Annotated in this window: 47 protein-coding genes (1 of these 47 cut by a window edge); 13 read left to right on the top strand and 34 right to left on the bottom strand. The window is 68.4% G+C overall.

Annotated features, from left to right (window positions below; translation table 11 throughout):
* Nucleotides 1-626: 626 nt before the first annotated feature.
* The 3 genes from ACXC9Q_RS27955 to ACXC9Q_RS27945 form a co-directional block, all read right to left on the bottom strand.
* On the bottom strand, nt 627-2,828 hold the full coding sequence (locus ACXC9Q_RS27955) for an MDR family MFS transporter (protein ID WP_457059602.1): 2,202 nt from the start codon (nt 2,826-2,828) through the stop codon (nt 627-629).
* Between the two features lie 87 nt (nt 2,829-2,915).
* The gene (locus ACXC9Q_RS27950; RefSeq protein ID WP_457059601.1) at nt 2,916-3,797 is read right to left on the bottom strand and encodes a CorA family divalent cation transporter; all 882 of its coding nucleotides are present in this window, start codon (nt 3,795-3,797) and stop codon (nt 2,916-2,918) included.
* Between the two features lie 197 nt (nt 3,798-3,994).
* Entirely contained in the window at nt 3,995-4,432 is a 438-nt protein-coding gene (locus ACXC9Q_RS27945) for a hypothetical protein (protein WP_457059600.1), read from the bottom strand.
* Nucleotides 4,433-5,628: 1,196 nt separating this feature from the next.
* On the opposite strand from ACXC9Q_RS27945, the gene ACXC9Q_RS27940 reads away from it, so the two are divergent.
* Entirely contained in the window at nt 5,629-6,231 is a 603-nt protein-coding gene (locus ACXC9Q_RS27940) for an HdeD family acid-resistance protein (protein WP_457059599.1), read from the top strand.
* Between the two features lie 57 nt (nt 6,232-6,288).
* Here the strand turns inward: ACXC9Q_RS27940 and ACXC9Q_RS27935 are convergent, their stop codons facing one another.
* Nucleotides 6,289-6,504 carry an MmyB family transcriptional regulator gene (locus tag ACXC9Q_RS27935; RefSeq protein ID WP_457059598.1) on the bottom strand — a complete coding sequence of 72 codons (216 nt, stop codon included), beginning with the start codon at nt 6,502-6,504 and terminating at the stop codon, nt 6,289-6,291.
* Between the two features lie 56 nt (nt 6,505-6,560).
* On the opposite strand from ACXC9Q_RS27935, the gene ACXC9Q_RS27930 reads away from it, so the two are divergent.
* Nucleotides 6,561-6,722 carry a hypothetical protein gene (locus ACXC9Q_RS27930; protein WP_457059597.1) on the top strand — a complete coding sequence of 54 codons (162 nt, stop codon included), beginning with the start codon at nt 6,561-6,563 and terminating at the stop codon, nt 6,720-6,722.
* A gap of 121 nt (nt 6,723-6,843) precedes the next feature.
* Complete coding sequence (locus ACXC9Q_RS27925) at nt 6,844-7,506, top strand: Bax inhibitor-1/YccA family protein (protein WP_457059596.1); 663 nt, start codon at nt 6,844-6,846, stop codon at nt 7,504-7,506.
* Nucleotides 7,507-7,816: 310 nt separating this feature from the next.
* Here ACXC9Q_RS27925 and ACXC9Q_RS27920 read toward each other — a convergent pair whose 3' ends face one another.
* From ACXC9Q_RS27920 to ACXC9Q_RS27885, 8 genes are all read right to left on the bottom strand, one after another.
* Nucleotides 7,817-8,161: a hypothetical protein gene (locus tag ACXC9Q_RS27920; RefSeq protein ID WP_457059595.1), complete on the bottom strand. Its 345-nt coding sequence runs from the start codon at nt 8,159-8,161 to the stop codon at nt 7,817-7,819.
* Between the two features lie 42 nt (nt 8,162-8,203).
* Nucleotides 8,204-8,440 carry a sigma factor gene (locus ACXC9Q_RS27915; RefSeq protein ID WP_457059594.1) on the bottom strand — a complete coding sequence of 79 codons (237 nt, stop codon included), beginning with the start codon at nt 8,438-8,440 and terminating at the stop codon, nt 8,204-8,206.
* A gap of 249 nt (nt 8,441-8,689) precedes the next feature.
* Complete coding sequence (locus ACXC9Q_RS27910) at nt 8,690-8,896, bottom strand: hypothetical protein (RefSeq protein ID WP_457059593.1); 207 nt, start codon at nt 8,894-8,896, stop codon at nt 8,690-8,692.
* Nucleotides 8,897-8,898: 2 nt separating this feature from the next.
* Complete coding sequence (locus ACXC9Q_RS27905) at nt 8,899-9,369, bottom strand: VOC family protein (RefSeq protein ID WP_457059592.1); 471 nt, start codon at nt 9,367-9,369, stop codon at nt 8,899-8,901.
* Between the two features lie 33 nt (nt 9,370-9,402).
* The gene (locus ACXC9Q_RS27900; RefSeq protein WP_457059591.1) at nt 9,403-9,861 is read right to left on the bottom strand and encodes a hypothetical protein; all 459 of its coding nucleotides are present in this window, start codon (nt 9,859-9,861) and stop codon (nt 9,403-9,405) included.
* 114 nt (nt 9,862-9,975) lie between these two features.
* Nucleotides 9,976-10,143 carry a hypothetical protein gene (locus ACXC9Q_RS27895; RefSeq protein WP_457059590.1) on the bottom strand — a complete coding sequence of 56 codons (168 nt, stop codon included), beginning with the start codon at nt 10,141-10,143 and terminating at the stop codon, nt 9,976-9,978.
* Between the two features lie 827 nt (nt 10,144-10,970).
* On the bottom strand, nt 10,971-12,176 hold the full coding sequence (locus ACXC9Q_RS27890) for an acyl-CoA dehydrogenase family protein (RefSeq protein ID WP_457059589.1): 1,206 nt from the start codon (nt 12,174-12,176) through the stop codon (nt 10,971-10,973).
* Nucleotides 12,176-13,483, bottom strand: a complete 1,308-nt coding sequence (locus ACXC9Q_RS27885; RefSeq protein ID WP_457059588.1) for an acyl-CoA dehydrogenase family protein — start codon at nt 13,481-13,483, stop codon at nt 12,176-12,178. Before ACXC9Q_RS27885 ends, ACXC9Q_RS27890 begins: the two co-directional genes overlap by 1 nt.
* Before the next feature lie 108 nt (nt 13,484-13,591).
* Between ACXC9Q_RS27885 and ACXC9Q_RS27880 the strand changes: the two genes are divergently transcribed.
* Genes ACXC9Q_RS27880 through ACXC9Q_RS27870 form a run of 3 tightly spaced genes read left to right on the top strand, consistent with a single transcriptional unit; the run spans nt 13,592 to nt 16,697 of the window.
* A complete protein-coding gene (locus ACXC9Q_RS27880) occupies nt 13,592-14,599 on the top strand; it encodes a LacI family DNA-binding transcriptional regulator (RefSeq protein WP_457059587.1) in 1,008 nt (335 codons plus the stop codon).
* A 59-nt stretch (nt 14,600-14,658) separates the two neighbouring features.
* Entirely contained in the window at nt 14,659-15,666 is a 1,008-nt protein-coding gene (locus ACXC9Q_RS27875) for an alcohol dehydrogenase catalytic domain-containing protein (RefSeq protein WP_457059586.1), read from the top strand.
* A complete protein-coding gene (locus ACXC9Q_RS27870) occupies nt 15,663-16,697 on the top strand; it encodes a Gfo/Idh/MocA family protein (protein ID WP_457059585.1) in 1,035 nt (344 codons plus the stop codon). The genes ACXC9Q_RS27875 and ACXC9Q_RS27870 overlap by 4 nt, the downstream gene beginning before the upstream one ends.
* Here the strand turns inward: ACXC9Q_RS27870 and ACXC9Q_RS27865 are convergent.
* From ACXC9Q_RS27865 to ACXC9Q_RS27830, 8 genes are all read right to left on the bottom strand, one after another.
* Nucleotides 16,687-17,922 (bottom strand): RNA polymerase sigma factor, encoded by a 1,236-nt coding sequence (locus tag ACXC9Q_RS27865; protein WP_457059584.1) that lies wholly within the window; start codon nt 17,920-17,922, stop codon nt 16,687-16,689. The genes ACXC9Q_RS27870 and ACXC9Q_RS27865 overlap by 11 nt on opposite strands.
* 28 nt (nt 17,923-17,950) lie before the next feature.
* On the bottom strand, nt 17,951-18,358 hold the full coding sequence (locus tag ACXC9Q_RS27860; protein ID WP_457059583.1) for a TIGR03668 family PPOX class F420-dependent oxidoreductase: 408 nt from the start codon (nt 18,356-18,358) through the stop codon (nt 17,951-17,953).
* Nucleotides 18,359-18,654: 296 nt separating this feature from the next.
* Nucleotides 18,655-20,250: a phytoene desaturase family protein gene (locus tag ACXC9Q_RS27855; protein ID WP_457059582.1), complete on the bottom strand. Its 1,596-nt coding sequence runs from the start codon at nt 20,248-20,250 to the stop codon at nt 18,655-18,657.
* Nucleotides 20,251-20,252: 2 nt separating this feature from the next.
* The gene (locus tag ACXC9Q_RS27850) at nt 20,253-21,077 is read right to left on the bottom strand and encodes an HpcH/HpaI aldolase/citrate lyase family protein (protein ID WP_457059581.1); all 825 of its coding nucleotides are present in this window, start codon (nt 21,075-21,077) and stop codon (nt 20,253-20,255) included.
* Nucleotides 21,078-21,101: 24 nt separating this feature from the next.
* Nucleotides 21,102-22,289: a CaiB/BaiF CoA transferase family protein gene (locus ACXC9Q_RS27845; protein ID WP_457059580.1), complete on the bottom strand. Its 1,188-nt coding sequence runs from the start codon at nt 22,287-22,289 to the stop codon at nt 21,102-21,104.
* The gene (locus tag ACXC9Q_RS27840; protein WP_457059579.1) at nt 22,286-24,274 is read right to left on the bottom strand and encodes an SUMF1/EgtB/PvdO family nonheme iron enzyme; all 1,989 of its coding nucleotides are present in this window, start codon (nt 24,272-24,274) and stop codon (nt 22,286-22,288) included. The genes ACXC9Q_RS27845 and ACXC9Q_RS27840 overlap by 4 nt, the downstream gene beginning before the upstream one ends.
* Nucleotides 24,271-25,149 carry a ribokinase gene (locus ACXC9Q_RS27835; RefSeq protein ID WP_457059578.1) on the bottom strand — a complete coding sequence of 293 codons (879 nt, stop codon included), beginning with the start codon at nt 25,147-25,149 and terminating at the stop codon, nt 24,271-24,273. The genes ACXC9Q_RS27840 and ACXC9Q_RS27835 overlap by 4 nt, the downstream gene beginning before the upstream one ends.
* Before the next feature lie 10 nt (nt 25,150-25,159).
* Entirely contained in the window at nt 25,160-26,458 is a 1,299-nt protein-coding gene (locus tag ACXC9Q_RS27830) for an ADP-ribosylglycohydrolase family protein (protein WP_457059577.1), read from the bottom strand.
* Between the two features lie 80 nt (nt 26,459-26,538).
* Between ACXC9Q_RS27830 and ACXC9Q_RS27825 the strand changes: the two genes are divergently transcribed.
* Nucleotides 26,539-27,816 (top strand): PhoD-like phosphatase N-terminal domain-containing protein, encoded by a 1,278-nt coding sequence (locus tag ACXC9Q_RS27825; protein ID WP_457059576.1) that lies wholly within the window; start codon nt 26,539-26,541, stop codon nt 27,814-27,816.
* 2 nt (nt 27,817-27,818) lie between these two features.
* On the opposite strand, the gene ACXC9Q_RS27820 is transcribed toward ACXC9Q_RS27825, so the two are convergent.
* The 10 genes from ACXC9Q_RS27820 to ACXC9Q_RS27775 form a co-directional block, all read right to left on the bottom strand.
* Entirely contained in the window at nt 27,819-28,970 is a 1,152-nt protein-coding gene (locus tag ACXC9Q_RS27820; protein ID WP_457059575.1) for an ADP-ribosylglycohydrolase family protein, read from the bottom strand.
* Nucleotides 28,967-30,250 (bottom strand): ABC transporter substrate-binding protein, encoded by a 1,284-nt coding sequence (locus tag ACXC9Q_RS27815; protein ID WP_457059574.1) that lies wholly within the window; start codon nt 30,248-30,250, stop codon nt 28,967-28,969. The genes ACXC9Q_RS27820 and ACXC9Q_RS27815 overlap by 4 nt, the downstream gene beginning before the upstream one ends.
* A 9-nt stretch (nt 30,251-30,259) precedes the next feature.
* Nucleotides 30,260-31,093, bottom strand: coding sequence for a carbohydrate ABC transporter permease (locus ACXC9Q_RS27810; RefSeq protein ID WP_405067727.1), 834 nt, complete (start codon nt 31,091-31,093; stop codon nt 30,260-30,262).
* Nucleotides 31,090-32,013: a carbohydrate ABC transporter permease gene (locus tag ACXC9Q_RS27805; RefSeq protein WP_457059573.1), complete on the bottom strand. Its 924-nt coding sequence runs from the start codon at nt 32,011-32,013 to the stop codon at nt 31,090-31,092. Before ACXC9Q_RS27805 ends, ACXC9Q_RS27810 begins: the two co-directional genes overlap by 4 nt.
* Nucleotides 32,010-32,996, bottom strand: coding sequence for a LacI family DNA-binding transcriptional regulator (locus ACXC9Q_RS27800; RefSeq protein ID WP_457059572.1), 987 nt, complete (start codon nt 32,994-32,996; stop codon nt 32,010-32,012). The genes ACXC9Q_RS27805 and ACXC9Q_RS27800 overlap by 4 nt, the downstream gene beginning before the upstream one ends.
* A 146-nt stretch (nt 32,997-33,142) precedes the next feature.
* Nucleotides 33,143-34,048, bottom strand: coding sequence for a zinc metalloprotease (locus ACXC9Q_RS27795; RefSeq protein ID WP_457059571.1), 906 nt, complete (start codon nt 34,046-34,048; stop codon nt 33,143-33,145).
* 68 nt (nt 34,049-34,116) lie between these two features.
* Complete coding sequence (locus tag ACXC9Q_RS27790; protein WP_457059570.1) at nt 34,117-35,067, bottom strand: potassium channel family protein; 951 nt, start codon at nt 35,065-35,067, stop codon at nt 34,117-34,119.
* On the bottom strand, nt 35,039-36,154 hold the full coding sequence (locus tag ACXC9Q_RS27785) for a GNAT family N-acetyltransferase (RefSeq protein WP_457059569.1): 1,116 nt from the start codon (nt 36,152-36,154) through the stop codon (nt 35,039-35,041). The genes ACXC9Q_RS27790 and ACXC9Q_RS27785 overlap by 29 nt, the downstream gene beginning before the upstream one ends.
* Before the next feature lie 83 nt (nt 36,155-36,237).
* Complete coding sequence (locus tag ACXC9Q_RS27780) at nt 36,238-36,639, bottom strand: hypothetical protein (protein WP_457059568.1); 402 nt, start codon at nt 36,637-36,639, stop codon at nt 36,238-36,240.
* A 48-nt stretch (nt 36,640-36,687) separates the two neighbouring features.
* Complete coding sequence (locus tag ACXC9Q_RS27775) at nt 36,688-37,629, bottom strand: CPBP family intramembrane glutamic endopeptidase (protein WP_457059567.1); 942 nt, start codon at nt 37,627-37,629, stop codon at nt 36,688-36,690.
* A 218-nt stretch (nt 37,630-37,847) separates the two neighbouring features.
* On the opposite strand from ACXC9Q_RS27775, the gene ACXC9Q_RS27770 reads away from it, so the two are divergent.
* The 4 genes from ACXC9Q_RS27770 (at nt 37,848) to ACXC9Q_RS27755 (ending at nt 41,979) form a co-directional block, all read left to right on the top strand.
* Entirely contained in the window at nt 37,848-39,008 is a 1,161-nt protein-coding gene (locus ACXC9Q_RS27770) for a sensor histidine kinase (protein WP_457059566.1), read from the top strand.
* On the top strand, nt 39,005-39,685 hold the full coding sequence (locus ACXC9Q_RS27765) for a response regulator (protein WP_457059565.1): 681 nt from the start codon (nt 39,005-39,007) through the stop codon (nt 39,683-39,685). Before ACXC9Q_RS27770 ends, ACXC9Q_RS27765 begins: the two co-directional genes overlap by 4 nt.
* Nucleotides 39,686-40,261: 576 nt before the next feature.
* Nucleotides 40,262-41,074 (top strand): hypothetical protein, encoded by an 813-nt coding sequence (locus tag ACXC9Q_RS27760; protein ID WP_457059564.1) that lies wholly within the window; start codon nt 40,262-40,264, stop codon nt 41,072-41,074.
* A gap of 167 nt (nt 41,075-41,241) precedes the next feature.
* Nucleotides 41,242-41,979 (top strand): response regulator, encoded by a 738-nt coding sequence (locus ACXC9Q_RS27755; protein WP_457059563.1) that lies wholly within the window; start codon nt 41,242-41,244, stop codon nt 41,977-41,979.
* A gap of 33 nt (nt 41,980-42,012) precedes the next feature.
* Here ACXC9Q_RS27755 and ACXC9Q_RS27750 read toward each other — a convergent pair whose 3' ends face one another.
* Entirely contained in the window at nt 42,013-43,194 is a 1,182-nt protein-coding gene (locus ACXC9Q_RS27750; RefSeq protein WP_457059562.1) for a sensor histidine kinase, read from the bottom strand.
* A gap of 41 nt (nt 43,195-43,235) precedes the next feature.
* Nucleotides 43,236-43,787 (bottom strand): hypothetical protein, encoded by a 552-nt coding sequence (locus ACXC9Q_RS27745; protein ID WP_457059561.1) that lies wholly within the window; start codon nt 43,785-43,787, stop codon nt 43,236-43,238.
* A gap of 710 nt (nt 43,788-44,497) precedes the next feature.
* Between ACXC9Q_RS27745 and ACXC9Q_RS27740 the strand changes: the two genes are divergently transcribed.
* Entirely contained in the window at nt 44,498-46,069 is a 1,572-nt protein-coding gene (locus ACXC9Q_RS27740) for a zinc-binding dehydrogenase (RefSeq protein ID WP_457059560.1), read from the top strand.
* Here ACXC9Q_RS27740 and ACXC9Q_RS27735 read toward each other — a convergent pair.
* Together ACXC9Q_RS27735 and ACXC9Q_RS27730 are read right to left on the bottom strand one after the other, a co-directional pair.
* A complete protein-coding gene (locus ACXC9Q_RS27735; protein ID WP_457059559.1) occupies nt 46,050-46,685 on the bottom strand; it encodes an alpha/beta hydrolase in 636 nt (211 codons plus the stop codon). The genes ACXC9Q_RS27740 and ACXC9Q_RS27735 overlap by 20 nt on opposite strands.
* Entirely contained in the window at nt 46,685-47,647 is a 963-nt protein-coding gene (locus tag ACXC9Q_RS27730) for a ring-cleaving dioxygenase (RefSeq protein WP_457059558.1), read from the bottom strand. Before ACXC9Q_RS27730 ends, ACXC9Q_RS27735 begins: the two co-directional genes overlap by 1 nt.
* Nucleotides 47,648-47,797: 150 nt before the next feature.
* Between ACXC9Q_RS27730 and ACXC9Q_RS27725 the strand changes: the two genes are divergently transcribed.
* On the top strand, nt 47,798-47,811 hold the start of the coding sequence (locus ACXC9Q_RS27725) for a hypothetical protein (protein ID WP_457059557.1). It continues 592 nt past the right edge of the window; only the first 14 of its 606 coding nucleotides appear in the window; it begins with the start codon at nt 47,798-47,800; its stop codon lies off the right edge, out of view.

Below are 47,811 nucleotides of genomic sequence, written 5' to 3'. Positions count from 1 at the left end.
ACTGAAGCCGACGTGCGCGGCCCGGGCCTGCATCGCCGGAACGGCTCGGATCTTGCTTGCGCCCAGCACCGCAAAGGCGACAGCGATCAGCGCGGCCAAGGAAACAAGGAGTGGGGTAGTCATGGCTGGACCTCCGACTTCAGCCGCGTGGTGAGGTCCGTGTGCTGCGTCATGAGTTACCACCTTCGTTAGATTCCGGGCCCAGTGAGGGCTTCTTGTAATCTTCCTGCAGTATTGACGATATCGTCACTCATGACTGTTCGCCAGTTGGGGTGGCGAAGATGTGACGCAATCGTCAATCCGCGGGGTGGCGCAGGCCGTGCGCCAGCCCTCGCTTCCATCGGGCGGCGTGGATGGCGACCTGCGGTGTGCTGGCGTTGCGCCGGCGATCAGGCCTCAGGCAAGCGAGATGACTCGTGATCGCGGAATGAGCCGCGGCGAACCCGGCGTCGAAACTCCTGGACACTCGGTGGCCTGGGCTGGCGCCGACCGTACGGGCTGCTGACCGAGGCCGACGGCACCAGCTCGCGCAGAGGCGGCCGCGATGGTCGGCCGGCTGCGGACGGCGCCGAATCCGCAGCGGAGTTTCTGGACGTCATCCCGAGCGAGTCCCGAGTCGGTTAAGTTCAGCTCACGGATGCGAACAGACCCAATGGTCCGGGGACGTGCTGAGGGTCCTGGTTGACGAACTGGGTCGCGACCTCGCCGAGTGCGCGGCTGAGTTCTGGGTCGTCGACGCCCCAGTCGGCGAGCTCGCCGGCCAACCACGCTTTGAGCGCGGTGACCAGCTTCGCCACCTCGAGCGCGCCAGCTTCGGTGACGGCGAGCTGGCCATCGTGCCTGGTGAGGTATCCGTTGGCGGCAGCCGCTTCGAACGCCGGCGCGAGGACCTCAGGTGGCACTTGGTACAGGGTGGCGATCTCCTCGACCGTAGTGGTCCTGCCGAGCCTGGATCGCAAGTAGACCTGGCCGACGCTCCAGCCGTCAGACGCGCCGAACGATGCCCCCGAACGCTCTCTCACCTTGGGCAGCTCGGTCCGCCCCTTGTTTCGGACCAGGCGCGCGATCGCGGCCTGCAGCTGTTGGTTGGAGTCTGCTGCCTCGGGCACGCCAAAGCCTTCGCCGACGTCGGGTGCTGTGTCCCGGGCCGTGCCGCGCAGAGGTACCTGCTTGAGGAAGAGCGCGACCACGAAGGCGACGAAGGCCACCGGTATCGCAGCCAGGAACACGACGTGTATCGCATGCGCGTACGCATCGACGATCGGCGCGATCTGCGCCTCCGGGTAGGCGTGGAGGGCTTGCGGGCTGGTCACCGCGGCCGGGTCGACTCCTGGTGAAGCGGCGACCGCTGCGGGCAGCCTGTCGTTGAGGACATTCGAGTAGACCGCCCCGAACACAGCGGCGCCGAAGGAGCTGCCCAGCGTGCGGAAGAACGTGACTCCGGAGGTGGCGACGCCGAGGTCTTGGTAGGCGACCGTGCTCTGCACCACGATAGTCAGGATCTGCATGCTCATGCCGATGCCGATGCCGAGCACCAGCATGGCGACGGCCAGCTGCCAGTACGGAGTACCCGCACCGATGCGGGACAGCAGGAACATGCCGAGCGTAATGACGGCCGTGCCGACGACCGGGAAGATCTTGTACTGACCGGTCCTGCCCACCACAGTGCCGGAGATTATGGACATCATCAGCAAGCCGGCGACCAATGGCAGGGTCTGCAGGCCGGAGTCGGTGGCAGATACGCCATTGACGTACTGCAGGTAGGTCGGCAAGAACGTGATCGCGCCGAGCATGGCGAATCCGACGATGAATGCCAGGATGACGCAGACGACGAAGACGGAGGATCGGAACAGCCGCAACGGGAGGATCGGGTCGGCTGCTCGGCGCTCCACGAGCACGAAGATCGCCAAGGAGACCAGGGAGCCGATGAACATGCCGATGATGGTCGGCGAGCTCCACGCGTATTCGGTGCCACCCCAGGACAGAGCAAGGGTCAGGCCGGCTGCGCCGATGGACACGAACACGATGCCGAGGTAGTCGATCACCGGATGCTGGCCCGGACGGATACTCGGCATGGTGAACGCGGCCAGGACAATGACGACGATGCCGATCGGCACATTGACATAGAACGCCCACCGCCAGGACAGGTGATCTGTGAACAGGCCGCCGAGCAGCGGGCCGATCACCGTCGTCACGCCGAACACGGCGCCCAGCGCGCCCTGGTACTTGCCGCGTTCACGCAGTGGGATGACGTCGGCGATGACCGCCATCGAGGTGACCATCAACAACCCAGCAGCGAAGCCTTGCACGGCACGCCAGGCGATCAGCCACTGCATGCCCTGCGCGAGCCCGCAGAGTGCTGAAGCGACGACGAATGTCCCGGCAGCGACCTGGAACACCCGCTTGCGGCCGAACTGGTCGCCGAACTTGCCGGCCAGCACGGCCGCGATGGTGTCGGCGAGCAGGTAGGAGGAGACCACCCAGGACAGGTGCCCGGCCCCACCGAGGTCGCTCACGATCGACGGCAGTGCGGTCGACACGATCGTTTGGTCGAGCGCCGACAGCAGCATCCCGAGCGCCACCGTGGTGAAGACCAAGAGCATCGTCCGCCGGTCGACCGTCCCCGGTCCTGTCGCCGACTGTGGCGCGGACTGCTTCTGCTCGACCGCCATGCGCGCTCCAGAAGGGTGGTTTCGCCGTGGAGATCGCCCCACAACGCACTTTATGGCTGCCTCAAACCACCGGCAAGGGGCGCGACGACGAGCCTCCGCCGCGGACTGGTCGGCGTCGCACTGGGGTTGGCGCTGCAGGCTGGCCTCGTTCGGCAAGCTCAGGTCGCGCTGGTGGCACCAGGGTCGTACACGCCTGCTGACCGGGACGAGCGCGTCGAGGTCACCGGTGTCGCACGATCGGCGTCATGTGCGGCTGATCCGTCGTGCGGTCAGCACCGTCAGGCCGACCAGGGCGAGCGGCGCGACGATGCCGAGGACCGCGAAGGCCGCCGCAGATCCGATGTGGTCGGTCATCCAGCCGAAGTTCATCCCGAAGAACCCGGAGCTGACGGTGAGCGGCAGGAAGATCACCGTCACCAGTGTGAGCCGTTCGCTGATCACTGCGGAATATCGGTCGAGGGTGTCGCCAAGCAACGCATAGACCTGTGCCGCGGCGGCCGCGCTCGCCTCGAAGATCACTCCGGACTGCCGTAACCGGCGTCGGCCGGCGCGACTCAGGGCATCGGCCAGAGTGTCGTCCACGGTGCACATGACGTGGTGCGCGTTCCATAGCTGCTGGAGCGCGAAGAGGCGGTGCCGCAGCCCCGAGACTGTACGCCGTTGCGCGTCGGCGGCGAGACCGACCGAGCCCTGGTCGAGCCGGTTCGCCTCCGCGGAGAGGTCCTGGACGGCGGCGGCGGCCTGGTGGGCCAGCATCAAGAGCACTGCGAGCATCGCCTCCTCCGGCCCGCGGCGTACCCGGGACACCGCCTCGCGTAGTACCGGCATGAGTGGCTCGGGGCACACCGCCACCAGCCCGCGCCGGCCGACGTGCAGGTGTACCTCCTGGCTGGTGAAGTCCTCAGCCGTAGCGAAAGCGATCACCGAGATCCGTCGCCCGGCCCCCTGCGCGACCGGCCGGCGATGCGACGAGGCCAGTGCTTGTTCGGCGGTGGCGGCGTCGGCGCCTACCCAGGTGGCCGCCGTGATCACCTCCCGGGACGCGGAAGGAGGCAGGACCACGCAGACTCCACCCGCTGGTGCGATCCCGTACCGCTTGACTGTCGTGCCGTCAATAACCTCCACCGCTGTAACCTACGATCTGTCGGCTGCTCGATGGCTGCCCGCCGGCCGGCGGTGCGCGCGCCGGCTTCGGTTCCGGCCTAACGGTTCGATCTCCCACCGCGCCGTACGTCGAGGTCCGAGCTCGTCGGCGGATGGAGAGCAGGCGGGAGGGACGCTCGACCCGACCAAGCGTCCCTTTGAAGGCGTCGCAGGCGTGATTATGGAGCGTTTGCTGCGGCCCTGGCCCGCTCGTCGGCGTATGCCCGCGCGTCCATGGCATCGAGGGCTGCGAGCCGCGCGTTCTCGACCGTCCATGCGGCGTAGTCGATGGCGTCGGCTGCGTCCGCTTCGGCCAAATCCGCGTCGGACGCGGCCAGCTTGGCGTCGCGCTGCTCGTTACGCTTCTCGATCTTCGCCTTCACATCGTCCATCTTGGCCGACGCGTCAGTCTTCATCTGCGCCCACTTACTCTGCGCCCGCTCGGCGCTCTCACCCGCCTTCTGTTCGACATCCTTGCCTGCCAGATCGAGGTCGACCTGGGCCTGGTCGATTCGCGAGCGCAGTTTGTCCCGCGACTCGCCGGCCGCGCTCTTCACCGCGGACAGCCCCTCGGCAGTGCGCTTCTCGAGGGCCTCGAACTGTGTGGAGAAATCCATCTCGTTCCCTCCCTTAATCGACTCCGGAGCCTGCTTCCGACAGATACAGCCAACGCCTGGTGAAGACCCATGGCAACCCCCGAGCCCGCGATCTTCGAGGTCGACCGGAGTCGATCTTGCGCGTGACGCCAGCGCCGCATGTGCGAGCCGGTGCCGCACTGCAGAAGTCCGAGGAAATCGGCGACCGCATGGGGCGCCGAGGCAGTTGTTCGCTGGCCGGGTGGCACGTAGCGCGGACGGTTGCGCGGGGGCACGGCGGCCCAGGATCGGAAGCCAGGAGGGAAGGAACTCAGTGGGCTGCGCCGACGAAGTCGGCTCGTTCACGGCCCGCAGGACCGGCTTGCCCTCGGAGTACACGGCTTCGGCGGGCAGCGCAACCGTCCGCGCTACGTGCCACCCGGCCCCCGAAGGCCTGGCCTGGATCACGTCGGTCACCGGGCCTGCCGCCAGCTGCTGCCCACCCGGCTACCCCCAGGGTCTACCGCCGGCTGGCAGCCTGTTACGGGCTCCCCTCCGGGATCAGCTCATTTGGCAGCGGGTACGGGCGGGTATGTCACGCTCAGCAGTCCAGTGTGGGAACAGCGTGGGAACAAAGACGCGTCGATCCGAAGCAATCGGCGTCGGCGTTCGGACCGGCTGGCACCGTTTCGCGCAAGTACGTCCGATCCTTCGTAACCGGGTCGGTGCCGGGGGCAGAGCGACACCCTGAGCGAGCCGGAGGGAAGGGTTGTGGAGCCGCCTGTCGGAATCGAACCGACGACCTTCTCATTACGAGGAAGAACGACAGCGTCGCATCTGCTCTCTACCAGCGCTGTCAGCCACACGGCAGCCCCCAGCGAGCGCGGAATTCCCCAGGCGTATCCGTCATTTGGTGCCACGAGTCATGCCACGCGTCTGGGCACGACGTCTGCTGCGCTCGCTCGTCGCGCTGAGCGACATGTTGGCGAATCCGCCGTGGACATCCGAGATCAGTGACGCGATGGCGCGGATGTCGCTTGGGCGTCGCTAGTAGGGAGCGCGAGCGTCCGAGTCCAGCGAATACCGTGCCGTCTGCGGCGCTGGCCGCGTGCCGGCGCTGCGCAACCCGGCCAGCTGCGACCGGCAGGTGCCCCTTGATTCGCTGATTGTCCGGGCATAGCGTCCCATCCCAGAATGGTGTCGCCGCCGCTTGGTGAAACTGGGCAAAGGAGATCCACATGGTGACCGACGAGCGGATGATCGTGAAGGAGGGAGCCCGCTACTGGTGGGTCTTCCTGGTCTCGGGGATCGCGTGGCTGCTGATCGCCTGGATGGTGCTACGCCTGAACAGCACCTCGCTCACCACCGTCGGGGTGCTGCTGGGGGTGGTGTTCCTCCTGGCCGGGATCAACGAGGTCGGGGTGGCCACCCTGTCCACCGGCGGCTGGAAGATCTGGCACTACATCCTGGCCGTCATCTTCTTCCTGGGTGCGCTGTACGGCTTCATCCGGCCGGTCAACACCTTCTTCGCCCTCGCCTCGGTACTGGGGCTGATCCTGTTCTTGTACGGCGCGTTCGAGATCATCCAGGCCATCGCCTCGCGAGCGGTGAACCCTTATTGGTGGCTTGGCCTGATCATGGGGATCCTGCTGGTCCTGCTCGCGTTCTGGGTGTCGGGCTCGGACCGCGTGTACGCCCTGGGCCGGCGGACCTATCTGATCTTGTTCTGGGTCGGGTTCATGGCGTTGTTCAGGGGCATCTCCCAGATCTTCATGGCCTTCACCGTCCGCCATGCAGGACATGAGGCCGCGACCGCCCTCGGCGACGCCAGCCCCGGCTAACCACCGACCCATCGAGCCCGATGCCACGGCCCACTACCGTCGATACCCGCTCGCGAATCACGTCCGCCAAGGGCAGTTGACGAAGTCGTCCGCCGGACGCTGCGACTGTGCCAGAAGCACTAGCCGGTGCTGGCCTACGATCGAGCGCTGTTCGTAGCCGAGGATCAGGTCGCCGACCGCGGGGTGGCGGTAGGTCTTGGAGCCGTGGCGGGGCTTGAACACGTCCTGGTCGGTCCACCAGCGGCGGAAGTCGCCGTCGCGAGGACAGGTCACTGACCAACCGCGACAGGAGTTCGTCGTAGGGCCGGCGGCTCGCGACCAGGTGCAGCATGCCGACGATCTCGCGGCCGGTCTCGGGCCAGTCGACGCTGAGCATGCTCGCGATCTACGCGGCCACCGGGGGCGTCGAATTCTCCCTCCAGGCCTGGCTGCTCGCACGTCGTCGCCGTCGCCAGCTGAACAGGGCGGTCGCCGTTCCGAGCGCCGCCTGACCAACAAACACAGCGCGCCGACCTGGCCTCGGGTCGGCGCGCTGTGTTGCTGCGCCGGCCCGGCAGGCGACCAGGGATCCTCACTGGTGCGAAGCGTCGTACCGCGACCGATCGTGAAGACATGAGTGAACCAATGGCATACCCCCGGACCGGCGTGAGCGGCCGGGATCAGACACGCACGTTGTTCGCGCAGACCATGCAGTACGTCGCTATGACCACGGGACTTTTCGCCCTCGGGGCGTACCTCGGCCGCGACCTGCACGGTGGCGTCGGCATCATCGTCTTCATCGCCGCGTTCGGGGCCTTGATCGGCATGCAGTTCGCCGTCCGGAAGTCGACCGGCTGGACCGTTGGGCTCCTAGCCGCTTTCGGCCTGCTGATCGGACTGGCGGTCGCACCGACCCTCGCGTACTACGCCAGCGTCGACCCGAGCGCGCTGTGGGAGGCAGGTGGCGCGACCGCCCTCTTCGTCGCCGGATTCGGCGCCGCCGGATACGCCACTCGCCGCGACTTGTCGGCAATCGGGCGGATCAGCTCATGGGCTCTGATCGGCTTGATCGTGTTCGGCATCGTACTGATCTTCATCCAGATCCCAGGCGGAGCGCTGATCTACTCCGTCGTCGGGCTGGTGATCTTCGCCGGCCTGACCGCGTTCGACTTCCAGCGCCTCCGTCGCTCCACCGACCTCGCGTCGGCACCCCTGCTGGCCGCGTCGATCTTCCTCGACATCCTCAACGTCTTCCTGTTCTTCCTGCAACTCTTCACCCGCAACGGCCAGTCATGACGCCGGCCACGAGCCAATACAATCCTCAACTCGAAGATGTTCATGCTCCCACCCCCTGGTCCTGAGCCGCGCGATGACCGATGACACGGCGTGGAGGGACAGCCAATTCGCGTCGTTGCACAACTCACCCCACCGCCGCCAGCGATCCCGGCCTCACCGACAGGACGTGGGGCTGCTGACCGAAGCCGGACCCGACGGTGGGGCCTGGGCGTCCACGACAACACCAACGAGGAACTCGGCGCCCCCACCCAGATAGCAGACCTCGAGTCTCACGAGTGTTCGTAGCGGTAGCAGACATGTCGTCGCGTGCTCAGTTGAGGGCGGCCAGGCGGCGGGCGGTGGTCAGGCTCGCTGCGGCTCGCCGCAGGTGCTCGTAGGCATCACCCACGTCGGCGTCGGCCGCCTCGACGTACTGCCGCGGAGTGAGGCCGTCCGGGTTGTCCGGCTCGCCGCCAGGTCCCCACTTCGCCATGTCGCCATAGCGAGCCAGATCGAACGAACGCATCATCTGCGCAGCCGCGGACATGATGGTCCGGAGCGCGTGGATCTCCGACACCACCGCAGCCATGTCGAGGCTGTCGTGAGAGCGCCGTCGCCCGAGCTCGACGGCACGCACCAGCCCGGAGTACGCATCTTGTGCGGCTTCGTCTCGCAAGTCATCCTCGCTGCATGGACAGGTCGGAAGAAGAACGCGCGATCACCGACAAGCGGACTTGCGCAGGTTGATTGCGAGCCGGGTGGTCATCGTGGTCAGCAGAGCCTGCGGGTTCGCTACGACCGTGCGATCCGTCTGCCAGCGCAGCCAAGTCTCCTGGACGACGTCCTCGGCCTCGCTCGTACTGCCCAGCAGCCGGTGCGCGATCGCCATCAGCCGCGGCCGCAGCTCGACGAACGTCGCCAATGCCTCGTCGGGACCCGATAGTTCTTCCTTCACCCTTCCGGCCTTCCTGCACTTGGAAATGTCCTCCCTTCACGTTCCGTCGTCGGCGCCGCGATCGCGCCCCTGGCATGCCCGTAGTCGGGACAAGCAACGTGATCCGCCCCGACTACGGGAGCACTGTCGAAGTGCCCCTAGGCGGCCGCACCGAGGACCTCACCTACCCCACCTCGCATGTCCGCTTCCACCCAGGCGCTACAAAGCCCAGGTCAGGTGGCCTGGGCTTTGTGTGTCGGGCGGACGGCGTCAGTCGGTCGGTACGACGATGTGCTTGACGTCAGCCATGTAGCGGTTGGCGGCTGTGGCGGCCTGGTCCGGATTGCTGCCCTGTTCGCGGGCGACCATGTAGGCGGCGTACCAGTCCCACCAACCGTGTGGTGGTGCGACGGCTTCGAAGGCGCCGTGGTGCAGGGCGGTCTCCTGGAGGAGTTGTGACAGGGCCTCGACGTCCATGGCTAGATCCTTCCTGGGATCCGTTGGGTGACTTCCTGGAGGACCCAGCCGTTGCCGTCGGGATCGGTGAAGGACGCCTGGCTGGTGTAGGAGCGGCCCTCCGGATCGCGGCCAGGCTGGGGCGGCTGCCCGGGCGCGCCGTGCCAGATCTCGCTCACCTCGATGCCACGGCGGACGAGCTCGGCGCGCGCCGCTTCGATGTCCTCGACGACCACGATGAGTCGCTGCAGCGGTGCCGCACCGGCCGGGCCGAACTGGATCGAAGCCGGCGAGCCGGGCGGGGTGAACTGTACGGCGCGCAGCTTCTCGCTGATCGGGAGATCGATGTCGAGGCGCCATCCGAGTTGCTGGTAGAAGGCCTTCGCGCGGTCGAAATCGGTCACCGGGATCGGCGTGACCTCAAACCTCATCGGGGTCTTCGCAAGGTCCTGCCCCTCAGGCGGGGACGGGATGGTGAACTCGTTCGTGCTCATGGGTTTCTCCTTCGTGTTGTGAAATGGATTGGTTCAGGCGTGGCGAGTGGGACGAGTTCGCCGAGCCGGCGCTCGAGCTCGCTGTCCTGGCCGAGGCCGCGAGCGGCCAGGGCCGCCAGTCGAGCCTGGGTCGCCGGACCCCAGGAGCAGGACCTCGAGGGCCCGGCCGCGGATCGAGGTGATACTCACGACCGGCGCCCGGCTCAAGCGAGCCGTCAGGTCCAGCCAGGGATGCATCCCGGTCGGTCCAGGCGGCATCGAGACGGTCTTGGCGGGATCGCCCTCGGTGTCGTAGTGCGCGAGGAAGAACTCGCGGTTGCTGCTCGTGAAGACGACGACCGTGAGGTCCTCGTCGCGCTCGATCTCGCCCACGAGCTGCGACAGTTCCTCGACGGTCTGGGCGGTGATCGTGTTGATCGGGCCGTGGTCGAATGTGACGCGCCAGTACTGCGGCGTGATCCGCTCGACCGCCAGATGTGGGTTGTTCGTCATTGGTCCTCCTCCGATCTGGGTTACAACCACACTCCCGCCGTACCGGCGCCCTTGCACCAGTCAGGGACACTGGTCGGCACTGACTGGCCGGTACGGCGGAACCCGGCGGGCTGCTCAAGCGACCGAAGCCGGATGCGGGATCGACTTCTTGCGCGGCGCGAGCATCACGACCGAAGCAACGAGCACCCAGGCCCAGAACGGGGTGCTGTTGACGTAGACGACATCGAGAGCAGAGCGATCGCTGCCACGATTCGTCGGTTGTGGAGTCAACCTGGACGACATCTGCGTCGGCTTGATCTACCAGCCCTGCAGCGCGGCTCTGGAGAAGATCTTTCTCGCGTGCCCGGCGCACTCCGTAGAGTGAACGCCTCGCGGCCGTTGCGGGCCTTCCACCCACAGACCACTTGACCGCCCGCTGACCAACTCAACCTTTACTCACCTGAATCAGCGAGAACTGATGCACGGCTACACCATTCGATGCACCATCGCGACCTGCAGAAAGCGCAGTCAGAGGCAACTTCACGAGTCAGCGGCAATCGCCATCACCTCGAGCTGCACATCAGCGGTTTCGAGGTTCGAGTCTGTTCATTTTGCCGCTCACATCGTCAGATCTGAGCGGCGGGCCTCGCGATCCGGCGCCAACGCTCGCCGCCGCACCCCCGTGGACTCGCTGCTACGCGTCATCCAGGACTTGCCCCGCCGAGCGCGCGCCGGGATCTCGACCATCGCCAGGCGACGGGCTGCATCACGAGGGGAGAACTACGCGGTCCCGCGCCGTGCTCAGTCATCCACAGGAACGCAGGCCTAGTGACCCATCTCCCCGAACGTTGAGCACCCAGGGTGTCGTCAGCGGTCGAGGAGGTTTGGGTGGCGTTTGCGAAGGATCAGTGGACGAAGGCGGTCAGACGGCAAGGAGCTCCGCGCACGTCTGTATGACCTGGTGGTCTGGAAACCAGCACTCGCGACGGCTGCTGTCATCCAGCCACCCGTCAAGGACAAGCGAGGTCGCCGCCGCTGCAAGGCCGACCGCGCCGCCTACGAGGAACTGACGAGAGTCCTGGCCTGCTCTGAAGCATCGCACAGTACGCAGGAATCCCTTACAAGCAAGGCTATTTCAGCTCAGCAGAGGTCTTCCCCAGCAGCCTGCGGGCGACGATGAGTTGTTGGATTTGTTGGGTGCCCTCGAAGATGTCGAGGATTTTTGAGTCTCTGGACCACTTTTCGAGGAGTTGGTGTTCTGAGTAGCCGAGGGTGCTGGTCAGTTCGACGCAACGGAGGGTGATGTCGTTGGCGGTGCGGCCGGCCTTGGCTTTGGCCATCGAGGCTTGGAGGGAGTTCGGCTGACCGTTGTCGGCCATCCAGGCGGCCTGCAGCGTCAGCAGGTAGGCGGCTTCCCAGTCGGCCTCCATCGAGAGGTACGACGCGGCCGCGGCCGGCTGGAGGTGGACGGGGTGGTCGTAGTCGACCTCGACGCCTGCCTCCGCCAGCAACGAGCGGGTGAGTTCGAGCGAGGCACGCGCGCAGCCGACGGCCATCGCGGCGACCAGGGGGCGAGTGTTGTCGAAGGTCTGCATGACACCCGCGAACCCTTTGTCCGTGTCGATGTCAGGCGATCCCAGCAAGTTCGATCGGGGCACCCGGCAGTTCTCGAGACGGATCGTCGCAGTGTCCGACGCACGGATCCCGAGCTTGTGATCGAGCCGCTCCACCGACAGTCCCGGGGTGGCCTTCATGACCACGAAGGACTTGATCGCAGCGCGACCCAACGAGCGATCCAGAGTCGCCCACACCACGACGGCATCACACCGCCCACCAGCGGTCACGAAGATCTTCTCGCCATCCAGCACGTACGAGTCCCCGTCCAGCCGAGCCGTCGTCCGGATGTTCGCCGAGTCCGATCCACACCCCGGCTCGGTGATCGCCATCGCCGCCCACACACCGTCGAACCGACGCAACTGCTCCTCGGACGCGACGGACGCGATCGCCGAGTTGCCGAGTCCTTGCCGCGGCATCGACAGCAGCAGCCCGACATCGCCCCAGCACATCTCGATGATCGACAGCACCGACGACAGGTTCGATCCATTCACAACACCGTCCGCCGAAGCGGTACGGCGTACGCCGGAAGCACCCGCACCGGAACCGGTGCCCGAGGCACCTAATCCGTCGGCCATCGCCGCCAGCATGTCCAGCTCGACCGGATACTCGTGCTCGGCCAGGTCGTACCGGCGCGAGTTCGGCCGCAGCATCTCGGCCGCGACCTGGTGCGCCTGGTTCACGAAGGCACGGAACTTCCGGGGTGTCTCCAGGTTGATCATCAGACCAGCACCGCACCTTCCATCACGCCGATGGCTCGCAGGTCGCGGTACCACCGCTCCACCGGATGCTCCTTCACGAAGCCGTGCCCACCGAGCAGCTGTACGCCGTCCGTCCCGATCTGCATGCCCTTGTCCGTGCACAACCGCCGCGCCAGCGCGACCTCACGGGCGAACGGAAGCCCTTGCTCAGCACGCGATCCGGCCCGGTACGTGACCAGCCGCATCCCCTCCAGCTCGATCCCGATGTTCGCCACCATGAAGGCCACTGACTGCCGGTGGCTGATCGGCTCACCGAAGGCGGTCCGCTCGTTCACGTACGGCGTGACGTAGTCGAGCACCGCCTTCGCCGTACCGAGGGACAACGCACACCACCCGAGCCGGGACAGCCGGACGCACTCGGCATAGTCCTCGAACGTCCCCAGTTGCACGGCCGGCACGTCCTCCAGGATCACCCGGCTCAGCGACGCCGCCCGCAACCCCATCGACGGCTCGGCCTCGATCGTCACCCCGGGATGATCGGACTCCATCAGGAACAACGCCGGCCCGGACGACTCGACCTGCGCCGCGATCACGAACAACTCCGCCGAGGCGCCGCGCGGCACCAACGACTTCACGCCGTTCAACCGCCCGCCGGCCCAACGCGTCTGCAAGACAAAGGGATCGAAGAGCGGCCGAGGCTCGAGCAAAGCCAGCGCCGCCGCCGGCACGGACGAACCCGTGAAGGCCGGCAAGTACGTCGCCTGCTGCGTCTCATCGCCCCACAACGAGATCGCCGTACTCACGGCCGCCGGCGCCAGGCACGCGACCGCCTGACCCATGTCGCCATGCGCCATCGCCTCGGCCGCTAGTACGCCGGTCATCGCCGACCGCTCGGTCACGATGCCACCGAGCTCCTCCGGCACCTCGATCAGGCTTAGCCCGAGGTCGGCGGACGACGACAGCACACCGTCGTCAGTCACACAGGCCGTGTCAGCGGTTGCGGCCGCGGGACGCAGTACCTCCGCGGCGAACTCGCGGACGACCTCGACCACCATCTGCTGGTCCTCGGTCGGCGTCAGGTCGAACTTCCCCGTCCCGCGCGCCGACGGCAGCCGCGACGGCGCGGCGAGTTTCGACGCGGCGGCGAAACGCCGGCTGAGCGCGCCAGCCGTCCGGAAGCCGGTTTTGGTCGCCTCGAACACCACCCGCTCGGTCTGCTTCCGCAACCCGAACCGGTCGATCGTTCGCGACTTCGCCAGCCGGTTCAACCACGCGACCCCGACTCCGATCGCGTCCCGGCGCCCGCGAGTCCGCTCCTGAAGGCTCATACCGTAACTGTAAACCGAAGTTACAACCTGAGTCACGTGGGCCGTCCCACAGCCGGGTGAGATAGCCTGACCGCTCACCGAGTGGCTCGATCCAGGCTGGAGCAGGCAGTGGCGGTCAGCATGTCCGACGTCGCCCGCCACGCGGGTGTCTCGCAGCGCACCGTCTCCAACGTGGTCAACAACTACGTGCATGTCTCCCCCGCCACCCGCGCCCGCGTGCAGGCGAGCGTCGACGCCCTCGGCTACCGGCCGAACACCGCCGCCCGGCGACTCCGGACCGGCCGCACCGGCACGGTGACCCTGGCCGTCCCCACCTTCCGCGAGCGGTACTTCGCCGACCTCGCCGAAGCCGTCATCGCGGCAGCCCGGCGGCGAGGTACGACGGTTCTGGTCGAAACCACCGGCGGACACCACGAGACCGAGGTGGAACTGCTGCGCGGTGGCGTCGACGTCGTCACCGACGGCCTGATCATGAGCGCGGTGGCGCTGGGCCGCGCGGACGAGCACCGGCTGCGAGATCGCAAGTACCCCGTGGTCCTGGTCGGCGACCGCGAACCGGGCAGCGAGATCGACCACGTCGGCATCAAGAACCGCGAGGCAGCCCAGGCCGCGGTCTCCCAGTTGCTCGACTCCGGACGGCGACGGATCCTGCTGCTCGGCGCGAACCACGGACCCAAGCGGTCCTATCAGCTCCGCCGCCAGGGCTATCAGGCCGCACTGAAGAAGGCCGGAGCCGAGCTCGACCCTGACCTGCTGATCGACTGCGACTGGACGACGGCCGCAGCCGCCGACGCGATGACCGCAGTCCTGACCAGCGGAGCCCCCACACCCGACGGCATTTTCGCGATGAACGACTCGGCCGCCCTCGGCGCCATCCGGGCGCTCCTGCGTGCGGATGTCGACGTACCAGGTGAGATGTCGGTTATCGGCTTCGACGACATCGTCGAGTCGAGTCTGTCCACGCCGTCACTCAGCACGGTCGCGCCGCTGCTCGACGACCTCGCGGGCATGGCGCTGGACCTGCTCGAGGAACAGCTTGGCGCGGACGAGTCGCGGGTTCCCCAGCACCGGATGGCCGGCTACGAGCTGCGCCTCCGCGAGAGTACCGCCGTCTAAAGCCGAAGGGCCACAACGTCTTGTTGCCAGTATTTGCTACGTAGTAAATTCCGGTGACCATGACACGTACAGCCCTCGCCCCTGTGTTCACCGGAGACGGCCGCATCGAGTTCGCGGACCACTCCTACCCCGACCCCGGTCCCGGCCAGCTCCTGCTCGCCGTCCAGGCCAACGCCATCTGCGGCACCGACCGCGACCAGTACTTCGGCGGCTCCGGCGTCGTACCCGGCCACGAAGCCGCCGGCACCGTGCTCGTCGCCGGCGAAGGCACCAGCGTCCCGGCCGGTACTCGCGGCGCCGTGTTCCTGATGGACTACTGCGGCGAGTGCCGCAGCTGCTTGCTCGGCGCAACCAATCAGTGCCTGGCCAAACGGGCGGACATGGGCTTCACCCACGACGGCGGCTACGGCCCGTTCGAGCTCGTGCACGAGACGAACTTCTTCCCGATCAGCGACGACATCGAGATCGGCACCGCGACCATGCTGCTGGACGTGATGGGCACCAGCAGCCACGCCCTCGGCCGCGCGGCCCTGATCCGGCCGGACATAGAGAGCGTCTACATCGCCGGCGCCGGGCCGATCGGGCTCGGCCTCGCGGTGATGAGCAGGCTCCGGTACGGCGCCGACGTCCCGGTGTACATCTCCGACATCGCCCGCTGGCGCCTCGACTTCGCCGAGTCGTTCGGAGCCATCCCAGTACTCGCGGATGACGTCGGAGCGGCGGGGAGCCCCGACATCGCGTTCGACTCGTCCGGCAAGGAGGTCGCCCGCCGCGCCGCCCTGGACATCCTCGGCCGACGCGGCGCGCTCATCTGCGTCGGTCATGGCGAGACGGTCACCATCGACGTGTCGAGGGACCTGATCGCACCCGAGCACGCGATCCTCGGCAGCGAGTACTTCCGGTACGACGAGATGGCCGGCAACCTCGCCCTCCTGCAGGCCAACCAGGAGCTGATCGGCCGGGTGATCAGTCACCGCTTCCCGGTCGCCGACATCGGCGAGGCGTTCCGGCTGTTCCTGTCCGGCGAGAGCGGCAAGGTCATCGTCACCCAGGACGCCGCCTCATGACCGAGCGACTCCGCGTCGCGGTGGTCGGCGCCGGCGGCTGGGGCGAACAGCACGCGCGCATCTTCTCCCGCCGCGAGGACACCGAGCTGTGCGCGGTCGCCGGACGCACGCCCGAGCGGACCCGGGCCCGAGCCGAGCGGTACGGCGCCACGCCGTACACCGATCTCGACCTCATGCTGCATCACGAGCAACCGGACCTGATCACCGTCTGCCTGCCGAACGAGGGCCATTACGACGTCACGCTGAAGCTGGTGCGCACCGGCGTACCGCTGCTGGTCGAGAAGCCGCTCGTCTTCAACCTCACCGAGGCCGACACCCTGCTCGCCGAAGCCGGTGACCGCTTCTTCGCCATCAACTTCAACCACCGGTACGCCGAACCCGTCCAGCGGGCGAAGGCGCTGATCGACGCGGGCGAGCTCGGTGAGCCGGTGTTCGCGACCTGGCGGTTCGGCGGCGAGGCCAACCACGGCAACTCGCCGCACGCCAACCTGATCGAGACCCAGTGCCACGGCTTCGACATGCTCGAGCATCTGGTCGGCCCCATCTCCACTGTCTCCGCACACATGACCGACAAGACGTACGGCGCGTTCAGCACCATCGCACTGGCGCTGGACTTCGAGAACCGTGCGGTCGGCACGATGCTCGGCAGCTACGACTCGTCGTACGCCTATCCCGACACGCAACGCGTGGAGATCAACGGCACCGAGGGTCGTCTGGTCATCCACGACACCGTCCGCGCCCTGACGTTCTCGCGCGCCGGAGACGATGTCGAACATCGCTGGCACTCCGGCTACTTCGACGACGAGGCCCGCTACTTCGCCGGCACGTTCGACCGCCACGTCGACGCGATCCTCGACGCCCTCCGTGCCGGCGGCGCGCCACCGATCCACGCCCGGGCCGGCCGCCGCGCACTCGGGCTCGCCCTGGCCGCGATCGAGTCCCACGAGACCGGCAGGCGCATTGCCGCCGAGATCGACCGGCGGCTGCGCGCCGAGCCACCGGCCCGGGTCGCCGACCGGCTCATCCCGTGATCGCGTCGGCCTTCGCCTGCAGGTAGCGCTGCTCCGGGAGGCTCGTCGTACGGCGGGCCGCGGCCAGGTAGTGCTCGTGCGCCTTCGCCAACTCCCCCGCGCGCTCGTAGAGATGCGCCCGGACGGCGTCCAGCCGGTGGGTCTCGGTGATGTTCTTGTCATCGTCGAGCGTGGCCAGCAGGTCCAGCCCGGCCTGTGGTCCCTCGACCTGGGCGAGTGCGATCGCGCGGTTGAGCGTCACCATCGGGTTCGGCGTGAGCTTCTCCAGCAGCAGGTACAGCGACAGGATCTGCGGCCAGTCGGTTGCCTCGGCGCTCGGCGCCTCGGCATGGATCGCCGCGATCGCCGCCTGCAGCTGGTACGGGCCGACAGCACCCCGCGCCAGCGTGCTCAGGATCAGCGCCGCGCCTTCCTCGATCTGCTCGCGGTCCCACAGCGTGCGGTCCTGGTCGTCGATCGGGATCAGGCCACCGTCCGCGGTGGTGCGCGCCCGCCGCCGGGAGTCCGTCAGCAACATCAACGCCAGCAGACCTGCGACCTCGCCGTCGTCCGGCAGCGCCGAGCGCAGCATCCGGGCCAGCCGGATCGCCTCGGCGGTCAGCTCGACCCGCTGCAGTTCCTCGCCCGAACTCGCCGTGTATCCCTCGTTGAAGATCAGGTACAGGACCTGCAGCACGACTCGCAGCCGGTCGGCGCGCTCGTCCTCGGGCGGCATGACGAACCGGCTGCCGGCCGCCTTGATGCTCTTCTTGGCCCGGCTGATCCGCGGCGCCATCGTTGCCTCCGGCACCATGAACGCGCGGGCGATCTCGGCCGTGGTCAGACCGCCGACCGCCCGCAGCGTCAGCGCGACCTGCGACGCCGGCGTGACCGCCGGATGACAGCAGAGGAAGAGCAGGGTCAGCGTGTCGTCAGCATCCGGTGGGGAGTCGACATCGGCGCCCGGGGCAACCAGTTCCTCCGGGCCGGCCATCGCCGCGACGGTGTCCTCCCGACGACGCCGCGCGCTCTCACTGCGGAACTGGTCGGTCAGTCGCCGGGACGCGACCGTGATCAGCCAGCCGCGTGGATTCGCCGGTACGCCGTCGGCCGGCCACTGCGTCGCGGCCGCCAGCAACGCCTCCTGTACGGCGTCCTCACACAGATCGAACTGCCCGTACCGCCGGGCCAGGAAGCCCAGCACCTGGGGCGCGAGCTCCCGCAGCAGCCCTTCCACCTGACTCATCCCACACCTCCCAGCTGCACCTTACGCATCAGGCGTACGACCAGCCGGTCCAGCCGTCGACGTGGATCGTGATCACCGGCCCACGCGGCGGATCTCCCGCATACTGCGGATACTTCGCGGTCAGCAGCTCGATCGCGGCGGGCTCGTCGGCCTGAACCCGGGCGATCCCGTCGAGTCGTACCCACCACAGATGCGTCCAGTCCTCGTCGTACTCGTCGACCAGGACGGCGACCCGCTCGTTCGCCGCGATGTTGCGCAACCGCTTCAGATCGGTCGTCGTCTTCGGCTTCTGATCGATCCCGACGAACACGAGGTCGCCATGCACCGCGTACGTCACCGGCACGACGTGCGGCCGCAGATCGTCGCCCACCGTCGCCAACCGCCCCACCCGCGCAGCAGCCACCCGCGCCCTACAGCTCGCCTCATCCAGTCGCACCCTCCGACCCTAACCACCCATCCCCCACCACCCCACCCCCGCCGCCGCCCCACCGCCCGTGCTCGGCGCCGGGGGTTGCGCCCGGCCCCGGCCAGTCCGGGGAGGGTTTTACCCCCGTGAAGGGACATTTCCCTCCCCAGTCCACCCACCTCCCCGACCCCCACAAACAATCCACAACCACAGCCCGCCGTGCCGACGGCCGAGCCCATACATCACCCCGCCGGATCACACCCACAGATCCAGCAGAAGAGCCTCAAATGGTTCGGCGGCAGGGGTCGGGTGCGCGGTCGGCGGGGTCAACGTTGGAGGTAGCGGAGGGTGGCGGTGGGGAGGGTGCGGATGAGGGGGCCGATGAGCGAGGCGTCGCGGAGGGCGGTGCGGGCGGCCAGGTGGCCGCAGGCGCCGTGGACGCCGCCACCGGGGTGGATCGCCGAGCTGCCGAGGTAGAGGCCGGTCACGAAGGTGCGCGGACTGCCAAGGCCGATGGTCGGGCGGAAGACGAGCTGCTGGTGGAGTTGCATGGTGCCGCCACCAACCGCGCCGAGGCCGAGAGCGGCGTTGCCTGACTCCAGCTCCGAAGGACGCTGTAGATCGCGGGAGAGGATCAGGTCCGTGAAGCCGGGGGCGAACCGTTCGATGGCGCGTTCCATCCGGCCGGCCAGCTTGCCCGCCGACTCGTCGTCCGCGAGTCCGCGCGGCAGATGCGAGTACGCCCACACCGCCTCGGTGCCGGCGGGTGAGCGGGTCGGGTCGGACTTGGTGGTCTGGCCGATCAGCAGGAAAGGCTGCGACGGCAGCCGACCGGTGTCGAGGTCGGCCGAGAGGTGGACGAGATCGTCCGCGGTCCCGCTCAGATGGACGACGCCGGCCGATCGCGCCTCCGACGACTTCCACGGGATCGAGCCACTCAGCCGGAAGTTCAGCTTGACCGTCGGATAGTCCCACTCGAACCGCTCGTCCAGGTCCCGCCGCAGGCCCGCCGGAATCGTTGCATCCGGCAACAACGAGCGGTAGAGCACCGGCGCGGACGTGTCGGCGATGACGGCCCGGCTCACCGCGACAGTCTCCCCCGACGCCGTGCGTACGCCGGTCACCCGTCCGGAGGACACGTCGATCCCGGCGACCGGCGTACCGGAGACGAGCAGGGCTCCGGCGCGTTCGGCCCGGCGGACCAAGGCGCCCGACAAGGATGACGACCCGCCGGCGGCGACCGGGAAGCCGACGTCCTGGGCCAGCATCGCGAGCAGCCAGCCCATCGTGCCGCTGACGCTGCCCGACATCGGCGCGTCGGAGTGCATGGCGTTACCCGCGAGCACCGCCGCGCCGCGCGGACCGGCGAACAGTTCCTGGCCCATCCGATGCATCGGCATCGCCATGAACCGCGCGAACCGCAGCAACTCCCCCGCGGACCCCAGCTTGCGCACGAGCTGGACCCCGGGCACGACCGGCGGCCACGAGGTGAGCAGTGACTTCAGCAGCGGCTCACGGATCGCGACGTACTGCTGATACAGCCGCAACCATGCGTCACCGTCACCCGGGTCGTCGGCTCCGACCGACTTCGCGGTGCCCTCAGGATCCGGGTGGACCGCGACCGACGTACCGTCCTCCGCGTCGAGCAGATGCACCAGCGGTAACGGCGCGTGCGCCCATTTGAGTCCGAACTTCTCCAGTTCCAGCGCCCGGATCACCGGTGAGGCCACGCCGAGGGGGTAGTTCGAACTGAAACGATCACTGATCCAGCCGTCGTCCTCGACCGACCGGACCGCGCCGCCGAAGGTCTCCGCGGCCTCCAGGACCAGCACGTCCCAGCCCGCGTCGGCGAGGGCGATCGCGCTCACCAGCCCGTTGGGCCCCGACCCGATCACCACGGCATCAACACTGCGCGGCAGCATGCCTACGACCTTAACTCGATCTCCCGCATCAGGGTGGTGACCTCGCGGGCGCGCCCGACCATCGCCGGATCGACCATCCGGCCGTCCGCCAGCACGATGACGCCACCCTCCGCGACCCCGGCCTTCTCCACCGCGGCGAGCAGAGCCTCGGCCTCGGCGATCTGTCCGGCGGTCGGCGTGAAGCACTCCACGATCGTCGCCAGTTGCCGCGGGTGGATCGCCGTACGGCCGACGAACCCGAGCGCGCGACCTTCCAGACAGGACGCGCGCAGGCCTTCCTCGTCGTTCACCCGCGGGAACACCGACATCATCGGCGCGCCAAGACCGGCGGCCCGGGACGCCGACACCAGCCGCCCGCGCGCCCACGCCAGTCCCGCCGGTCCGTCCACGCCCAACGCACTGGACAGATCCACCTCGCCGAGCGCGACCGCGACCACTCGCGGATCCGCGGTGGCGATCTCGAACGCCTTCTCCAGCCCGAGCGGCGACTCGATCAGCGCGGTGATCCTTGCCGACGGCACCTGTTCCAGGACGGCCCGCACATCGGCCGCGCTCTCCACCTTCGGCAGCCGGATCCGCACCGACGGTACGGCGGCCACCGCGGCCAGATCGTCCTCGATCCACGGCGTCCCCGGCGCATTCACCCGGACTTCCACCGGTCCGTGGGCGTTCGCGGCGATCCACGCGACCGCCCAGCCGCGCGCGCCCGCCTTGTCGTCGACCGGTACGGCGTCCTCCAGGTCGAACACCACCACATCGGGGCCCGCGGCAACCGCCTTCGCGAACCGGTCCGGCCGGTTGGCCGGAACATACAGTGCCGTCAGCACCTAACGCCCCCTCAAGCGAACGGGTCAGACCACGCCCGCGGCCCGCAACGCTGCGAGCTGCTCCGGCGTGACACCGATCTCGGCGAGCACCTCGTCGGTGTTCGCGCCATGCGGCCGGCCGGCCCACCGAATCGACCCCGGCGATTCGGACAGCCGGAACAGCACGTTCTGCATCTGCACGGGACCGCCGAGCTCGTCGTCGTCCACGGCCACGATCGTGCCGAGAGCGGCGTACTGCGGGTCGGTCATGATGCCGCGGATGTCGTGCACCGGGCCGACCGCGGCCTCGGCCTTCTCGAACTCGGCCATCACCTCGTCCAGCGGCCGCGCCGCGATCCACGACCCGACCGCCGCGTCCAATTCGTCGGCGTGCTGGGCACGCTCCCGCCCGGTCGCGAACCACGGCTGTGCGACCATATCGGCCCTGCCGACCAACGTGACCACCCGCTCGGCGATGCTCTGCGAGCTCGTGGACACCGCGACCCAGCGCCCGTCCGCGGTCTGGTAGACGTTGCGCGGCGCGTTGTTCGACGAGCGGTTCCCGAGCCGGGGCTGGACGTATCCGGTCTGCTGGTACGCCGTGATCCCGCCACCCAGCATCATCAGGATCGGCTCGATGATCGCCATATCGATCACCTGCCCGGCCCCGGACCGATCTCGCTCGCGCAGCGCGACCAGCACCGCGTACGCCGTCGCGAGCGCGGTGATCCCGTCCGCCAGCCCGAACGGCGGCAGCGTCGGCGGCCCGTCCGGCTCACCGGTGACCGCCGCGAACCCGCTCATGGCCTCCGCCAGTGACCCGAACCCGGGCCGGCCCGACCACGGTCCGACCTGACCGAACGCGGTCACCCGGGCGATCACCAGCCGCGGGTTCGCGTCGAGCAATACGTCGGGCCCGAGACCCCAGCGCTCCAAGGTCCCCGGCCGGAAGTTCTCGACGAGGACATCGTGCGAGCGAACCAGTTCGAGGAACACCTCGCGACCGCGGGACAGGTCGAGGGTCGCGAGCCGCTTGTTCCGGCCGAGGGTCTTGAACCACAGCCCGACGCCGTCCTTCGAGGCGCCGTGCGTCCGCGCGGCATCCGGCCGGGACGGATGCTCGATCTTCGTGACCTCGGCCCCGAAGTCACCCAGGAACGTCGCCGCCAGCGGTCCCGCGAACAGCGTCGCCGCCTCGAGCACCTTCACACCGTCGAGCGGAGCAGACCTCATCCCGCGCACCTGAAACCGATGGTCTCGGAGCGATCGAGACCGCCACCGGTCAGCACCAGCTTGAAGCTCACGTCCGGCTCCTGCGGCCCACCGTCGGCGTACCAATCGGAGCCCTCGGCAACATAGTGCGAACCGCCCTTGAGAAGGCAGAACCGGCTGCGCCCGTCGCGATGCTCGCTCTCGGTCAGGTTCCACACCAGCGGTTCCAAGCGGGCAAAGCCAACCAGCCGAGCCGCGACCTGCCACTCGTCCTCGGTCGGCAACCGCCCGCCGCGCCACACCGCGTACGCCCGCGCGTCCGGCAGATCGACGTACGTCACCGGGTGCTCCTCGGTCCCGGCGACGGGCGCACCATCCACCCAGTGCTGCAGGAACCGGTTGGCGATCCGCGGCCGGTACCCGGTCGCGGCCAGGAAGTCGGCGTACTGCGCGTTCGTCACCTCGCTGATCGCGACCGAGATCCCCGGCAGCGACACCTCACGCTTGACCGTCCGGACGTCGTGCAGCCGGGGCGGCAGCGGCTTCCACTCCTCCACGTACGGCGCCTGGTCGTACAACCCGGTCTCGCGCCGCCGGTGCCGGACGGTCAGCTCCCGCTCCCCCGCCGGTACGACGACCACCGGGCCGAGGGACGCGTCACCGGAGACGGCCGGGACCGCGACCCGCTCGGCCGGTGCCATCGGAAACGCCGAGTCCTTCACGTGCGGCCGCGGCATCGTGCCCAGCCGGCGCGCGGTCGCCCGGCAGGACGAGCCCGCGGTAGCGCCGACCCGGATGATCCCGGCGACGCCACGCCCCGGCACGACCAGGTGGACGCCGTCGTCGTCCGAGGTGATCGGCACCCCGGACGTCACGTCGTACCAGTCGCCGACCTGGTCCTCCGAGCGCAGCACGATGCCCTCGAAGTCCTCCTCGTCGCGGTTGATCAGCGTCCAGAAGGTGATGTCGGCCAGGTCGAACCGCGAACCGTAGACACCGTGCTCCCGGGCCTTGTCCGGGATCTCCGGGGTCAGCTGGATCCAGTCGCCGTTGATCAGCACCGGCGCGAACGCGCGCTGCGCGGCGACCATCCGGCGCAGGGTCGCGCGGTCGCGGGCGTTCCAGCCGACCCAGGCGGAGAACACCGACTCCCAGACCAGCATGCCGACGCCGTTGACCCAGGCGGACTGCAGCTCGTCGCTGTGGTCCCGGTTCCACCGGCGGGTGTGGTGCATCATGTGCCGGCGCTCGAACAGATGCGCGCGCAGGACCCCCGGCGTGTGCGTGTCGGCGAACCACTGCGCCCAGGACAGCGCATGATCCCCGATCCTTGCCATCGGCAACCGTGACTCGCCCTCGAGGGCGATCGCCGGATTCGCCGCACGCAGCGCACGGGTGAAGGCCGGGTCGCCCTCCTTCAAGGTGTCCAGGAAGACGCCATCGACGGCGTAGTCGGTCACCAGCGCGGCGAACTCCTCGGCGTCCGGCCGGGCCGCTCGCCGGGTGCCGACGTCCCACGGGTTGTAGTCGAAGAAGACCTTCAAACCGAGCCGGTGCAGATCGTCGATCAGCTCCCGCAGCCCCGGCACGTCCCGGTAGAAGTCGAACTGGTTGCGCGAGTCGATCCCGATCACCGGATACGCGTGCCACAGCACGACCGCGTCGTACCCACCGAAGTCGTCGACGCCGTGCTGGACGAACTTGTCCGGCGTGAACGTCCCGGTCTCCACGTCGTACAGCTGGTCGTCCCAGAGCCAGACGAGCGCCACCGAGTACGCCGTCTGGGTCCACTCCCGACCGGGGACCTCGTAGTGCGAGCCGTCGTACGGCGTGCGCTCGTAGGCGCTGGCGAGCCACTCGGCGAGCCTGGCCCGCCATCGCGGCAGGTCGGCCGGGTCGTCCGGCGCGCCGAGGATCTTGGCGTCGTCGAGAAAGGACGGGTCGACCCGGAGGCCCAGATCCACTATGGCGGGTAGATCGATCGGCCGCGGCTCGAGCGGGTTCACAGGTACACCTCCGCATAACGCGCGTCGATTGCATCCCCGTGAGGCACCGAGGGAATCGCCCCCGCCGCCTGAACACTCAATGAAGCAGCAACGGTAGCGCGTCGGACCGCATTCGTCAGGTCGCTGGTCGTGATCGCACCGGTAGCTGACACGGAAGCCAATGTTGCCGCGAGCACCCCACAGAACGTGTCGCCCGCGGCCGTGGTGTCGACCACGTCGACCGGTACGCCGGGCACCTCGATCTCGTCGTCACCGCGGGTCAGGATCACCGCGCCGGCCGCACCCAGCGTGACGACCGCGGCCGGCACCTTCTTCAGGAGCGCGGAGCGGTCCGCGCCGGCGATCGCCTCGGCCTCGGTCTCGTTCACCACCAGCAGGTCGACGCCGGCCAGCAACTCGTCCGGCAACTCGGCGGCCGGGGCTGCGTTGAGGATGAAGTACGAGCTCGCCGCGGCCGCCGCCTGGACGGTTGCGAACGGGATCTCCAACTGGGCAAGAACGATCTTCGCCGCACCGACGACCGCTGTCGCGGCCGCGGACAAGGACAGTTCGCCGTTCGCACCGGGGGCGACGACGATCGAGTTCTCGCCGCTGTCGTCGACCGTGATGATCGCCGTACCGGTCGGGGTCGCCGTGGCCGAGACCAGGGAGAGGTCGACGCCGGAGCTGCCGAGGGCGTCCCGGAGCAGGGCACCGCCGTCGTCGTCGCCAAGAGCGGCGACCATCGCCGTGCGTGCACCGGCCCGCGCGGACGCGACCGCCTGGTTGGCGCCCTTGCCGCCCGGCCCTCGGGTCATGACTCCCGCGAGCACCGTTTCGCCGGGGCGCGGGATCCGCCGGACCGGGAGCACCAGGTCCACGTTCGCGCTACCCACAACGACAACCTCAGGCTCCACCCCGGGCCACCTCCACAGTCCGTCGTGCCAGCTCGGTGATCGCGATCTGGTCCATTCCCGGAAGGCTCGTGGCGATCCGGTTCGCAAGTGGTGTGGACCACTCTGCCGGAACTCCGCGCACCGCGCCAAACACCGCACCAACGGTCGCGCCGACCGAGTCGGTGTCCCACCCACCCATCACCGAACGCCCGACCGCGGAGGCGAAGTCCGGGGCAGTCAGCGCGTAGGCGGTGAGCGCGGTGTTGTTGACCGCGTGCACCCAGTGCAGGTCGCCGTACTCCACGTGCAGGGCGTCGAGCGCGTCGTCCAACTGGACGTCCTCGAGTGCCAGCCCGAACCGGACGGCCCGTGCGATCGCCCCGTCGGGGCTCACCACATCGAGACCGGCGGCGGCGACTTCGCGTGGCGAGTCCAGCACCAGCGCGGCGGCCGACATCGCGGCGACCCAGAGCGCGCCGTCGACACCGGCACCGGTGTGGCTCAGCCGGGCGTCGACCAGTGCGAGCCGAGCCGCGGCCGAGCGGTCTCCAGGATGCGCCCAGCCGTAGGCGTCGGTCCGGATCTGCGCGCCGATCCACTCGCGGAACGGATTGCCGACCAGCGCGGCCCGCGCGGGTTCGACGCCGTCGAGAAGGTTGCGGTAGGCAACACGTTCGGCGGTGAACACGCGTCCGGCCGGAAGGTCGTTCAGCCACGCCTGCGCCACGTCCTCGGTGGTCAGCTCCGACCCGTGCCGCTCCAGCAGCTGCAACGCCAGGATCGCGAAGTTGAGGTCGTCGTCCTCGGGCATCCCGTCGATGACCTCGCGCAGGCTGGTCGGCTTCGACCGCCGGTTCCACGGCCAGCGTCGCTGCACCTCGTCCGGTACGCCGATGGCGGTGATGTACTGCGTCAGCGGCCACTGGCCCGACGTCTCCAGGATCTCCCGGATGCCTTCGCGCGGGATCTTCTCCACCACCTTGCCGAGCAGATTCCCGGCCGCGCGGCCGAGCCAGGCGTCGAGCGTCCGCTGCTCGAGGTCGACCGGCTGACCGAGCGACGGCAGGACGGGGATCTCCGGCTCGTGCCAGGCCGCCGTCCGCGCGTCCAGCTCGTCGAGCAGCTCCCTGGCCAGTGCCCGCAGCTCAGCTGGGGCCGGCTCGTCGGTGGCGCCCGACGCCGGGGCGTCCGTCGTGCCGCCCGCGGTCAGCCAACGTGCCTGGACGTCGGTGACGTCGACACCTTCGGACCGGGATTGGACCAGTTGGTGCGGCAGCAAGTCCTCCGGCTGCACCCAGGTCAGTCTCATCGGGCTTCTTCCTTCCCCTGTTGCGCCAGGCGAAACACACACCTGGTTAGTCGTCTCACCACAACCTGATACTGCCTGCCATGGCTACTCGCCGCAGCTTCCTCACCGCGACCGGCGCCGCCGCCGCGCTCGCGCTCACCGGCAACCTCCCTGATCTCGTTGCGACAGCAATACCGCATCGCACCGACAAGCGGCCGCTGTTCACGCTCGGCGTCGCCTCGGGCGATCCGCTCTCCGACGCCGTGGTGATCTGGACCCGCCTCGCGCCGGGTCCGCTCGAACCGTTCGGCGGGATGGACGACCGCGCGGTGGACGTCGAGTGGGAGGTCGCCGAGGACGAAGCGTTCCGCAGAGTGGTACGCCGAGGCACCGCCCGCGCCCGTCCGGAGTACGCCCACACGGTGCACGTCGACGTACGCGGACTGCGTCCTTGGCGGCACTACTTCTACCGCTTCCGCGCGGCCGGGCAGATCAGTCCGGTCGGCCGGACGCGGACCGCGCCGGCACCGGCGGACCAGCCCGCGGTGACGATGGCGGTCGCGTCCTGCCAGGCCTTCTACGATGGCTTCTACACCGCGTATCAGGACGTCGTACGCAGAGACCACGACGTCGTCCTGTTCCTCGGCGACTACATCTATGAGGTCGGCATCGGTCCGACCGCCGGCGTCCGCAACCAGACCGTCCCGGTCGACTTCGCCGGCGAGATCTTCACGCTGGACGAGTACCGGGCGCGCTATGCACTGCACAAGACCGACCCCGACTTGTCCCGGCAGCAGTTCTCCAGCTACCTGCCCGTCGATCAGCTCGTCACCGCTCCACTCGAGATCACCGTCCCGCGCGGAACCACGCCCGCGACGCACACCGTCGACCTGAGCGTCGGCCGCGAGCACCTGAAGGTACCGGTCGCGATCAAGCCCGTCCCGCAGCGGGACGACGTGCTGCTCGGAGAGCAGGCGGTCGCGTCCTCCACCAACGGCGACATGCGGTTGTGCGGTGGCGTCGACGGCAACTCCGACTCCGCGCAGTGGGGTGCCAGCGGCTGGCACGACTCCACCAAGGGCGCCTTCCCGGATACGTACGGCGTCGACTTCCTCCAGCCGACGATGATCGGCCGAGTCGTCCTCCAGACCCTCGACTCGGCCCGCTACCCGGCGGCCGTGATGGGCATCCGCGACTTCGACATCCAGGTCCGCACGGGCGACACCTGGACGACGGTCGGCGAGGTCCGCGGCAACGTGCTCGGCAAGGTCACCGTGACCTTCGGGCCCCGCGCGGTGGACGCGGTCCAACTCGTCAGCCGCGACTCCAACGACCATGGCTACTCGCGGATCGTGGAGCTCGAGGCGTACGGCAGCTGACATCAGACCAGGGCATCCAACGCGGCCACGCGCCAGGCCCACCGCTCGGCGTCGGCCGCGCGGATGTCCAGGGCCACCGAGGCCATCACGCGACCCGGCTCCACCAGATCGGTCTTGCTGGCCGCGGCGATGTCGGCCGCCCAGTCTGCGGGTACGCCGCTCAGTCCGCTGAGGGCACCCGTGATCGCGCCGGCCATCGACGCGATCGAGTCGGCGTCCCGGCCGTAGTTCGTGCCGCCCAGGACAGCCCGGCGTACGTCGCCTTCGGACACGAGCACGAAGCCGAGGGCCACCGGCAGTTCCTCGATCGCCTTCGTCCGGCTCGGCCGCCGCGCGTCCATCGACTGGTCGCGATAGTCCGGGCCGACCGTGTCGTAGGGCTCGATCGCCTGGCGGAGCAGGGGAATCGCCTGCTCCCACTCGGTGACGCCGTCGGCCGCCGCGGCAACCGCCTCGACGGCCCTCCGAGTGCCGTCCTTGGCCAGTGCCAGCGCCGCGCCGACCGCCGAGGCGGCCGTTGCGCCCGGCGCCATCGCGGCGGCGACGGCGGCCGCGAACACCCCGGCCGCCTCCCGCCCGTAGCTCGACTGATGCGCACCCGCGAGCTCGATCGCCTCGGCGTACGCACCCTCCGGGTCGCCAGCGTTGGCGATGCCGACCGGTGCCACGTACATCGCCGCACCACAGTTGACGATGTTGCCGACGCCGGCCTCGCGCGGATCGACGTGCCCGTAGTGCAACCGGGCGACCAGCCACTTCTCGGCCAGGAACACCCGCTGCAGCAGCAGCGCCTCGGTCTCCAGCTCGGGCACCCACCGGGGCCCGGTCAGCATCTTCGGGACCAGCGACTCGGCGATCGCGTACGCGTCCAGGTGGGTACGGCGTTCGTCGTACACCTCGACCAGGGCGTGCGTCATCAACGTGTCGTCGGTGATGTGCCCGTCGCCCTTGTGGTACGGCGCGATCGGGCGCGCGGTGCGCCAGTCGTCGTACCACGGGCCGACGATGCCGGTCACCCAGCCGCCGTGCCGCTCCCGGATCGCCGCCGGGGTCCAGCCCTCGACGGCCCCACCGATCGCGTCACCGACCGCGGAGCCGACGAGGGCACCTGTCGCCTTCTGTTCCAGCGCGGTACTGATTCCTTCCGGCGTCACTGGTTGACCTGACCCCATCCATCACTCAGCTTCTTGCCCAGGGTCGCCAGGTCGGTCTTGTTCGCCAGGAACTCCTGGAGCGCCGGCGTCGCGATCTGGTCCTTCCACTTCGGGTAGTTCTCGACGCTCTGGAACGGCGCCTTGGTCAGATCGTTGCCGCTGGCCAACGTCTGCTCCCAGCCGTTCTTGCCGCCGGTCGACTTCAGGATCGCGTCCCGGGCCGCCTGGGTGGCCGGGATCAGCCAGTCACCCTGGCCGACGGCGGCCAGGTTCTCGGCCTTCATGAAGTAGTCGATGAACTGCGCCGACTGCTTGATGTGCTTGCCCTCGGCCGGCGCCGACAGGGTCTGCGGGTTCGCGGCTTGCTTGGTGCCGGTGCCCTTCAGCGGCGGCAGCACCTCCCACTGGAAGCCCTTCGGCGCCTCCTCCAGGATCTGCTGCGCGGTGAAGTTGCCGCCGACAACCATCGCGTACTTGCCGGCGTAGAACCCGGGCAGGACGTCGGAGCTGCTCTGGGTCAGCGAGGTCGGGTCGATCGACTTGTCGTCGTACGCCATCGCGTGGATCCGCTTCGGCACCTCGAGCTCGGGGTCGCCGATCTTCGCCGTCGCGTCCTTGCCGGTGCCCTCGAAGAACTGCGCGTCGAAGTTCATGCCCAGGTTCAGCACTGTTGCGGTCGGGCTCTTCAGGCCCCAGCCCAGGCCGTGCTTGCCGCCGGCGGTCAGCTTCTTCGCGTCCGCGGCCAGGTCGTCCCAGCTGAGCGAGTCACCGGTAGCCGTGATCCCGGCCGTCTTGAGGGCAGCCGAGTTGGCGAACACGACGTACGACTGCAGGAGTGTCGGAGCGGCGTACACCTTGCCGTCGCTCGACACGGTGTCCCAGACGCCTTGGGAGACGGCATCCTTGGTCTCCTGGCTCAGGTACGGCGAGAGGTCCGCCAAGTAGCCCTGGTTGATGAAGCCGGTGATGTCGGCGGACTCGTCGTGGATGATGTCCGGCGCGGTCCCACCCTGGAACTGGGTGACCAGCTGGTCGTGCACCGAGTCCCAGCTGCCCTGGACGTACTCGACCTGGATGTTCGGGTTGGCGGCGTTCCAGTCCGCGACGATCTTCTTGGTCGCGGCGACTGTGGTCTTCTGGAAGGCGAGACTCTGGAACTTCAGCGTCACCTTCTCGGTCGAGGACCCCGAGTCACCGGAGCTGTTGTCACTGTTGCCCCCACACGCCGCGAGCGCCACCAGTGCGCCCGCCGCCATCAGCGCGGTCACTACCTTTTTCATTGACATCTCCTAACCCTTGACTGCGCCGCTCAGCAGACCCGACGTCAACCGGCGCTGGAGGAAGGCGAAGAACACGAGACTGGGTACCGTCGCCAGCACGGAGGCGGCGGCGAGCGGGCCGAACTGAACCTGGCCTTCGGCCCCGACGAAGCGGGCGAGCACCAGAGGCAAGGTCTTGAGCTGGGGGTCCTGGAGCAGGACCAGAGCGAAGAAGAACTCGTTCCACGCCGAGATGAACGTGAACATCGCGGTCGCGATCAGCCCCGGCCGCAGCAGCGGCATCACGATCGACACGATGGTGCGGACCCGGCTCGCGCCGTCCACCGACGCCGCCTCCTCCAGCTCCCGCGGTACGGCGGCGACGTACCCCTGCAGCATCCACAAGGCGAACGGCAGCGACCAGACCATGTAGACGATCACCACACCGGGGATCGTGTTGGTCAGGTGCAGCGGCCGCAGGATCATGAACAGCGGGATCACGATCAGGATCACCGGGAACACCTGGCTGACCAGGATCCAGCCGTTCGTGACCGGCCGCAGCCGGCTGCGGAAGCGGGCCAGTGCGTAGGACACCGGCAGCGCCACGATCAGCACCAGGATCGTGGTGAGGATCGAGATCTGCAGGCTGTTGCCGAGTCCCCGGACCAGGCCCTGTTCGCTCAGCGCGTCCGTGTAGTTGGAGAAGTCGGCGTTCTTCGGCAGCAGCGACGGCGTGATGCTGGCGAACTCCTGCGGCGACTTCAGCGAGCTGGAGATCAGCCAGAGCAGCGGGAAGCCGAGGAAGATCAGGTAGCAAACGACGGCGACGTACTGGAGGGCGCGGGCGGCCGGTCGGGTTCTCATGCCTCGCTCCTCAGCCGGTTCCGCAGGTAGAAGGCGAGGAACAAGATGATGATGACGACCATCACGTCACCCATCGCGGCGGCCATGCCGAAGTTCCCGTACCGGAACGCCTCGTTGTAGGCGAACAGCATCGGCAGCATCGTCTTGCCGCCCGGACCGCCCGCGGTGAGCACGTAGACCAGGCCGAACGAGTTGAAGTTCCAGATCAGGTCCAGGCTGGTGATCGCGACGATCACGGTCCGCAGCTGTGGCAGCGTGATGTTCCAGAACTGGCTCCAGGCGCTCGCGCCGTCGACCGCGGCAGCCTCGTACAGCGTGCGGTCGATGCCTTGCAGGCCGGCCAGCAGAGTCACCGTGGTCATCGGCATGCCGACCCAGATGCCGACCACGATCACCGCGGGCAACGCCGTACTGAAGTTGCCGAGGAAGTTGATCGGGTGGTCGGTGAGGTGCAGGTTCTGCAGCATCTCGTTGACCGGGCCGTTGGTCGGGTGCAGCAGCAGGCGCCACATGATCGCGACCACCACCGGCGGCATCGCCCATGGGATCAGGGCGATGGTCCGGGCGACGCCACGGAACTTGATGGTCGTGTTGAGCAGCAGGGCGAGGCCGAGCGCGGCGACGAACTGCAGGATCGTGACCGACAGGGTCCAGATGATGCCGATCCGGAACGAGTCCCAGAACAGGCCGTTGTGCAGCAGCTTGGAGAAGTTGTCGAAGCCGATGAAGTTGGTCTCGACGTTGAGCCCCGCGCGCGCGTCGGTGAAGCCGAGCGCGATGCCGCGGATCAGCGGGTAGACGCTGAGCAGCAGGACCGGCAGCAGCGCCGGCAGGAAGAGAAAGATCGCCTCCCGATTCTGCTTCGGCCTGGTGGTCTTCTTCACCGGCGTCGGCGCCGGCGCGGTCAGTGTGGCGGTCATGTGGACCTCCGGACACTCAATGACGGCTGTACGACGATCCGCCGCGGGGTCCGGGTGGAGTCCTCGATCCTTGCCAACAGCAACTCAGCCGCCCGGCGGCCACGTTCGGCCGACCCGAGGTTCACGCTTGTCAATGGCGGGAAGCATTGCTCGGCGAGTTCGCTGTCGTCCATCCCGATCACCGCCACGTCGTTCGGAACGTCTAGTCCGTAGGCGGCGAGCTCGTGCATGACTCCGACGGCGAGCAGGTCGTTGGCGCAGACCACCGCGTCGGGACCGCGCTTCTTGAACAGCTTCTTCCCCGCTTCGCGTCCGGCGGCGAAGGTGAAGTCGGCAGCCTCGATCTCACCGGCCGACGTCAGCTTGAACTCCTTCATCGCGTCGGCGAAGCCCTTCGCCCGGGCCGTGCCCGGCACCGTGTCCGCCGGGCCGTTGACGAAGGCGATCCGCGTGCGTCCCTTGGCCGTCAGGTGCTCGACTGCCAGCAGGATGCCCTTCGGAGAGTTGGCGCGGATCGTGTCGACGCCCGCCTTGGCGGGGACGTTACCGGCGACGACCACCGGCACCTCGCACTCGCGGATCGACTTGATCAGGTCCTCGTCGACGCGCAGCGGGCTGATCACCAGGCCGTCGGCGTACCCGCGGGCCATCCCGCGAACGAGCGCGACCTCGTCCACCACATCTGGCCCGGTCGTGGTCACCACCAGCCGATAGCCGGCCGCGGACACGACCTCTTCGACCGCACGCATCATCGTCACGTAGACCGGGTTACCGACGTCGGCGACCGCCAGCGTCAGCTGGAACGTGCGCCCGACCTTGAGCGATCGTGCTCGGGAGTCCGGCACGTACCCGAGCTCCTGCACCGCCCGCTGCACCCGCTCGACCATCTCCTCGGTCGCGGGCAGCCCGTTCAGCACGCGCGACACCGACGCCACCGAGACCCCGGCTGCCCGAGCCACCTCCGCGATCGTCGGACGACTCACGCCGGCCTCCTGTAATCGTTCTTGTAATCGTTTACAGGCCAGACATTAGGACGCCGGCGCCGCGCGGTCAACCTCAGGCCGGCAACGACCACCACACTCAACCGGACCGTGACCCGTCAACGGGTCACGGTCCGGGAGAACGGCGATCAGGCGCGGTACAGCAGCCAGGCGTCCGCCATCCGCTGAGCCTGGCCGGGAGTGAACTGGTTGTAGCAGGAGTCGTAGGAGTAGTCCATGTAGTTGTGGATCGGGTCGTCACCGGGTGCCTTGCAGGTGTCCTTGCCGGCCGGACAGCCGCTGGTCGGTGTCTTCTCCGCGGGGGTGTCGTCCACGAAGTCGCCGTGCGGGCCGCACTTGCCGAAGAAGGTGTGCTCGAGGTTCAGCCAGTGCCCGACCTCGTGGGTCACCGTCTTCCCCTCGTCGAACGTACCGGCGTACGTGGAGGTCGTGCCCGGAATGGTCTCCCAGTCGAAGACCACGCCGTCGAGATAGGCCCGCGCGGGATTGGTCACGATGTCCGGCAGATACGCCCAGCCGAGCAGATCCACGCCGGCTGTCGTCGAGTACAGATTCAGGTCGCCGGGTCCACCGGTGTGCAGCGCCCGCTTCATCTGGCGCTCGGGCTTGCCGCCGTCGGCGTAGAACCAGGTCGCATTGTCGGTCCGCGTCACTCCGGCCAACTGGAAGCTGAACGCGGTCTTGGCCCCACCCTCCGCGCCGGCGTAGGTGTTGTTCAGTACGGCCATCTGCGCACGGATCTGCGTCGGCGTGAGCGAGCCGATCGAACCGTCGGTGACCACGTGGAAGTAGACCGGCACACTGACCTTGAACCCGTGTTTCGCCTTGCCTTTCGCCGCGGCCGGTAGGTCCTGCGCGACCTGCCCGAGATCAGGTTCGCGCGGTCCACCGCGCGCCTGGATGACGCTGTCCTCCGACACGCACGGAGCGACCCGATCGGGACTCGGCGGTGCGGCCTGACTCTGCGCCCCGGTCAGTCCCGCACTCACCATCACCGCAACGCCGGCGATGCCGGCGATCTTGCTCCACCTCATGATTGCCCCCTGCCGAACCGGCCCCCAGGCAGTTCGACTCTAAGCACGCCGGCGGTGTCGCGGAAGGGCTACTCGTCGCCCTCGTCCGCGCCGGGGCGTTCGGCCCACGGGGTTTCCTTGGCGGGGCGGACGACGATGAGTTTGTCGCCAGCGGCCAGGACCGAGACGTTGGCGTCGTAGTAGCGGTGTACCTTGCCGTCGCGGACGACCGACACGACGCGGTCGGGGACGGCGGACGGCGGCTTGCCGACCTCGCGGCCGAGCACCGGGCGTTCGGCCACCTCGAGGCCCTCGCCGTACGTGAGCAGGTCCTCCATCACTTCACCCAGGTTCGGGCTGACCGAGGTCAGCCCGAGCAGCCGGCCGACCGCCTCGGAGGACGTGACGACCGCGTCCGCGCCGCTCTGCCGCAGCAGCGGGACGTTGTCCTCCTCGCGGACCGCGACCACGATGTGTGCCTTCGGATTCAGTTGCCGCACCGCCAGCGTGACGAGCACCGCCGAGTCGTCGCGGTCGGTCGTCACGATCACCTCGCGAGCCGTCATCACCTCGGCCCGGCGCAGCACGGTCCGGTTCGTCGCGTCGCCGTGGAAGGCGGCCATCTGGTCGTTGCCCGCGTCCCCGATCGCCTGGGCCCGCGGGTCGATCACCACGATGCTGTCGCGCTTGACCCCGTTGCTGATCAGCGTCTGGACGGCGGAGCGGCCCTTGGTGCCGTAGCCCACCACGACGGTGTGGTCCTTCATGCGCTTCCTCCATCGTGTGTCCCGCATGATCCGGCGACCCTCGTTGGCCAGGACTTCCAGTGTCGTGCCGACCAGTACCACCAGGAACGCGATCCGCAGCGGGGTGACGATGAAGGCGTTCACCAGCCGGGCGGCCGGCGTCACCGGAGTGATGTCGCCGTACCCGGTCGTGGTGAGTGTGACAGTGGCGTAGTAGATGCTGTCGATCAGACCGACGCGACCGTCGTAGCTGTCCCTGTAGCCGCTACGGTCGACCACCACGATGAGCACCATCACGGTCAGCAGCCCCAGCGCGATCAGAATGCGGCTGAAGAGCTGATAGAGCGGCGAGCGCGTGCTCGCGGGCAGGCTGACCAGCAGACCGTGTGGGTTGCGACCGGTGGGAAGGGGTGGCACGTGTCTGACGATATTGCACTGGTGGCCGATCCACCGCATGCGACAGGCTCTGGTCCGACAGCGCGACGGTGACCATCAGGCTGTCTCCGTCCCGAACCACCCGCGACCGCATCCGCAGCCGCTCGAGGGTGCGCAGCATCGCATGGTTCTCCGGCTGCACCATGCACACGACCCGGTCGGCGCCGAGCACCCGCGCGTCACTGACCACCTGGCGCAGCAACCGCAGTCCCAGGCCCTGACCCTGCCAGCCGTCCTCGACGAGCACGGCGACCTCCATCGTCGTACTCCCGAGCTCCTCCCACGGCGCGGCCGTCGCCATCCCGATCACGGCGTCACCGACGGCCGCGACGACCGACACCCCGCCGGCCGGCGCGGACAGGTGCCGCGCGGTGCGGGTGGTCAGCTTCGGCATCGGTACGTGGTACCGCCGGGTGCGGCTCTCGTACGAGCACCGCTCGTGCATCGCGACCACGGCCTCGGCGTCCTCGACGGTCGCCTTGCGCAACTCGGGTACGGCGCTGCCGGGGCGCGGGCCCTCGACCACGGACCCGTCGAACCGCTCGGTGAGCCGGCCGGCGATCTCGACCAGCGCGTCGGCCCGGGCCCACTCGGCGGGTGTGTACTCCTCGAACCCCTGCAGGTTGCCGAGCTCGTCGTCGACGGACATCGGGTCGTCGATCAGCCGCAGTACGGCGCGCAGGTAGCGGGTGGGGGCATCACTCAGTACGTCGGCCTGGCACGGGCGGACCGTCGTACGCAGGCAACCGGCCTCAGCGGCGAGCGCGGCCAGGTCGTCTGCGGTCCAGCCGACCCCGGTGTTGACCACCAGTTCGTCGACGGCGCCGGTCTCGGCGGTGAACACCTCGAGGCTGAGGATGTTGATGTCGTCCGCACCACACCGTGCAGCGAGTTCGGCCAGCGCACCGGGCCGGTCGGCGAGTTCGGTCCTGATCTTCCAGAGCATGCGGACGCCCTCCCTCGTGGAAACGTGCTTCCCACTGTGCGGGCCGCCTGTTGCCCGGCCGGGTCCGGCATGTTACGCGCGCGTCAACGTTTGCGCCGGACCTTCGGCAGGTGGGGAGTGATCTTCGGCTTGCGCGCGGCGAGGTCGCCGGCGGCCACCCGCTTGTCCAGGTCGGCGTGCCGTAGGAGTTCCGGGTAGGCGCTCTGCGGCACCGGCGGGTACGTCGTCACGATCGCGTCGCCGGAGAAGACGAAGAAGATCGACTCCCCGTCCTTGATCACCTTCAGCAAGGACCCGTCGCGCACGGTGAGGGCGTGCTCGCTCGCCTTCCGCCGGGCCGCCCGCTTCGCCCAGGCGGCCTGGACCGCCTGCTGGGCCGGTTCGCGCCCGTGCTTGACCGCCTCGATCACCAGCGGCCCGTACCGCACGCTGTATTTGATCAAGTTCTTGGCCAGCTTGCCGTTGGCCTTTCCAGCACCTGCCATACGCCGAGAGTACTGAGCGCACCGGTCAGGCGCGCGCTGCTTGCGCGGCTAGAACATATGTTCGGAGACACGCTGCGGGACCGCGCCGAGCTGAATCCGCCGGTAGGCAAGCAGCAGCAGGAACCCTGCAACCATGGCAACTGTTCCCAGCGCTCCGGCTTCCACTCCATAAGGCAAGCCGGTCCAGCGCGCTCCCGCTGCGCCAGTCGGAGCGAGCACGAGAACGGCACCGTAGTGTGATCCGTTGCCAACGACGCCGAACACAAATGCCTGAATGTAGTCCCACGCAAAGTGCAGGCCGATAGGGAGCGCCAGTTCACCGGTCATTAGATAGGCGGTGCCGAACAAGACGCCAAAGATCACTGTGTTGGTCGAACTGAGCCACGTCGCTCCCGGGTTCGTGACGTGAGCCGCCCCGAAGTAGAGCGCTGGTATCGAGACTGAGGCGGCAAGTGCCCATCGTGAGGTGCCGAGTCCCTCGGTGAAGTTCTTGATCGGGTATCCGCGGTACGACGCCTCCTCGCCGAACGCGACGGCTGCCACTGCGACCAGGCCCAGCAGGATCGTCGCCGCAAAGGGCTGCCCAGGAGCGGGCACGAGGGTGTCCGTGATCTTCACCCAGCCCATCGCCAGCTCCAGACCTACCGTGCCGAGCATCAGCAGCGCACCAAGTCCGAGTCCTAGTCCGAGTTGGGCCCACCACCGACGGCTGACGTGGAGGCCGAAGTCGGCGACTCGGCGGCGGTCGAGGATGCGACTCGCCAACAGCAAGACAGCGGCAACCAGGAGCGCAAAGGCGAGCGCGCGAACAACGCCGTCGTACAGATCGGGCAGACGCCCTTCCAGGGCGACCCGAAGGCGGTCCTCCACGACAGCCACGAGGAGCAGCAGAACCAGAAAACCAAAGAGGCGCCAGCCTGCTCGGAGGCGGCCTTCTCGTCCATTCCAGACAACGTTCCCTTCCGAGTTGCTACGACGCCGAACGCTCATCCTGTCCACCTTCTCCTGTAGGGAATCCCGGCTTTGGTCCGAAGGTAGGTATGCGAACCGGCGGCGGCGTCCTCCTGGGCGGTCCTGTAGGTCCGACCTGGGGTGGGGGTGCGCCGGGCCCCGACAGTCGCAGGCGGCCAGGTCAATGCGACCCAGGGTGGAGGCCCATCGTCTGGCAGAAGGATCCGGGCAGGGTTGTTGGCTCCTATCGTGGATGTGTGAGGAGTCTCCGAAGCCTGAACGTGGGCGTCTTCGACGTTCTGGTGCTGGGCGTCGCGGTCGCCGCCGAACTGGAGATCGTGCTGCGGGACCTGCCGGGACCGAAGTGGCTGCTGCTCTCGGCGGTCTGGCTGTACACCTTGCCGTTGCTGGCCCGGCGGCGTTGGCCTCTGGCTGCTCCGCTGTTCGTCATCAGTGTGCAGGTGTTGATTTCGTTCCTGGACGTGCCGGACTCGGAGCGCGAGAACTGGGGCGTGGTCGCCTATGTCCTCGCGTTCTGGGTCCTGGGCTCCTACAACCCCCTCCGTGAGGCGATCCTCGGCCTGCTGGTGGGCCTGGCCGGCATTGCCATCGTGGCCCTCGAGGACGTACGGGTCCCGGCCAGCGATGCGTTCAGCGTGGCCGTCTATGCATCCTTGACCTGGCTTGCCGGAGTAGCGCTGCGCCAACGCAGTCTCCGGATCACCCAAGCCGAGCGCCGGTCCGCGGCGCTGGAGCAGAGTCACCGGGAAGCGCAGGCGGCCGTCGCCGAGGAACGGGCACGCATCGCCCATGAGCTGCACGACGTCCTCGCCCACAGTGTCAGCGTGATGACTGTGCAAGCGGGCGCAGCACGAATGATGCTGAGCACCGACCCCGACCGGGCCCTGCAACCATTGCTCGCCGTCGAGGAGACGGGCCGACAGGCGCTTGACGAGCTGCGTCGCCTGCTGTGCATCCTGCGCCCCGACCAGGCCGACACCGGGGTGGTGCCGCAGCCCGGACTCGAGAACCTTCCTGACCTGGTGGAGTCGGTCCGGGGAACCGGGTTGCCCGTCGAGCTGGTCATTGATGGCGAGGTCCGTCCTGTGCCACCTGGCCTTGGGCTGACTGCGTACCGGATCGTGCAGGAGGCACTGACCAACACGCTCAAGCACGCCTCCGCGCATGAGGTCCGAGTCCTGGTTCACTACGGCCCCCAACAACTGCATGTCGAGGTCGACGACGACGGTCGTGGCAGCTCCCCCGCTACCCCGCGACCGGGCGAGCACCACGGGCACGGCATCCCCGGGATGCTCGAGCGAGCCGCCCTGTACGGCGGGGACCTGCAAGTCGGCCCCGACGACTCCGGCGGCTACACGGTCCGCGTCAACCTACCGATCGGGCGTCCGGCGACATGACCGGCGACGTCATCCGGGTGCTCGTCGTTGACGACCAAGCGCTCGTGCGCGGCGGCTTCCGCATGATCCTGGAGTCCCAACCCGACATCGAGGTGGTCGACGAGGCCGCCGACGGGTCCGCAGCCCTTGCCCTGTGTCGAACCCTTCGCCCCGACGTCGTCCTCATGGATGTCCGGATGCCCGGCATGGATGGGCTGGAGGCGACACGCCGACTGCTCGCCACCGGTGAGGGACCACGGGTGCTGATGCTCACCACCTTCGACCTCGATGAGTACGTCTACGACGCGCTTTGTGCCGGTGCCAGCGGCTTCCTGCTCAAGGATGTCCGGCCCGAGCAGCTGGCCGAGGCCGTGCGTGTCGTGGCTGCCGGAGAGACTCTGCTCGCCCCGGCGGTCACCCGGCGGCTGGTCCAGCAGTACGTCCGGCGGCCACGACCCGGCACGGCACGACCCAGCGCACTCGACTCGCTCACCGAACGCGAACTCGCCGTCCTCACCCTGATGGCGCGAGGACGCTCCAATGCCGAGATCGCCGCGAAGTTGTTCCTCAGCGAGACCACGGTCAAGTCCCACGTCACCCATGTATTCGGCAAGCTCCGGCTGCGCGACCGCGCCCAAGCCGTCGTGGTCGCCTACGAGTCGGGCCTCGTCGAGCCCGGCGAGGCCACCGATCAATGACAACCACGCATCGCGCTGCGCTGGCCGTTCAAGCCACCACTCCGCACTCCTCAGGAGCGTTGACCAGCGGCGCGGGAAGAGCTATCCGATGCGCATGCCGGAGGTGGCTCGGGCTACCTGTCCGGCGGTGGCGCGGCCAGGTAGCGCGCGAAGGCGCCATCACCTCTGGGCCGGGATTGACATCCCTCGGCGCGGGACGGCGTACCGCCTGAGCCGTTCCATCTCGTACCACCCGGTTCGTCGTTCTTTTGGAGGACGTACGGCGCGGCCCTCATTCGGTGATCGGATGCGATAGTTCGGTCGGAACCACGACGCCGGCAATGCCGACTGCGGTGCACCATCGACGTAGCGCCCGGCCTCATGAGCCGGGCTGGGGACGGACTCGTAAGGGTGGGCAACAGGACAACGGCCGTGTCCTGAGTGCACAGAGCCGACAGCGATGCGCCAACGGCGTCGCGTCCGCACGGCGAGACGAACGTCCACGTCTCTGTCCCGACATGGTTCTCCGGCCAACTTCCGGTCGGGGGCTTCACTCATGACCGGACATCCGGTCGTGACTACCCGAAGGACACTGCCATGACCGACTACATCGGGACGTTGCAGCCCGGCCAATCACTGGCCGTCGGCGACGTTCTCCGTTCGCCGAACGGGCTGTACGGCCTGTTCATGCAGGGCGACGGCAACCTCGTTCTCTACAGCGGCGTACCCAGCGTCGCCTCTGCGGTCTGGGCGACCAACACCTGGTCGCTCCCCGCCACGTTGCGGCCGAACCGAGCCGACATGCAGACCGACGGACACTTCGTGCTCTACAACAGTGCGAACTTCCCGTCCTGGGGTTCGGCCACGTACGGCAATCCAGGCGCGCGCCTGGTCCTGCAGGACGACCGGAACCTCGTCATCTACACGACCACCGACCAGCCGATCTGGTCGACCGGAACCGGCATCCCGCCGGTCTCACCGCAGCCGACGACCCGGTACGAGGAGCAATACATCGGCTGGAACAAGTTCGTGCAGACGAACGCGATCCTGTACCGCAACGGGTTCCTCACGGTGGAATCGACCAACCGCAACCGCAATCCGTGGGGCGGTCTGCGCTGCCACACCCTGGTCGTGGTGCAGGACGCGGCGGGTCGCGCGATCTGGGTCAGCGACGACTTCGAGGACCCGACACGGTGCGGGCTGTTCGATCCGGCCTGCGCCTCGGACGGAGTGACGACGCACACTCAGCAGTTCCCCGAGCCGGTCGGCCGGCTGGCCACGTCGATGGACGTCCTCGTGGCCGACGCGGCGTCGTTCGTGGACCTGCGCAAGGCCTTGATCGAGGCCATCAAGGCGACCGCCGAGATCGCCCAGGAGATCAAGGACGTGTACGACCAACTGCAGGCGTAGCGATCGCGCCTGACACCGCGAGGGCTCACCCCCATCCCGGGTGGGTCCTCGCTCTTCGGCCGGGCGCCGGCGTACGCGGCCCGCGGGGTGCCCGACGGCTGCCTGCGGTGTCAGCATGGGAACGCCGGACCTCCAAGGCGAGACCCAGGCAAGGGAGGGCAGCACCGATGGCCGATGAGCGCGCCGCGCCCCCGGTTCGGGTGCTCCTGGCCGACGACGAGGCCCTGGTCCGGGACGGCCTGCAGATGCTGCTCGACAACGAGCCTGGGATCGAGGTAGTCGGAAGCGCCTCCGATGGCGCCGAGGCGATCGATCTAGCCGCCAGGCTCCAGCCCGACGTCGTACTCCTCGACGTCCGGATGCCCGTCCTGGACGGTGTCGAGGCCACCAGGGCGATGGTCGCCGACAGCTTCTCCCCCGGTAATCAGACGGTCAGGGTGCTGATACTGAGCAGCTACCACGATGACGACGCGGTGTACGGCGCGCTGCGATCCGGCGCCTCCGGATTCCTCCTCAAAAGTGCGGTGCGCCGAGATCTGGTATCGGCGCTGCGAACCGTGGCCGCCGGCGGCGCGTGGCTGGATCCCGTCGTCGCCCACCGGCTGATCGGCGAATTCGCGTCGCGGCCCAATCCGGCTCTGCCCACCCCGGAGGAGATGGCGTCGCTCACCGATCGCGAACGTGACGTACTCGTGCTGCTTGCCCACGGCCTGGGAACCACCGAGATCTCCGGCCATCTGGTGATCGGTGAAACGACGACCAAGACTCACATCGGACGCATCCTGATGAAGCTCGGCCTGCGCAGCCGGACGCAGGCAGTGGCAGCCGCCTACAAGACCGGTTTGGTCAAGCCGGGCGACTCACCGCCGGGCACATCCGTCGATCTGGGCGGGACCCGTCCGTAGCAGGGGTGTTCGATCGTCCGCCATGCCCGCTCCTCACTTGGCCGCGGTGGGCTCCAGGGACGGCTGGTTCAGCGACGTCGTCGGGAGGGAGGCGGAGATGGTGAAAGTGGATTCCGTGGAGCTGGTGTCGAGGTGGCCGCCGACCAGGCGGGCACGTTCCTGCAGGCCGTAGAGGCCCCTGCCGGTCGAGAAGGGGTGCGGCTCGGCTCGAGTTGTGGGACGGACGCGGTTCGAGATGCGTAGGTCGAGGTGGTCTACGGTCCAGGTCACGCTGAGGTGGATCTGGGCGTCGGGCGAACCGTGTTTGACGGCGTTCGTCAGGGCCTCCTGGGCGATCCGGTGGGCGGCCAAGCGCACGCTCGAGTCGAGGGCGGCGGGGGTTCCGGTGACCGCGAGCTCGACCTGATGGCCGGTTTCCCTGACCTGGGCGATCAGTTCGAGGAGGCCAGGGAGGAGGTCGGGGATCCCCGGGCTGGTTGCGGGATCGGTCGTCACGTCTTGGCCAGTCGGTGTTCCCTCGACGAGGGTCAGCATTCGGCGTAGCTCGACAATGGCTTCCTGGCTGAGTTGGCTGATCGACTCCATAGATCGCTCTGCGCGGACCGGATCACCATGCACCACACGCGCAGCGCCGGCCGCCTGGACTGCGATCAGGCTGATCGAGTGAGCGACGATGTCGTGGAGTTCGCGGCCGATGCGCTGCCTCTCGGCCCGGACCGCCTCGGCGGCAAGCGCGGCCTGTGATTCCTCCAGGTACGCCGCACGCTGCCGAGCGGCCGAGGCACGTCGTCCGGCTCCCCAGGCTGCGACGTCAAGCAGAACGTAAACCGTTGCCACGGCGATCACCGCGAACGGCCGAGGTCCGGGCCCCGAAAGACTCGCTTCGTATCCGGTCCCGACTGCGTGCGCTGCGAGGGTCGCCGTCAGGCACAGAAGAGCTCGGCGGCGGCTCTCCCATGCCGCAGCCGTGTAGAGGGCAACCAGCAACGTGAGTAGCGGTCGTGATCCGATGGTCAGGGTCAGCACGATCGCGTACAGGGCGAGCGTGAAACTCGCCACCGCAGGAGCACGCCTGCGGAAGGCCAGGATCGGGACCGCCACTGCGCCGGCTCCGACGATCACAGCCGCCGGAGTCCCGAGCCCGGCCCAGCCGTAGCGGTCCGGATCGTCCGACAGTTGGGTAAAGAGCGCGATGTCGACGGCCGCCGCGACCACGGCAACCAGCAGATCCCGTGCTCCCTGTCGTGTCGTTGTCCTCAGTCCCAGTGGAAGATCCTGCAGAGGCCTGCGGTCACCGTCGGAGCAGTCCCCAACGTTGCCCGGAACCTTGAGGGTTGGACTGTTTGTTGCGCGCGACCGCCGACCGATGCGGACGTCGACGCACCGATTGGCGGCGCCGGATCGTTGCTGAGGAACTCGGGTCCAACGAACCGGCCCAGGCTCTGCCGGAGGTCACCGCTGGTGTCCACCGCCGCCAGCACAGCAGACCGTCCGACGCTTGGCGACACGGCCGACGGGTCCGGCGGGCCTGACAGGATCACCGCCGCGACGTTGCTTTCCTCCGGCGCGCCCTCGAGCCGGAAGATTTCAACCGTCTCCGGCTTGTACCACGCAGGCTGAGGCCCGGCGATGACGGCCACGGTGAACGGCGTCGAGTAGGTCAGCGCGTTCGGCCAAGGCGTGACCAGTGCGATGCTGACCGGGCCTTCCTCATCGCCGGACTCGGTGAGCGAGCGGTCCTTCTCCGCGACGCCGATGAGGACACCTCTCGCCCCCTCGACAAGACCCGCCGAGTTGTACAGAAACACTCTGGCAGCATGAGGAACTGTGGGATCGACGGCCATGAACTTCCTCCCCTTGGCCGCGTCGCTCGACCCGTCCCCCAGAAGGTCGATGTGCCGCCCGGCACAGTTTCCATCTTGACACTGTCGACATCACACAACCAGTCGTCAACCGGACGCTTTGCCCAGCCGAGGCGCGGTCGTGGATGCTGAACAAGCAAGCAGGCCCCGCCGTCGTCGGCGGCCATCCCACGCCGTTCTCAGTCAGCGGCGGCAAGCCTCCGCGGCTCCAGAGAAGGGAGCCCAATCTCGCGGCCGGACACTCGCCGCGCTGTTCGACACCAGGAGGCGTTGGGCACGGGCTGCTCGCTCGTCAGGCAACAACTCATCGCGTTATTGCCCTGGCAGCCGAGCTGACAAAGGGCGCGGCTGCTTCGTATGTTCCTTCCACCACCCGACCGAGGCTCGGCGATCATTCACCTGAGGAATCTGGTCAAACCCGAGACGATTTGCACATCTTGTGGGACCTATGTCTGGTCGACGACACTCGACGTGGTCCTGGCCCTTCCGGATCCCTACGGCCACCGGCTCAAGGCAGGGCCCTCGCGCGGTTCGGTGACGCGGGCGCACTACCGCCCGAACTCCTGTACCGACTCACAGCCAGGGCGAGCTGCCACGTCAGCTGGAGCAGTTGTAGGCCGGTCAGCTCTGCATCCACGGGCCGGTCGGCTGCGATGATGAGCACCATGCGGCTGGCCGAACTCTCCGTTCCCGACTCGGCGGCGTGCGCGCACGCCGTCGAGGTCACGACGACGTACTGCTCGCCCGCACTGGTGAACCACTCGCTGCGGGTCTATTTCTGGGCGGCGGCCCTCGGGACTGCCCGAGGTGTCGACTTCGATGCCGAGTTGCTCTTCGTCGCGTCCCTGCTCCACGACATGGGTCTGGTCGAGGACTTCGACAGTCACCGGGTGCCGTTCGAAGTGGCCGGCGGCAGTGTGGCGTGGGTGTTCGCGGCAGGTGCCGGTTGGCCGGTGCAGCGGCGTACGCGTGTGTCGGAGGTGGTCGTCCGGCACATGTGGCCCGATGTGGACCCGGAGGAGGACCCGGAAGGTTTCCTGATGGTGAGATCCACCGGCTTCGACATCGTGGGGCGTGGCGAGGCGGACTTCCCGGTCAGCTTCCGGAACGAGGTGCTGGCGCGGTACCCGCGGCTGACTCTGGCCGACGAGTTCCTGAAGTGCTTCCAGGACCAGGCGATCCGCAAGCCGGACAGCTCGGCAGCGGCCGCCATCCGCAACGACCTCGCCGTCAGGGTGGCCGCCAACCCCCTCGAGCACGCCCTCGCCCCTGAATCGGAGATCAGCATGTACGCCGTTCGAGCGCACGCCAGGGGCGGACCGGAGCAACTCGTGTTCGAGGAGGCGCCGCAACCGGACCCGAGCGCCGGGGAAGTCCTGGTGGCCGTCAAGGCGGCATCCATCACGCCCGACGAGCTCAGCTGGCCGGAGACCTGGACCAGCAGTTCCGACGGGACCGGGCCGGAGCGCACCCCGATCATCCCCTCACACGAGTTCTCCGGGGTGATCGCCGGCCTGGGAGCCGGCGTGGACGACCTTGCGGTAGGGGACGCCGTCTACGGCTTGATCCCGTTCACCCGCGACGGCGCCGCCGCCGAGTACGTCGCTGTGCCGGCCGGCGTCGTGGTGGTCAAGCCCAGCACGGTCGATCACGACCATGCCGCTGCCCTTCCGTTGGCCGCGTTGACCGCCTGGGAGGCGCTGGTTCGCCACGCCGGCCTCCAAGCCGGTCAGCGAGTCCTGGTCCACGGCGGAGCCGGTGGCGTGGGCTCGTACGCCGTACAGATAGCTGTCGCCTTGGGCGGCCAGGTGAGCGCGACGGCGTCGACGGCCCAGTTGCAATTCGTCAAGGATCTGGGCGCGCAACAGGTCATCGACTACACGAGTGAGCGTTTCGAGGACCGAGTCGCCGATGTCGACGTGGTCATCGACCTGGTCGGCACAGCCGTCCAATCGCGCTCCTGGCCGGTCCTGAGACCCGGCGGCATCCTGGTCAGCGCCGCGGCGCCGGTTGACGCCGACGAGGCGGCACGCCATGGCGTCCGCGGTCTCTACTTCATCGTCGAGCCCGACCGGGACGGCCTGCGTTCCATCGCCGAACTCGTCGACAGCGGCAGGTTGGTGCCCGTGCTGGATCGCGTCCTCCCCCTGACCAGTACCCGGGCCGGCTACGAGGCGCTGGAAGAGCGGGGGCGGCGAGGGAAGATCGTCATCCATGTCGCGGACTGACGATGGCCTCGAGGAATTGTTTGACGTGGGGTAACTGACCGGGGTCGATGGTGTGGCCGCCGGGGAAGGGACGGATGTCGACGTCCGCGCCGCGGGCGCGGAGCTGGGCGGCGAGCGTCCGGGTCTGGTCGGGTGTCGCCATCGGGTCGCGGTCACCGTTCACGATCAGCACGCGTTTGCCGGTGAGAACCTCCCCGGGCTCGTCCTGCTGGAAGGGCACCATCGCGGCCAGCAGCACCGCCCCGCTGAGCGCCTCCGGGTGGCGCAGGAGCAGCGCGGACGCGATATTCGCGCCGTTCGAGAACCCGATCGCCACCCAGGAACCGGGCGTGACGCCGTACTGCTGCTCGGCCGCGGCGAGGAACGCGGCGAGCTCGTCGGTCCGCGCCCGCAGATCGTCCTCGTCGAACACACCCTCGCGCAGCCGGCGGAAGAACCGGGGCATCCCGTTCTCCAGCACCCTCCCGCGCGGCGCCAGCACCGGGGCATCCGGGATCAGGTACTCCCGCAGTCCGAGCAGGTCGTACTCGTTCCCGCCGGTCCCGTGCAGCAGCAACAGCGGCGGACGTCCCGTCCCTGGTTCCCAGACGTGCGGCCGCCGCAGGGCCGGGTCCATCACCCCGCAGCTTCCGACGGCAGCCGGATGGCCGGCAGTGACGCCTCGATCTGGTCGCGATCCGGTTCGAGCCAGGGCGGCAGCTTGAGGTGGCGGCCGAGCTCCAGCAACGGCTCGTCCACGGTGAACCCGGGCTGGTCGGTCGCGATCTCGAGCAACACCCCGCCCGGTTCCCGGAAGTAGATCGAGGTGAAGTACTGCCGGTCGAGGATCTCGGTGACCTGGATCCCGGCCTCGATCAGCTCCTCGCGCCATCTCGCCTGCGTCTCCCCGTCAGGCGCCCGGAACGCGACATGGTGCACCGTGCCGGCCGCCTGCAGTCCCCGATCGTCCTTGCTGGGCAGGACGTCCACGGCAGTGCCGTCCGCACCCCCGGTCATCACGAACCGGGTCCGATCAGCGGTGTTGTGGGTGAACTCCATGCTGAGCAGGCCGGCGAGCATCTCCGCGGTCGGGTCCAACTGCTGCTCCGTCATGGTGATCGAGTACAGACCACGGATGGCGTCGTCGGCCGGTACGGCGGCCGCGCCGTCCCACCCTGATCGCGAGTCACCGTCGGAGGCGACCAGCTCGATCACCAGCCCGTCCGGATCGCGAAGCCGCAGCACCTCCTCGTCCGAACGCGCCACCGGGTCGTCCGCGTCCACGCCGAGGTCCTTCAGCCGCCGCTGCCACCAGCCGACAGCCTCCGGCGGGATGCTGAAGGCCGTCGCCGTGGTGAGACCGGTCCCCTGCCGGCCGCCCTGGACGCCTGGCCAGGGGAAGAAGGTCAGCAACGTGGACGGCTGTCCCGACTCGTCTCCGTAGTAGAGGTGATAGGTGTCCGGCGCGTCGAAGTTGACGGTCCGTTTGACCAGCCGCAACCCCAGCACGGTGGTGTAGAAGTCGACGTTCCGCTGCGGGTCCTCGGCGATCGCCGTGACGTGGTGCAGCCCGTGCGGTGCAACGCTCAGTTCCGGCATCGTGGATCCCTCTCGTGCGGCCGGCAGACGCTCCTCTCTTCGATGATGACCTCGACCGGATCGCCCGGGAAGGTCCCGGGTCCGATGGCTGTCACGGGGGAAACCTCGGTCGGCGTGCGAGGGTTGGCCAGGTCAGGCACCATAGACGCCGTGACGACCCCCAA

The organism is Kribbella sp. CWNU-51 (assembly GCF_054073265.1).
Note: the sequence above shows the minus strand (reverse complement) of the source record. Positions and strands in the feature narration are given on the sequence as shown.

What these genes read in the sequence shown, in the direction of transcription:
- ACXC9Q_RS27945 (WP_457059600.1), bottom strand. Translation starts at nt 4,432, where the DNA reads ATGGATTTCTCCACACAGTTCGAGGCCCTCGAGAAGCGCACTGCCGAG.
- ACXC9Q_RS27940 (WP_457059599.1), top strand. Translation starts at nt 5,629, where the DNA reads ATGGTGACCGACGAGCGGATGATCGTGAAGGAGGGAGCCCGCTACTGG.
- ACXC9Q_RS27930 (WP_457059597.1), top strand. Translation starts at nt 6,561, where the DNA reads ATGCCGACGATCTCGCGGCCGGTCTCGGGCCAGTCGACGCTGAGCATG.
- ACXC9Q_RS27925 (WP_457059596.1), top strand. Translation starts at nt 6,844, where the DNA reads ATGAGTGAACCAATGGCATACCCCCGGACCGGCGTGAGCGGCCGGGAT.
- ACXC9Q_RS27910 (WP_457059593.1), bottom strand. Translation starts at nt 8,896, where the DNA reads ATGGACGTCGAGGCCCTGTCACAACTCCTCCAGGAGACCGCCCTGCAC.
- ACXC9Q_RS27905 (WP_457059592.1), bottom strand. Translation starts at nt 9,369, where the DNA reads ATGAGCACGAACGAGTTCACCATCCCGTCCCCGCCTGAGGGGCAGGAC.
- ACXC9Q_RS27900 (WP_457059591.1), bottom strand. Translation starts at nt 9,861, where the DNA reads ATGACGAACAACCCACATCTGGCGGTCGAGCGGATCACGCCGCAGTAC.
- ACXC9Q_RS27895 (WP_457059590.1), bottom strand. Translation starts at nt 10,143, where the DNA reads ATGTCGTCCAGGTTGACTCCACAACCGACGAATCGTGGCAGCGATCGC.
- ACXC9Q_RS27890 (WP_457059589.1), bottom strand. Translation starts at nt 12,176, where the DNA reads ATGATCAACCTGGAGACACCCCGGAAGTTCCGTGCCTTCGTGAACCAG.
- ACXC9Q_RS27885 (WP_457059588.1), bottom strand. Translation starts at nt 13,483, where the DNA reads ATGAGCCTTCAGGAGCGGACTCGCGGGCGCCGGGACGCGATCGGAGTC.
- ACXC9Q_RS27875 (WP_457059586.1), top strand. Translation starts at nt 14,659, where the DNA reads ATGACACGTACAGCCCTCGCCCCTGTGTTCACCGGAGACGGCCGCATC.
- ACXC9Q_RS27870 (WP_457059585.1), top strand. Translation starts at nt 15,663, where the DNA reads ATGACCGAGCGACTCCGCGTCGCGGTGGTCGGCGCCGGCGGCTGGGGC.
- ACXC9Q_RS27865 (WP_457059584.1), bottom strand. Translation starts at nt 17,922, where the DNA reads ATGAGTCAGGTGGAAGGGCTGCTGCGGGAGCTCGCGCCCCAGGTGCTG.
- ACXC9Q_RS27855 (WP_457059582.1), bottom strand. Translation starts at nt 20,250, where the DNA reads ATGCTGCCGCGCAGTGTTGATGCCGTGGTGATCGGGTCGGGGCCCAAC.
- ACXC9Q_RS27845 (WP_457059580.1), bottom strand. Translation starts at nt 22,289, where the DNA reads ATGAGGTCTGCTCCGCTCGACGGTGTGAAGGTGCTCGAGGCGGCGACG.
- ACXC9Q_RS27830 (WP_457059577.1), bottom strand. Translation starts at nt 26,458, where the DNA reads ATGAGACTGACCTGGGTGCAGCCGGAGGACTTGCTGCCGCACCAACTG.
- ACXC9Q_RS27825 (WP_457059576.1), top strand. Translation starts at nt 26,539, where the DNA reads ATGGCTACTCGCCGCAGCTTCCTCACCGCGACCGGCGCCGCCGCCGCG.
- ACXC9Q_RS27815 (WP_457059574.1), bottom strand. Translation starts at nt 30,250, where the DNA reads ATGAAAAAGGTAGTGACCGCGCTGATGGCGGCGGGCGCACTGGTGGCG.
- ACXC9Q_RS27810 (WP_405067727.1), bottom strand. Translation starts at nt 31,093, where the DNA reads ATGAGAACCCGACCGGCCGCCCGCGCCCTCCAGTACGTCGCCGTCGTT.
- ACXC9Q_RS27805 (WP_457059573.1), bottom strand. Translation starts at nt 32,013, where the DNA reads ATGACCGCCACACTGACCGCGCCGGCGCCGACGCCGGTGAAGAAGACC.
- ACXC9Q_RS27795 (WP_457059571.1), bottom strand. Translation starts at nt 34,048, where the DNA reads ATGAGGTGGAGCAAGATCGCCGGCATCGCCGGCGTTGCGGTGATGGTG.
- ACXC9Q_RS27790 (WP_457059570.1), bottom strand. Translation starts at nt 35,067, where the DNA reads ATGGTGCTCATCGTGGTGGTCGACCGTAGCGGCTACAGGGACAGCTAC.
- ACXC9Q_RS27785 (WP_457059569.1), bottom strand. Translation starts at nt 36,154, where the DNA reads ATGCTCTGGAAGATCAGGACCGAACTCGCCGACCGGCCCGGTGCGCTG.
- ACXC9Q_RS27780 (WP_457059568.1), bottom strand. Translation starts at nt 36,639, where the DNA reads ATGGCAGGTGCTGGAAAGGCCAACGGCAAGCTGGCCAAGAACTTGATC.
- ACXC9Q_RS27775 (WP_457059567.1), bottom strand. Translation starts at nt 37,629, where the DNA reads ATGAGCGTTCGGCGTCGTAGCAACTCGGAAGGGAACGTTGTCTGGAAT.
- ACXC9Q_RS27765 (WP_457059565.1), top strand. Translation starts at nt 39,005, where the DNA reads ATGACCGGCGACGTCATCCGGGTGCTCGTCGTTGACGACCAAGCGCTC.
- ACXC9Q_RS27760 (WP_457059564.1), top strand. Translation starts at nt 40,262, where the DNA reads ATGACCGACTACATCGGGACGTTGCAGCCCGGCCAATCACTGGCCGTC.
- ACXC9Q_RS27755 (WP_457059563.1), top strand. Translation starts at nt 41,242, where the DNA reads ATGGCCGATGAGCGCGCCGCGCCCCCGGTTCGGGTGCTCCTGGCCGAC.
- ACXC9Q_RS27740 (WP_457059560.1), top strand. Translation starts at nt 44,498, where the DNA reads ATGAGCACCATGCGGCTGGCCGAACTCTCCGTTCCCGACTCGGCGGCG.
- ACXC9Q_RS27735 (WP_457059559.1), bottom strand. Translation starts at nt 46,685, where the DNA reads ATGGACCCGGCCCTGCGGCGGCCGCACGTCTGGGAACCAGGGACGGGA.
- ACXC9Q_RS27730 (WP_457059558.1), bottom strand. Translation starts at nt 47,647, where the DNA reads ATGCCGGAACTGAGCGTTGCACCGCACGGGCTGCACCACGTCACGGCG.